Origin of the sequence: Vibrio sp. 1727, assembly GCF_033344415.1 — a bacterium.
GTDB classification, from domain to species: Bacteria; Pseudomonadota; Gammaproteobacteria; order Enterobacterales; family Vibrionaceae; genus Vibrio; species Vibrio alginolyticus.
In genome coordinates, this window is the sequence record NZ_JAWPOT010000029.1 from 1 (window position 1) to 48,931 (window position 48,931).

The 48,931-nt window shown below is 45.9% G+C and carries 46 protein-coding genes; 34 read left to right on the forward strand and 12 right to left on the reverse strand.

What is annotated here, in order from left to right; translation table 11 throughout:
• Positions 1-696 precede the first annotated feature (696 nt).
• Complete coding sequence (gene queG / locus R8O10_RS20985) at positions 697-1,824, reverse strand: tRNA epoxyqueuosine(34) reductase QueG (RefSeq protein ID WP_005381370.1); 1,128 nt, start codon at positions 1,822-1,824, stop codon at positions 697-699.
• Positions 1,825-2,100: 276 nt separating this feature from the next.
• Between queG and tsaE the strand changes: the two genes are divergently transcribed.
• The 8 genes from tsaE to hflC all read left to right on the forward strand — a co-directional run bounded on the left by tsaE (position 2,101) and on the right by hflC (position 11,248).
• Complete coding sequence (gene tsaE, locus R8O10_RS20990; RefSeq protein WP_005381372.1) at positions 2,101-2,565, forward strand: tRNA (adenosine(37)-N6)-threonylcarbamoyltransferase complex ATPase subunit type 1 TsaE; 465 nt, start codon at positions 2,101-2,103, stop codon at positions 2,563-2,565.
• Complete coding sequence (locus R8O10_RS20995; protein WP_005381374.1) at positions 2,559-4,268, forward strand: N-acetylmuramoyl-L-alanine amidase; 1,710 nt, start codon at positions 2,559-2,561, stop codon at positions 4,266-4,268. Before tsaE ends, R8O10_RS20995 begins: the two co-directional genes overlap by 7 nt.
• A gap of 18 nt (positions 4,269-4,286) precedes the next feature.
• Positions 4,287-6,299 (forward strand): DNA mismatch repair endonuclease MutL, encoded by a 2,013-nt coding sequence (mutL, locus tag R8O10_RS21000; RefSeq protein WP_225478165.1) that lies wholly within the window; start codon positions 4,287-4,289, stop codon positions 6,297-6,299.
• Complete coding sequence (gene miaA, locus R8O10_RS21005) at positions 6,296-7,228, forward strand: tRNA (adenosine(37)-N6)-dimethylallyltransferase MiaA (RefSeq protein ID WP_005381378.1); 933 nt, start codon at positions 6,296-6,298, stop codon at positions 7,226-7,228. Before mutL ends, miaA begins: the two co-directional genes overlap by 4 nt.
• A 194-nt stretch (positions 7,229-7,422) precedes the next feature.
• Positions 7,423-7,686 (forward strand): RNA chaperone Hfq, encoded by a 264-nt coding sequence (hfq, locus tag R8O10_RS21010; protein ID WP_005381379.1) that lies wholly within the window; start codon positions 7,423-7,425, stop codon positions 7,684-7,686.
• A gap of 38 nt (positions 7,687-7,724) precedes the next feature.
• Positions 7,725-9,014 (forward strand): ribosome rescue GTPase HflX, encoded by a 1,290-nt coding sequence (hflX, locus tag R8O10_RS21015; RefSeq protein ID WP_005381380.1) that lies wholly within the window; start codon positions 7,725-7,727, stop codon positions 9,012-9,014.
• 45 nt (positions 9,015-9,059) lie between these two features.
• The gene (hflK, locus tag R8O10_RS21020) at positions 9,060-10,265 is read left to right on the forward strand and encodes an FtsH protease activity modulator HflK (RefSeq protein ID WP_005381381.1); all 1,206 of its coding nucleotides are present in this window, start codon (positions 9,060-9,062) and stop codon (positions 10,263-10,265) included.
• 2 nt (positions 10,266-10,267) lie between these two features.
• On the forward strand, positions 10,268-11,248 hold the full coding sequence (gene hflC, locus R8O10_RS21025) for a protease modulator HflC (protein WP_005381382.1): 981 nt from the start codon (positions 10,268-10,270) through the stop codon (positions 11,246-11,248).
• A gap of 63 nt (positions 11,249-11,311) precedes the next feature.
• Here hflC and R8O10_RS21030 read toward each other — a convergent pair whose 3' ends face one another.
• A complete protein-coding gene (locus R8O10_RS21030) occupies positions 11,312-11,497 on the reverse strand; it encodes a DUF2065 domain-containing protein (RefSeq protein WP_005381383.1) in 186 nt (61 codons plus the stop codon).
• A 172-nt stretch (positions 11,498-11,669) separates the two neighbouring features.
• Here R8O10_RS21030 and R8O10_RS21035 point away from each other — a divergent pair, with 172 nt between their 5' ends.
• Complete coding sequence (locus tag R8O10_RS21035) at positions 11,670-12,986, forward strand: adenylosuccinate synthase (RefSeq protein WP_005381385.1); 1,317 nt, start codon at positions 11,670-11,672, stop codon at positions 12,984-12,986.
• Between the two features lie 216 nt (positions 12,987-13,202).
• On the forward strand, positions 13,203-13,838 hold the full coding sequence (gene motX / locus R8O10_RS21040; protein WP_005381388.1) for a flagellar protein MotX: 636 nt from the start codon (positions 13,203-13,205) through the stop codon (positions 13,836-13,838).
• Positions 13,839-13,918: 80 nt separating this feature from the next.
• Here motX and hmpA read toward each other — a convergent pair whose 3' ends face one another.
• Positions 13,919-15,103: an NO-inducible flavohemoprotein gene (gene hmpA / locus R8O10_RS21045; protein ID WP_005381390.1), complete on the reverse strand. Its 1,185-nt coding sequence runs from the start codon at positions 15,101-15,103 to the stop codon at positions 13,919-13,921.
• A 157-nt stretch (positions 15,104-15,260) separates the two neighbouring features.
• On the opposite strand from hmpA, the gene nsrR reads away from it, so the two are divergent.
• From nsrR to trpS, 5 genes are all read left to right on the forward strand, one after another.
• A complete protein-coding gene (gene nsrR / locus R8O10_RS21050; protein ID WP_005381392.1) occupies positions 15,261-15,686 on the forward strand; it encodes a nitric oxide-sensing transcriptional repressor NsrR in 426 nt (141 codons plus the stop codon).
• Between the two features lie 115 nt (positions 15,687-15,801).
• Complete coding sequence (gene rnr, locus R8O10_RS21055; RefSeq protein WP_017821742.1) at positions 15,802-18,309, forward strand: ribonuclease R; 2,508 nt, start codon at positions 15,802-15,804, stop codon at positions 18,307-18,309.
• Between the two features lie 70 nt (positions 18,310-18,379).
• Positions 18,380-19,123 (forward strand): 23S rRNA (guanosine(2251)-2'-O)-methyltransferase RlmB, encoded by a 744-nt coding sequence (gene rlmB / locus R8O10_RS21060; RefSeq protein ID WP_005381395.1) that lies wholly within the window; start codon positions 18,380-18,382, stop codon positions 19,121-19,123.
• Positions 19,124-19,233: 110 nt separating this feature from the next.
• Positions 19,234-19,920 carry a phosphoglycolate phosphatase gene (locus R8O10_RS21065; protein WP_005382834.1) on the forward strand — a complete coding sequence of 229 codons (687 nt, stop codon included), beginning with the start codon at positions 19,234-19,236 and terminating at the stop codon, positions 19,918-19,920.
• A 116-nt stretch (positions 19,921-20,036) separates the two neighbouring features.
• Positions 20,037-21,053 carry a tryptophan--tRNA ligase gene (gene trpS / locus R8O10_RS21070; RefSeq protein WP_005381398.1) on the forward strand — a complete coding sequence of 339 codons (1,017 nt, stop codon included), beginning with the start codon at positions 20,037-20,039 and terminating at the stop codon, positions 21,051-21,053.
• 56 nt (positions 21,054-21,109) lie between these two features.
• On the opposite strand, the gene R8O10_RS21075 is transcribed toward trpS, so the two are convergent.
• Positions 21,110-21,484: a hypothetical protein gene (locus R8O10_RS21075; RefSeq protein WP_064354374.1), complete on the reverse strand. Its 375-nt coding sequence runs from the start codon at positions 21,482-21,484 to the stop codon at positions 21,110-21,112.
• A 544-nt stretch (positions 21,485-22,028) separates the two neighbouring features.
• Between R8O10_RS21075 and R8O10_RS21080 the strand changes: the two genes are divergently transcribed.
• The 6 genes from R8O10_RS21080 to R8O10_RS21105 all read left to right on the forward strand — a co-directional run bounded on the left by R8O10_RS21080 (position 22,029) and on the right by R8O10_RS21105 (position 31,018).
• Entirely contained in the window at positions 22,029-25,013 is a 2,985-nt protein-coding gene (locus R8O10_RS21080; protein WP_318191701.1) for an ExeM/NucH family extracellular endonuclease, read from the forward strand.
• Between the two features lie 189 nt (positions 25,014-25,202).
• Positions 25,203-25,790 carry an aminodeoxychorismate/anthranilate synthase component II gene (locus tag R8O10_RS21085; protein WP_065274924.1) on the forward strand — a complete coding sequence of 196 codons (588 nt, stop codon included), beginning with the start codon at positions 25,203-25,205 and terminating at the stop codon, positions 25,788-25,790.
• Between the two features lie 361 nt (positions 25,791-26,151).
• The gene (locus R8O10_RS21090; protein ID WP_005381420.1) at positions 26,152-27,363 is read left to right on the forward strand and encodes an aspartate aminotransferase family protein; all 1,212 of its coding nucleotides are present in this window, start codon (positions 26,152-26,154) and stop codon (positions 27,361-27,363) included.
• Positions 27,364-27,472: 109 nt separating this feature from the next.
• Entirely contained in the window at positions 27,473-28,492 is a 1,020-nt protein-coding gene (gene astA / locus R8O10_RS21095) for an arginine N-succinyltransferase (protein ID WP_005381422.1), read from the forward strand.
• A 28-nt stretch (positions 28,493-28,520) separates the two neighbouring features.
• Positions 28,521-29,978, forward strand: a complete 1,458-nt coding sequence (astD, locus tag R8O10_RS21100) for a succinylglutamate-semialdehyde dehydrogenase (RefSeq protein ID WP_005381424.1) — start codon at positions 28,521-28,523, stop codon at positions 29,976-29,978.
• Positions 29,979-30,226: 248 nt separating this feature from the next.
• A complete protein-coding gene (locus tag R8O10_RS21105; protein ID WP_262602825.1) occupies positions 30,227-31,018 on the forward strand; it encodes a DUF1338 domain-containing protein in 792 nt (263 codons plus the stop codon).
• Between the two features lie 136 nt (positions 31,019-31,154).
• On the opposite strand, the gene crp is transcribed toward R8O10_RS21105, so the two are convergent.
• The 6 genes from crp to R8O10_RS21135 form a co-directional block, all read right to left on the reverse strand.
• Positions 31,155-31,787 (reverse strand): cAMP-activated global transcriptional regulator CRP, encoded by a 633-nt coding sequence (gene crp, locus R8O10_RS21110; RefSeq protein WP_005381432.1) that lies wholly within the window; start codon positions 31,785-31,787, stop codon positions 31,155-31,157.
• A 240-nt stretch (positions 31,788-32,027) separates the two neighbouring features.
• Positions 32,028-32,897 (reverse strand): phosphoribulokinase, encoded by an 870-nt coding sequence (locus R8O10_RS21115; protein WP_318191702.1) that lies wholly within the window; start codon positions 32,895-32,897, stop codon positions 32,028-32,030.
• Positions 32,898-33,022: 125 nt separating this feature from the next.
• The gene (locus R8O10_RS21120; RefSeq protein WP_005382815.1) at positions 33,023-33,235 is read right to left on the reverse strand and encodes a YheU family protein; all 213 of its coding nucleotides are present in this window, start codon (positions 33,233-33,235) and stop codon (positions 33,023-33,025) included.
• A gap of 33 nt (positions 33,236-33,268) precedes the next feature.
• Positions 33,269-34,276, reverse strand: coding sequence for a hydrolase (locus R8O10_RS21125; protein ID WP_318191703.1), 1,008 nt, complete (start codon positions 34,274-34,276; stop codon positions 33,269-33,271).
• An 87-nt stretch (positions 34,277-34,363) separates the two neighbouring features.
• The gene (locus tag R8O10_RS21130; RefSeq protein ID WP_005382813.1) at positions 34,364-34,852 is read right to left on the reverse strand and encodes a TIGR02444 family protein; all 489 of its coding nucleotides are present in this window, start codon (positions 34,850-34,852) and stop codon (positions 34,364-34,366) included.
• Positions 34,849-36,768 carry an ABC transporter ATP-binding protein gene (locus tag R8O10_RS21135; protein ID WP_042523641.1) on the reverse strand — a complete coding sequence of 640 codons (1,920 nt, stop codon included), beginning with the start codon at positions 36,766-36,768 and terminating at the stop codon, positions 34,849-34,851. Before R8O10_RS21135 ends, R8O10_RS21130 begins: the two co-directional genes overlap by 4 nt.
• A 209-nt stretch (positions 36,769-36,977) precedes the next feature.
• Here R8O10_RS21135 and kefG point away from each other — a divergent pair, with 209 nt between their 5' ends.
• From kefG to R8O10_RS21160, 5 genes are all read left to right on the forward strand, one after another.
• On the forward strand, positions 36,978-37,571 hold the full coding sequence (kefG, locus tag R8O10_RS21140; protein ID WP_005381444.1) for a glutathione-regulated potassium-efflux system ancillary protein KefG: 594 nt from the start codon (positions 36,978-36,980) through the stop codon (positions 37,569-37,571).
• Positions 37,555-39,351, forward strand: a complete 1,797-nt coding sequence (kefB, locus tag R8O10_RS21145) for a glutathione-regulated potassium-efflux system protein KefB (protein WP_017633740.1) — start codon at positions 37,555-37,557, stop codon at positions 39,349-39,351. The genes kefG and kefB overlap by 17 nt, the downstream gene beginning before the upstream one ends.
• Positions 39,352-39,384: 33 nt before the next feature.
• Positions 39,385-39,585, forward strand: coding sequence for a YheV family putative zinc ribbon protein (locus tag R8O10_RS21150; protein ID WP_005381449.1), 201 nt, complete (start codon positions 39,385-39,387; stop codon positions 39,583-39,585).
• 92 nt (positions 39,586-39,677) lie between these two features.
• Entirely contained in the window at positions 39,678-40,229 is a 552-nt protein-coding gene (gene slyD / locus R8O10_RS21155; protein ID WP_005381451.1) for a peptidylprolyl isomerase, read from the forward strand.
• A gap of 131 nt (positions 40,230-40,360) precedes the next feature.
• Positions 40,361-41,302 (forward strand): isoaspartyl peptidase/L-asparaginase family protein, encoded by a 942-nt coding sequence (locus tag R8O10_RS21160; protein WP_065275091.1) that lies wholly within the window; start codon positions 40,361-40,363, stop codon positions 41,300-41,302.
• Positions 41,303-41,385: 83 nt separating this feature from the next.
• On the opposite strand, the gene R8O10_RS21165 is transcribed toward R8O10_RS21160, so the two are convergent.
• The gene (locus R8O10_RS21165) at positions 41,386-41,613 is read right to left on the reverse strand and encodes a SlyX family protein (RefSeq protein ID WP_005381455.1); all 228 of its coding nucleotides are present in this window, start codon (positions 41,611-41,613) and stop codon (positions 41,386-41,388) included.
• Positions 41,610-42,596: a hypothetical protein gene (locus R8O10_RS21170; RefSeq protein WP_318191704.1), complete on the reverse strand. Its 987-nt coding sequence runs from the start codon at positions 42,594-42,596 to the stop codon at positions 41,610-41,612. The genes R8O10_RS21165 and R8O10_RS21170 overlap by 4 nt, the downstream gene beginning before the upstream one ends.
• A 128-nt stretch (positions 42,597-42,724) precedes the next feature.
• On the opposite strand from R8O10_RS21170, the gene fkpA reads away from it, so the two are divergent.
• The 8 genes from fkpA (at position 42,725) to fusA (ending at position 48,700) form a co-directional block, all read left to right on the forward strand.
• On the forward strand, positions 42,725-43,507 hold the full coding sequence (fkpA, locus tag R8O10_RS21175) for an FKBP-type peptidyl-prolyl cis-trans isomerase (protein WP_017821751.1): 783 nt from the start codon (positions 42,725-42,727) through the stop codon (positions 43,505-43,507).
• A 143-nt stretch (positions 43,508-43,650) separates the two neighbouring features.
• Positions 43,651-44,373 carry a transcriptional regulator gene (locus R8O10_RS21180; protein WP_005382804.1) on the forward strand — a complete coding sequence of 241 codons (723 nt, stop codon included), beginning with the start codon at positions 43,651-43,653 and terminating at the stop codon, positions 44,371-44,373.
• Entirely contained in the window at positions 44,370-44,765 is a 396-nt protein-coding gene (gene tusD, locus R8O10_RS21185; protein ID WP_017821752.1) for a sulfurtransferase complex subunit TusD, read from the forward strand. Before R8O10_RS21180 ends, tusD begins: the two co-directional genes overlap by 4 nt.
• A complete protein-coding gene (gene tusC / locus R8O10_RS21190) occupies positions 44,762-45,118 on the forward strand; it encodes a sulfurtransferase complex subunit TusC (RefSeq protein WP_065274919.1) in 357 nt (118 codons plus the stop codon). The genes tusD and tusC overlap by 4 nt, the downstream gene beginning before the upstream one ends.
• A gap of 7 nt (positions 45,119-45,125) precedes the next feature.
• On the forward strand, positions 45,126-45,401 hold the full coding sequence (tusB, locus tag R8O10_RS21195) for a sulfurtransferase complex subunit TusB (RefSeq protein ID WP_065274918.1): 276 nt from the start codon (positions 45,126-45,128) through the stop codon (positions 45,399-45,401).
• Between the two features lie 177 nt (positions 45,402-45,578).
• The gene (rpsL, locus tag R8O10_RS21200; protein WP_004399892.1) at positions 45,579-45,953 is read left to right on the forward strand and encodes a 30S ribosomal protein S12; all 375 of its coding nucleotides are present in this window, start codon (positions 45,579-45,581) and stop codon (positions 45,951-45,953) included.
• A 101-nt stretch (positions 45,954-46,054) separates the two neighbouring features.
• Positions 46,055-46,525 (forward strand): 30S ribosomal protein S7, encoded by a 471-nt coding sequence (rpsG, locus tag R8O10_RS21205; protein WP_005382796.1) that lies wholly within the window; start codon positions 46,055-46,057, stop codon positions 46,523-46,525.
• A 75-nt stretch (positions 46,526-46,600) separates the two neighbouring features.
• A complete protein-coding gene (gene fusA, locus R8O10_RS21210) occupies positions 46,601-48,700 on the forward strand; it encodes an elongation factor G (protein ID WP_005382794.1) in 2,100 nt (699 codons plus the stop codon).
• Positions 48,701-48,931 lie beyond the last annotated feature (231 nt).

Consider the following 48,931-nt stretch of genomic DNA (forward strand, 5'->3'; position numbering starts at 1 on the left):
GCGGGGTGGAGCAGCTTGGTAGCTCGTCGGGCTCATAACCCGAAGGTCGTCGGTTCAAATCCGGCCCCCGCAACCAAATACAAGACGATAGATTGAGTACTTATTTAGTATACAATTGTTAAGTCGTCTACGGATGCGCCGCTTGATTCAACTCCTGCTTCTCGCAACCAATCACATCGCTCTTTTCATAATGCTGCGAAGCATGAATCCCCAAAAGCTAAACTTTTATCCGCATCATATGATGTCGGACGATTTCGTTTGTGTTTAAAACACGATATGAATCGGCTGACGTACAAGTATGATGAGGCTTCGCGTGTTTTATCTACTTTAATTAACAGAGTTATCCACATACGTCGTTCTGTGGATAAGTTGGTTGATAAAGTGTTTTTAGCTCGACTTTTTATGATGGGGAAGAAAGATCTTTTCTCTAAAGTGAAGTTGAAATAACAAAGAAATATCAATTAAATCTTTGTTATATAAAGAAAAAATAAGTTTTTTGTCGGATCGAGTACGTTAAAATACGATCATTAACTGGTATTTTTTTGATCCTAGTCATTTCTCCGAGCTGTGTTTAACTTTTTTCTGCTAGCTTGTTTTTCTTGAATCTCAAATTTTTTTCCACATTACAAAATTGAGAACAAGGTCATGAATTGAACATGCAAAAGTACTTTCAATCTCTTGCATATAGACTACGCTCTATGCGTCTCTCGGCAGTCCCTTCTCGACTATCCTTATTAAGCGTTGCTTTTTCGTCTCTATAGATGAATTACTCTCAGTGGGGAGTTGATTCAGTTGCTCTGTCAAAGCCCATTTAATGTGCTCATCAAGTAATTTATTTTCACCTTGCCGACTTTCCAGCGCATCTATGATTCGCTGACTATATTCTGCATTACCAAGTGCGACAGCGATGTTACGTAGCCACTGTATATGACCAATACGACGGATAGCGGAGCCTTCCATATTTTTTAGAAAAGTCGCTTCATCCCAGTTAAACATGTCGACGAGGTCAGGGTTTTTGAAACTGTCACGACGGTGGAAATCATCTTGCTCCGTTATGTCGGCGTAGCGGTTCCATGGGCAAACCAATTGACAGTCGTCACAACCATAAATGCGGTTACCCATTGGCTTTCGAAACTCTTCAGGAATCACGCCATCGAACTCGATGGTGAGATAAGAGATACAACGCCTGGCATCGACAACTTTGTCTTCAACGATGGCTTGTGTTGGGCATGATGTAATGCATGCTTTGCATTTACCGCACTGATCAACGCTTGGCTCATCTACGGGTAGTGGTAAGTCGATAAGTAGTTCACCTAAAAAGAACCACGATCCACAGTCTTGATCTAAAATCAGGGAATGTTTCCCGGTCCAACCTAAGCCCGCTTTTTGGGCGAGAGGTCGCTCTAATATTGGTGCGGAATCAACGAAAGGTCGGTAACCATATTGACCAACCTCTTGTTCAATAAGTTTGCCGAGCTTATTTAGCTGCTTTCTGACGAGCTTGTGATAATCGCGCCCTAGTGCGTAGCGGCTAATATAGGCATGACTTTTATTCGCGAGGTTCGAAGCGAATTGAGCCTCTGGTGGCAGATAGTCCATCCGGACGCTGATAACACGAACGGTTCCCGGGAGTAGCTCATGGGGTCTAGCACGCATCATACCGTGACGAGCCATCCAATCCATTGAGCCGTGATAGCCTGCATCAAGCCATTTTTGTAGTGCTGCTTCATGTTCACTCAGATCAACGTCGCAGATCCCAACTTTTTGGAAGCCGAGTTCTTTTCCCCAAACTTTGATTTGTTGTGCGAGTTGTTCGTAGTTCATGTTAACCACCGGAATAAAGGGGGGCGGATCTTAACGGATCTCTGGCTTTGGTGCTACCCAGTTAGGTACGTTTTTGATGTTGTGAATACTGCTTATTGAAGTCATTTGCATATATTCTAAATCTAGGTCGATACTAAGATGATTAAGATACCGTTTATTGGATACTTTTTTCGCACATATGACATTTGAAAGCTTGTCTCTCAAAACCAACACGGTTTACTATTCCTGTTCTTTTGATTTTTATATAGTCAACGATCATTAGTTAGAGAAGCATCAATGAGCACGAAACAATTCAATTTAAAAGATGAGCATGAAACGGTTGCACTAGGCACCGCTTTGGCTCAGCTTTGTTCCCAGCAAACCACAATTTATCTGCATGGTGATTTGGGTGCAGGTAAAACAACCTTTAGTCGTGGTTTTGTCCGTGCTCTTGGTCATCAAGGTAACGTGAAAAGTCCAACTTATACTCTAGTCGAACCGTACCAGTTGGATCAGTGGCAAGTATATCACTTCGACCTTTATCGTCTTGCGGATCCTGAAGAGCTTGAGTTTATGGGGATTCGAGACTATTTCACAGACGATGCGATTTGCTTGGTTGAATGGCCTGAAAAAGGGCATGGCTTACTGCCACAACCGGATCTTGATGTAAACATTCGCTACCAAGGTGAGCAACGTGTAGCCGAACTAACAGCTAATAATGATTATGGTGTGCAGTTACTCAGTCGATTGGAGCTATGTTGAGTTTTTCAAATTTTAGAGTGGTGGCGACGTTTGTCGCCACTTTTCTCCTTCTCATCCCCAATTTAGCATTTGCTAACGTCGTTAAGAGTTTTCGAGTTTGGCCTTCACCTGATGAAACGCGTGTTGTCATCGATTTAGGCTCGGAAGCTGACTATTCCTATTTCTCTTTATCAGGGCCGGATCGCCTTGTCGTGGATTTAAAAAGCACGACGATGCAGGCCAAACTACCTGTTACTGTTACGGATAGCCCTGTTTTAAAACTGGTACGAAAAAGCTCGCCTCCAGAGAAGGGCACTTATCGTTTGGTGTTTGAACTAAAAAAGAGCGTTCAAGCGGAGTTATTTAAATTAAGCCCAACACCAGGTGGGCAGTATGGTCACCGCTTGGTGATTGATTTACCGCACGGTAAGAAGGCCTCGACCTCTAAACCGAGTAAGCCAGCGGCGGCCAGCAAAGACATGAGTTCAGTTCAACGAGCTCAAGAAGTGTTAATTGTTATCGACCCTGGTCACGGTGGGGAAGACCCTGGCTCTATTGGCCCTTCACGTCGTAAGTACGAGAAAGATGCGGTATTGAGTATCTCAAGAAAAATTGCTGCTCAGCTCGATGCGACTCCTGGTATTAAAACGCGCATGACTCGTACGGGAGATTATTTTGTAAACTTAAACCGTCGTGTCGCGATTGCTCGTGAAAATGATGCGCACTTGCTGATTTCCATTCACGCAGATGCGTTTACTTCACCGAAGCCTCGCGGTGGATCGGTCTTCGTACTAAATACTCGTCGTGCAAATACCGAAATTGCTCGTTGGGTCGAGAACCATGAGAAACAGTCTGAGTTATTGGGCGGCTCGGGTAATGCGTTCTTCACGAAGACAAAAGATCGTAACGTGAACCAAACTTTGTTGGACTTGCAGTTTAGTCATTCACAAAAAGAAGGTTATAAGCTGGCAACAGAAATCCTAGGTGAGATGGGACGTGTTGCGCACCTGCATAACACCAAACCGATCAACACCAGCCTTGCGGTTTTACGCTCTCCACAGATTCCGTCTGTGCTAGTGGAAACGGGCTTTATTTCTAACCCAACAGAAGAGCGTTTACTGTTTCAACGAGCGCACCAAGATAAGTTAGCTCAGGCTATCACTAAGGCGGTCGTCAAGTACTTAAAAGATAACCCACCAGAGGGTACGGTGTTCTCGCCTTCAGCGAAGCCAATGGTACATATTGTAAAGCGTGGCGAGTCATTATCGGTGATCGCGAACAAATATGGGCTTAGCTCTAAAGCGCTGATGTCGGCAAACAACTTGAAGTCGACAGGCTTGGCAATTGGTCAGAAGCTCAACATTCCTTCTGCTGGTACGATTAAAGTGCCAAGTAAACCGATTACTGTTGAGACAGAAACCATTACGCACAAGGTTAAGTCTGGTGAGTTCTTAGGTAAGATTGCGAATCACTATAAAGTGAAGGTTTCAGATATCCGCCGAGAGAATAACTTGAAGTCAGATACCTTGTGGGTAGGGCAAAAGTTGAAGATAACGGTCGCGGTAAAAGATAAACCGATTCGTAAGCACAAGGTTTCTCGGGGTGAGTTCCTTGGCAAAATAGCGTCCAAATACGGCGTTAGCGTATCGAGCATTCGTAAAGCGAATAACTTACGCTCTGATCAGCTAGCGGTTGGGCAAGTCCTGATCATTCCAAACAAGTAGGTGAGCTTCTAACTCATTATGACGATTAAAATTTTGCCAGCCAGACTTGCAAACCAAATCGCCGCAGGGGAAGTGGTCGAAAGACCTGCTTCTGTGATTAAAGAGCTGGTTGAAAATAGTCTTGATTCTGGCGCAACTCGAATCGATATCGATATCGAGAAAGGAGGCGCAAAGCTGATTCGTGTTCGTGATAACGGAAAAGGTATCGCGAAAGATGAACTCGGCTTAGCGCTCAGTCGTCATGCGACATCTAAGATACATACCTTAGATGATCTCGAAGCCATTATGAGTCTAGGTTTTCGCGGTGAAGCGTTAGCCAGTATTAGCTCAGTCTCGCGTTTGACGCTCACGTCGCGTCCTGCGGCACAAGAAGAAGCTTGGAGTGCTTACTCCGAAGGGCGTGATATGCAGGTGAAGCTTAAGCCAGCAGCGCACCCGATTGGCACGACTGTTGAAGTGTTGGACTTATTTTTTAATACTCCAGCGCGTCGCAAGTTTCTTCGTACGGAGAAAACCGAATTTGCTCATATTGATGAGTTATTGAAACGCATTGCGTTAAGCCGCTTTGATGTCACCATCAATGTGCGCCACAACGGCAAGATCATTCGTCAATATCGTGCGGCGAAAAATCAGCTTCAAACCGAAAAACGTATTGCAGCTGTCTGCGGTAACGCGTTTGTTCGACACATGCTCAGAATCGAGCTTGAGCATCAAGGGTTAAATCTACATGGGTGGATTACCACGCCAGAGGGAGCAAGGCAGCAAAGCGATTTACAATATTGCTATGTGAATGGCCGAATGATGCGTGACAAATTAATCAATCACGCGATTCGTCAAAGCTATGAAATGAGCTTAAAGCCAGATCAGTTTGCTGCGTATGTGCTCTTTATTGAGCTAGATCCGCACCAAGTAGATGTGAATGTTCACCCTGCTAAGCATGAAGTGCGTTTCCACCAAGCTCGTTTGGTGCATGATTTCATCTATCAAGCTCTGACGGATGCACTTTCACAAAGCGCTGTGATTGATAAACCACAGGTGAATGAATCGGCATTTCATCGCGTGGAACAGACTGAATCCGAAGAGATTGAGCATTCGCCAGAGCCTGAAAAAGTACAAGAGCCAGCATCTTCACCAGTACCAGAGCGGGTTTATCAAGCGATAGAGAGTACACCGGCTTATCCTGGACGCAGTGATTATGAAGTGAAGCCTCGTAATAGCGGTCCTAGTGAAACCTCCGTGCGAGAGGCGCGCGTAGTGGAGTCATTCAAACGTAATGATTGGGTGGAATCCAAACCTGCACCAAAGCCAAGTCACAGTAAAGAGCGCCACGTAGAACCAGCGCCAACTAAACAAGAAGTACGCGCTTATCACGAGCTGCTGAAAACGCCAGAGTTTGAGGCTCAGGCAGTCACTCCAATAGCGCCCCAAACGATAACTTCGCACACATCAATGCCATCGATTACTGCATTAGGCAAAGCGCTGATGGTGGTCGATGAACAATTTGTTTTGATGAGCAGTGACAGTGGGGCGGCGTTAGTCTCGTTACCTAGAGCAGAATTTTATCGTGTAAAAGGCCAGCTCACTCCAAGCGATGGTGCACTCAAGGCACAACCTCTGCTTGTTCCTCTATCTATTAAGTTAGAGCCCGAATTAGTGAGACTGGCCCAAGATTATCAACAAGATTTGGCATTGCTTGGTATTCAATTGAAAGCGAGAAACGAGCACGCCTTAATGGTGATGGGCGTCCCAGCTCCGCTGCGTCAACAAAACTTACAAAATTTAGTACCAGATCTGTTATCTTACGCGCAATCTTGTGTGAACGAAGGTATAGCAGCGGCTCAGATGCTGTCTGAGTTGATAGATTGGCTCGCATTACAGGTCACGACAGTGAAGAGTCACTATACTTTTTCTGAAGCCATTCAAATTATTGCGGAACTTGAACAGCTAAGACATGGTCAATTGCCATTAGAAGATACAAAATTCGTATCCGCTGTTGATTTCTCTGCCACGATAGCCAAATTAAAACCATGACAGATAAACTACCTTTGGCGCTATTTTTAATGGGGCCAACTGCATCAGGCAAAACTGAGCTGGCGATTCGTCTTCGTCAAAAATTTCCGATTGAGATCATCAGTGTTGATTCTGCTTTGATCTACAAAGGGATGGATATCGGTACGGCGAAACCGGATGAAAAAGAGTTAAGTTTGGCGCCTCATCGCTTGATAGATATTTTGGATCCAAGTGAATCTTACTCTGTCGCCGACTTTCGTCGAGATGCATTGAAAGCGATGGATGATATTGTTGCAGAAGGAAAAATTCCACTTCTTGTGGGTGGAACAATGCTGTATTACAAGGCGTTACTTGAAGGTTTATCACCACTTCCTGCTGCAAATCCTGAAATTCGTCAGCAAATTGAACAAGAGGCATTGACTAAAGGTTGGTCAGTGTTGCACGATGAACTCAAAGAGGTTGATCCTGTGTCAGCCGCGAGAATCCATCCCAATGATCCCCAACGTTTATCTCGGGCATTGGAAGTTTTTCGCATTTCAGGTAAAACTTTGACTGAATTGACTCAAACGAAAGGTGAAAGCCTACCATACCGAGTCAAGCAGTTTGCAATAGCTCCCAAGGATAGGGCAGAACTTCACCGTCGGATTGAACTCCGTTTCGAGAAGATGATGGAAGCGGGCTTTGAAGAAGAAATGAAAGCGTTACATTCGCGAAAAGATCTTCACCCCGATCTTCCTTCCATACGATGCGTCGGTTACCGACAGATGTGGGAGTATTTAGATGGGGAGTGTACACGTGACGAAGCGGTATTTCGTGGCGTATGCGCGACTCGTCAATTGGCCAAGCGTCAAATCACCTGGTTACGCAGCTGGGATGATTTAACTTGGTTGGATAGCGAGAACATTGAACAGGCATTAGAAACGATGTCGGAAGCAATAGCATCTGATTGACATAGCTGTGTATAATGTGATCGTTTTTGCGTGAACGCACTCTCAAAGGATCTGTTGTTGGCGGTTTTTATACTATGCTGCTAATTACTTAGAGTGCATTTTTGATTCGTTTAGCTCAGATGCAAAAGCCGTATCTTTTGCATTGCACCACTAGCTAAATAATTACAACTACAAATTAAATAAGGAAAATAAAAATGGCTAAGGGGCAATCTCTACAAGACCCATTTCTAAACGCGCTACGTCGTGAGCGTATCCCGGTATCTATCTACCTTGTGAATGGTATTAAACTACAAGGTCAGATCGAATCATTCGATCAATTTGTGATCCTGCTGAAGAATACTGTTAACCAAATGGTGTACAAGCACGCGATCTCAACAGTTGTGCCGGCTCGTCCAGTGAGCCATCACAGCGGTGAACGTCCACAAGGTGAGCGTCCACAAGAGAAATCAGAAGATTAATTCTTCATCGAGTATTTTTAAAATAAGGAGTTGATTGCTTGTTTGACCGTTATGAATCCGGTGAGCGAGCCGTACTTGTTCATATCAACTTCACGCAAGAAGGTGAATGGGAAGATCTGGCTGAGTTCGAAATGCTGGTTTCTTCTGCTGGGGTAGAGGCGCTACAAGTGGTAACTGGTAGTCGTCAATCCCCACACCCGAAATACTATGTCGGAGAGGGTAAGGCCCAAGAGATTGCTACAGCGGTACAATCAACGGGTGCCGAAATTGTGATTTTTAATCACGCCCTCTCTCCTGCCCAAGAACGTAACCTCGAAGCACTGTGCCAATGTCGAGTTCTCGACCGCACTGGTCTTATTCTCGATATCTTTGCTCAACGAGCTCGAACACACGAAGGTAAGCTACAGGTAGAGCTGGCTCAACTTCGTCATATCTCTACTCGTTTGATTCGTGGTTGGACGCACCTTGAAAGGCAGAAAGGTGGTATCGGTTTACGTGGCCCGGGTGAAACCCAGCTGGAAACCGACCGTCGCTTATTGCGTGACAGAATCAAAGCCATCCTGCGACGCTTAGACAAAGTAGCGAAGCAGCGTGAACAAGGGCGCCGCGCCCGAAATCGAGCTGAAATCCCAACGGTTTCACTTGTGGGTTACACCAACGCGGGTAAGTCGACACTCTTCAACCGTATTACAGAAGCTGGCGTGTACGCGGCTGATCAATTATTTGCTACTTTGGACCCGACTTTACGTAAGATAGAGTTAGCAGATGTTGGTCCTGCCATCCTGGCAGACACGGTTGGTTTTATTCGACATTTGCCACACGACTTGGTTGCGGCCTTCAAGGCAACCTTGCAGGAAACGCAAGAAGCTGACATTTTGTTACATGTTGTTGATGCCAGTGATGAGCGTTTTCGTGAGAATATTCAAGCTGTTCATGAAGTACTAGAAGAGATCGATGCGCATGAAGTGCCGACTCTGGTTGTCATGAACAAAATCGACAATCTAGATTCGCAGAAACCACGTATAGAACGAGACGAGGAAGGCGTACCTCGCGCAGTTTGGGTTTCAGCAATGGATGGGTTGGGCATTGATGTCCTGTTTGAGGCGCTGACGGAACGTCTGGCGTCACAAATGGTCGAGCATCAGTTGCGAATTCCTCCACAGTATCAAGGACGATTCCGTAGTACCTTCTTCCAAATGAAGTGTATTCAACGTGAGGAATATGACCAGGATGGTAACTTGTTGATCGATATTCGAATGCAGCAAGTAGATTGGTCTAGACTTGAAAAAAGAGAAGGGGCAGTTTTGACTGGCTTTATAGTCACTTAAAGGACTGCTACAGTATAACGTCATATCAAATGATGGAGCTTTCTAATGGCGTGGAATGAGCCTGGAAATAACAACGGCAACAATGGCCGCGATAATGACCCTTGGGGTAATAATAATCGTGGTGGCCAGCGTCCTGGTGGCCGAGATCAAGGTCCGCCAGATTTAGATGAAGTGTTCAACAAACTGAGTCAAAAGCTGGGCGGCAAGTTTGGTAAAAAAGGCGGCGGTGGTTCTCCAATCGGCGGCGGTGGTGGTAGTGCAATTGGCTTTGGCGTGATTGCTCTGATTGCTGTTGCAGTTTGGTTCTTCGCTGGTTTTTACACCATCGGTGAAGCAGAGCGTGGTGTTGTACTGCGTTTAGGTAAATACGATCGTATCGTAGACCCAGGTCTTAACTGGCGTCCTCGCTTTATTGATGAGTACGAAGCGGTAAACGTACAAGCGATTCGTTCACTACGTGCATCTGGTCTAATGCTGACTAAAGATGAAAACGTTGTAACAGTTGCGATGGATGTTCAGTACCGAGTGACTGACCCATACAAATACTTGTACCGTGTAACCAATGCAGACGACAGCTTGCGTCAAGCAACGGATTCTGCACTACGTGCAGTAATTGGTGACTCATTGATGGATAGCATTCTAACCAGTGGTCGTCAGCAAATTCGTCAAACTACGCAAGAAACACTGAACCAAATCATTGATAGCTATGATATGGGTCTGGTACTTGTTGATGTGAACTTCCAGTCTGCTCGTCCACCAGAGCAAGTGAAAGATGCGTTTGATGATGCAATCGCAGCACGTGAGGATGAAGAGCGTTTCATTCGTGAAGCTGAAGCATACAAGAACGAAATCTTGCCTAAGGCAACGGGTCGTGCGGAGCGTTTGAAGAAAGAAGCACAAGGTTACAATGAGCGTGTCACTAACGAGGCTCTTGGTCAGGTAGCACAGTTCGAAAAACTACTACCAGAATACCAAGCAGCGCCTGGTGTAACGCGTGATCGTCTGTACATTGACGCAATGGAAGAGGTGTACTCAAGCACTTCGAAAGTGTTGATTGACTCGGAATCAAGCGGCAATCTTCTTTACCTTCCAATTGATAAGTTGGCGGGACAAGAGGGCAAAGCAGATACCAAACGTAAATCGAAGTCATCTTCAACCTATGATCAAATTCAACTTGAGTCTGATCGTACACAAGAAGACACTTCGAACTCGCAGTCTCGTTCAACAGGTTCACGTCAAGGGAGATACTAAGAATGCGTAAGTTAATGATCCCTGTACTGGTAATCGCACTGGCATTAATGTTGATGTCTTTGTTTGTGATTCCTGAAGGTGAGCGCGGTATCGTGGTTCGATTTGGTCGTGTCTTGAAAGACAACAACGACATCACTCGAATTTACGAGCCTGGTCTGCATTTCAAGATGCCTTTGTTTGACCGTGTGAAACAACTTGATGCACGTATCCAAACAATGGATGGCCGTGCAGACCGTTTCGTAACGTCTGAGAAAAAAGACGTTATCATTGATACCTACGTGAAGTGGCGTATTGAAGATTTTGGTCGCTACTACCTCGCGACTGGCGGTGGTAACTCGCTAACGGCAGAGGCACTACTTGAGCGTAAAGTGACGGACGTGCTTCGTTCTGAAATCGGTGCTCGTGAAATCAAACAGATCGTATCTGGTCCACGTAACGATGATGTGCTACCAGAAGACGCAAGTGCCGATGTTGTCGCAACTGAAGCGGCTCGTGAGGCGCTTGAGATTGATGGTGAACGCGACCTAATCATGTCTGAAGTATTGAAAGACACGCGTGAAAGCGCAATGAAAGACTTAGGTGTTCGTGTCGTTGATTTCCGAATGAAGAAAATCAACCTGCCTGATGAAATCAGTGAGTCTATCTACCGTCGTATGCGTGCGGAGCGTGAGTCCGTTGCTCGTAAGCACCGTTCTCAAGGTCGTGAAAAAGCGGAAGTTATTCGTGCTCAAGCAGAACTAGAAGTAGCAACTATTCTAGCTGAAGCTGATAAAACTGCGCGTGTGACACGAGGTGAGGCGGATGCTGAAGCTGCGAAGATTTATGCTGAAGCGTACAACAAAGACCCTGAGTTCTTTAGCTTCCTACGCTCGCTACGTGCGTATGAGAAGTCCTTCAGCTCTAAGAGCGATATTCTGGTGCTTGATCCGAAGAGTGAGTTCTTCCAATACATGAACCAGTCGAAGGGCAGCATGGAGAAATAATCTCCGCTTCTCATTGAAATAAAAGGCTCCTTAGGGAGCCTTTTTTGTATCTGATGCTAAGTGCTAGCTCATCATGATGGCGATTACGGCTCCAGCAACTACTAGGCAGCCACCGATGCGTCGTAGCTGATTGTTGGGTTGTTCACTTAATTGAGCCACCATATTCCGCCAACCGTTAGGAGCAATCAGTGGCCCAATGCCTTCCACGATCAAGACGAGCCCAATCGCCAACCATATGGATTCAGACATAGCGCTTTCCAGTCGAATAGAGAAAGCTAAATACTATCAGTGATATGCTGATTTCAAAATGAACAAAGCGGCAAGATGACATTCTGGTAGCAACTCTGTGAACAAAAAATGACTGCAAGAAGCGTGATTCGGTGCTAGAATCCATTTTTAACTAGCAATCAGACTTGGAAAGATGGGAAATAACGTAGTCGTTCTAGGCACCCAATGGGGTGACGAAGGTAAAGGTAAAATCGTAGACCTTTTAACTGAAGATGCAAAATACGTGGTACGCTACCAAGGCGGTCACAACGCAGGTCACACTCTCGTAATTGACGGTGAAAAAACCGTTCTTCACTTAATTCCATCAGGTATCCTTCGCGATAACGTAAAATGTGTTATCGGTAACGGTGTTGTACTATCACCTGAAGCTCTACTTAAAGAAATGAAGCCTCTTGAAGAGCGCGGTATTCCAGTACGCGAGCGTCTTTTCATTTCTGAAGCATGTCCGCTAATTCTTCCTTACCACGTTGCAATGGACCAAGCTCGCGAAATCGCTCGCGGTAAAAAAGCTATCGGTACTACTGGTCGTGGTATCGGTCCAGCATACGAAGATAAAGTTGCTCGTCGCGGTCTACGCGTTGGCGACCTATTCGATATGGCGACTTTCGCAGAGAAGCTAAAAGAAGTCATGGAGTTCCATAACTTCCAACTAGTTAACTTCTACAAAGCGGAGCCAGTAAGCTACGAAGAAGTACTTGAGCAAGCTAAAGGCTACGCTGAACTACTAACGTCAATGGTTATCGACGTAACTGACGAACTAGACGCAGCACGTAAGCGCGGCGACAAGATCATGTTCGAAGGTGCACAAGGTACACTACTTGATATCGACCACGGTACTTACCCGTACGTAACGTCTTCTAACACGACTGCTGGTGGTGTTGCTGCAGGTTCTGGTTTTGGTCCTCGTCACATCGGTTACATCTTGGGTATCGCAAAAGCGTACTGTACTCGCGTTGGTGCTGGTCCATTCCCGACTGAACTATACGACGGTTTAGATAAGCAAGATCCAATTGGTAAGCACTTAGGTGAAGTTGGCCACGAGTTCGGTGCGACAACTGGTCGTCTACGTCGTACAGGTTGGTTCGATGCTGTTGCTATGCGTCGTGCAATCCAAATCAACTCTGTATCTGGTTTCTGTCTAACTAAACTAGACGTACTAGATGGTCTAGAAGAGCTAAAAATCTGTACTGGTTACAAGATGGAAGATGGCTCTGTGCTAGAAGTTTCTCCGATGGCTGCTGAAGCATTCGAAAAAGCAACGCCAATCTACGAAACAATGCCTGGTTGGTCTGAGAACACATTTGGTGCTAAGTCACTAGATGCTCTACCACAAGCCGCTCTTGACTACATCAAGCGTATTGAAGAGCTAACTGGCGTTCCAGTAGACATCATCTCTACAGGTCCTGACCGTAACGAAACTATCATCAAAGTTCACCCATTCGAAGCTTAATTGATAGCCGTTAAAGATTGCAAAAGCCGACCTTCTGGTCGGCTTTTTTGTATCTGAACAAAAACAGCGTGACTCTCATATGGCAAGCTTTTGCCGCTGAGCCTAAATCAGAGGCAAAAATTGTCTAAAGCTTAGCTGTTTTTTGCCGATAAGGTTATCAAGCAGAGGAGATCCTTCACCGATCTTTGGTTTCTTAGATACCTTAAGGGTACGTTTATGAAGTTACGAACAGTGGCTGCTTCACTGTTGTTGACCTTGGTTGCTACCACAGTGAAAGCCAATGTTGCTGATGTGGGGGCACCAGTTCCGATCTATACCGAAGCAGAGCTGATAAAGCTTATTGAGCAAAATAAGCACTTACAACGTGTGCGCGCTGATAACTGCCAGCTGGTGGAGGATATCGTAGCTCGTGCGACTCGAATTAACTTACCCGCTTATGAATTTCTGTACGGAGATATGTTGGCTTGGGGGGTGTGTGTCGAGCAAGATGTCGAACTGGGTCTTTACTACATCGAAAATGCAGCGCATCAGGGGTTACCAGCTGCACTAGAGCAGATTGGCCGATACTATTCGCGTGGCACTTTAGTACAGCAAGATAAAGAACGTGCAATTCCATATTTGCGAGAAGCTGCGTCAATGGGAAACCTAAACGCGCGTATTCATCTGGCCGAGTTGCTTTTACGTGATTATGGCAGTCCACTCGATTACGAAGATGCGTATCGTTGGTTATATAACTCTGTCACAGCAGATAAGCGGCAGCATAAGCGCATAACTGTATTGAGAAACGGCCTTGAACAGCGCATGCCACAAAACGTTATTGCTCGAGCTAAACGGCGAGACACCTTTTGGTAACGCTTCAATATTGCAAACAACTTCATACAACAAAGCCCACGTCACGTGGGCTTTGTTGTTTTCCCGATAGTTGGTAGCGCTTAAACCACTTTGTGTGGACCGAAGCATTCGTAATGGAATTGCTCTTCTGGTACGCCAAGTTCTAATAGCTGTTTCGCTACGTGCTGCATAAATCCTACAGGACCACAGAAGTATACCTGCACGTTATCTTGCTTTAATGCAGCTTCAATTTCATACAGATTGACAAAGCCCGTGAAGTGGAAGTCTTCGCCTAGCTTGTCTTCTGCCGTTGGTTGGTTATACCAAACGAGCGCGTTCATATTTTCTTTTTCTGCAACGAGTTGGTTTACGTGTTGCTTGAAAGCATGCTGTTGGCCATTTTCTGTTGCATGAACCCAAGTTACAGGTGCTTGATGTGCTGAGAGACTTTCTAGCATTGACAGCGTTGGAGTAAGTCCCACACCAGCAGAAATTAGAACAACGGGTGTTTGTGGTTCGGCATCCATAAAGAAATCACCGGCAGGGGCCGCAAGCTGCACTTTTTCGCCAATGTTCAGGCTATCGTGCAGGTAGTTCGACACTTTTCCGCCTTCTTCACGTTTTACTGAGATACGGTAGGTGTTCTCTTGGACCGCAGAAGACAGGCTATATTGGCGAATTTCTTGGTTTTCTAACTGGTCACTGTTGATGTAGATGCCAAGGTATTGTCCCGGTTTATACGGCGCCACTTTTTGGCCATCGGTTGGCTTGAACACAAAGCTGCAAATGTGTTCGCTCTCAATCTTTTTATCGACTAATTCAAATTCGCGTAGACCGCGCCAGCCGCCTTCCAAAGCTTCATTTTGTTGGTAAATTTGTTCTTCGCGCTGAATAAATACATTCGCAAGTACGCCGTAAGCCTCAGCCCAAGCATCCAACACTTCTTGACCTGGATTAAAAAGCTCATCGATTGTAGCAAGTAAATGCTTACCAACGATTTGGTACTGATCTTCTGTGATCAAAAAGCTCGTGTGCTTATGCGCAATTTTCTCTACTGCGCCAAGCAGAGCTGGCAAATTTTCAATATTGGCAGCATAGGCACAGATAGCGTTGAATAATGCTTCACGCTGATCGCCGTTACGCTGGTTACTCATGTTAAAAATATCTTTCAACTCAGGGTTATGAGTAAACATACGCTCGTAAAAGTGCGCGGTCAGTTTTGGTCCTGTTTCGGCGATGAGTGGTGCGGTCGCTTTGACGATCTCGATAGTTTGATTGCTGAGCATAAGGGCTTCCTACTTTAAGTTGTATTTATAATGCATGTTTAAAGTTGTATCTCAAATGTATCTTTCGATCAAGAAAAGATTTACACTTTTATCGATAGCTCAAGTTTGGGGTTTTAGCATCACCAGTGGGTTATTGAGTCGCACTTTGGGAGAGAATATGCAGTTAACTAGTTTCACTGATTATGCGTTGAGAACCTTAATTTTCTTGGCTTCGTTGCCGGAAGATGAGTTAACCAGCATTACCGAAGTGACGGATTTATTTGGTGTGTCGCGCAACCATATGGTTAAAGTTATCAATCGGTTAGGGCAGTTGGGTTATGTCCATACCGTGCGCGGAAAAAACGGTGGTATCCGGCTGATGAAGCCAGCGTCTGAAATCACAGTCGGTGGTGTTGTGCGCGATTTAGAGCCGTTAGATTTAGTCAACTGTGGTGTGGATTTTTGCCATATTACCCCTGCTTGCCGCCTCAAAGATAAATTGGCGAAAGCAAAAAGTGCCTTTCTGGCGGAGTTGGATGACTGCACGATTGAATCCTTGCTCAGTGACAATTCTGAACTTCTGATCTTGCTGGCTCGTCCTTAACTCATTTGCATGCCTAGAGTCGATCTCGATCATTCTTTTTTCAAAGCAATTCTGTAGCTTATCGAGAGACTCAGATATACTAGCCATATACCTTCCTTGCTAGATAGGCGTGCCTATGTCAGACAATATTCCAAACGATCCTTTTGCAGATCGTGAATCCAAAAATTACGAAAATCCAATTCCAAGCCGAGAGTTTATCATCGAGTTTCTAGAGCAAGCGGGCGTTCCAATGAATCGTAACGACTTGTTTGAGGCACTAAAGCTTGAGGGCGAAGAGCAATACGAAGGGTTGCGTCGTCGGCTACGTGCGATGGAGCGAGATGGCCAACTGGTGTTTACCCGCCGTCAGTGCTATGCATTGCCTGAAAAACTTGAAATGGTGAAAGGTTACGTGATTGGTCATCGTGATGGCCATGGTTGGGTACGTCCAGAAGGCAGCGTCGGCAAGGATGATGATATTCTGTTACCGCACCATCAGATGAAGAACATCATCCACGGTGATTTTGTCTTAGTGCAACCGACAGACAACAGCAAGCGCGGCCGCCGTGAAGGACGTTTGGTGCGTGTGCTAGAGGAGCGCAATGATCAAATCGTTGGTCGTTTCTTCCTTGAATATGGATACTCCTATGTTGTCCCAGATGACTCGCGTATCAGCCAAGATATCCTGATCCCAAATGAGCACAAAGCGGGTGCACGCATGGGTAACGTAGTCGTAATTGAAATTACTGATCGTGGCTCACGCTCACGCGGCATGATGGGTAAAGTGGTTGAAGTCCTTGGTGAAAACATGGCACCAGGTATGGAAACACAAATTGCGATTCGTACACACCAAATCCCTCACGAATGGCCAGAAGCCGTCGATAAACAAATCGAAAACTTAGGCGAAGAAGTACCAGAAGAAGCGAAAGTTGGTCGTGTGGATCTACGTGATTTGCCACTAGTGACCATTGACGGCGAAGACGCACGAGACTTTGATGATGCCGTTTACTGTGAAAAGAACAAAGAAGGTGGTTGGCGTTTATGGGTAGCGATTGCTGACGTCAGTTACTACGTTCGTCCTGACTCTGCGTTGGACAAAGAAGCGATCAATCGTGGTAACTCAGTATATTTCCCTTCGCAAGTTGTGCCAATGTTGCCAGAAGTACTGTCGAACGGTCTATGTTCGCTTAACCCGCAAGTAGATCGCTTGTGTATGGTGTGCGAAATGACCATTTCCGATACAGGTAAGCTGTCTGGTTACAAGCATTACGAGGCGGTGATGAACTCGCACGCTCGTCTCACATATAGCAAAGTGAGCGCGATTCTAGAAGGGGATGAAGAACTACGTGAGCGCTACCAGCCGCTTGTTTCTCATCTAGAAGAGTTGCACAAGATGTACAAAGTGCTGAAAGAAGCACGAGATCAACGCGGTGCAATCGAATTTGAAACCGTTGAAACCAAATTTATTTTCAATGCGGAACGTAAAATCGAAAGCATTGAGCCAGTAATTCGTAATGACGCGCATAAGATCATCGAAGAATGTATGATTTTAGCCAACATTGCTTCGGCATCGCTGGTAGAAAAAGCGAAAGAGCCCGCGCTTTATCGTATCCACGAATCTCCAGGTGAATTACGCCTGCAAGGTTTCCGTGACTTCTTAAGTGAACTTGGTCTTGAGCTAAAAGGTGGTTTAGAGCCTTCACCAACGGACTATGCTGATCTCGCACGTCAAATCTCCGGGCGTCAAGATCAAGAGTTGATTCAGACCATGCTGCTACGCTCAATGAAGCAAGCGGTATACAACGCAGATAACGCGGGGCACTTTGGGTTGGCATTGAAACGCTATGCGCACTTTACGTCGCCAATTCGTCGTTACCCTGACTTGTTACTTCACCGTGCAATCAAGTATCTGATTGCTAAAGAAGAAGGTCGTAATCAAGATCGCTGGACACCAACAGGTGGCTATCATTACTCGTTTGACGACATGGATTTTTACGGCGAACAATGTTCGATGACAGAGCGCCGTGCTGATGATGCAACACGTGATGTTGCGGATTGGCTGAAGTGTGAATATATGCAAGACCACGTCGGTGACGAACTAGACGGTGTTATTGCTAATGTCACTAGCTTTGGCTTCTTTGTACGTTTAACGGATTTGCACATCGATGGTTTGGTACATATTTCTACCCTTGCGAACGACTACTATCAATTTGACCCGATTGGTCAACGACTTATTGGTGAAAGTTTCGGTAACATCTACCGCTTAGGTGATGCAGTAAAAGTAAAAGTACTGGCTGTTAACCTCGATGATAAGCAAATTGACTTTGAATTGGTCGAAACAAGTCGTAAGCTACGCGGCGAAGGTAAGACTGCGAAGAAACGCGCAGCGGAAGCAAAGCGCAAAGCGAAAGATAAAAAACGCGCTGCGACTCGCTCTTCATCGAAGGAAGGTGGCGCGGCTCGTGCAGTTCCTGCGATAGAGCCAACTAAACGCCCAGAAGAAACGGGCGCAACGAGTAAGCGTAATGGCCCAAAACGTGGTGACGCCGAAGGCAACGAGAAGCCTAAAGTGAAAAAAGCACGTAAAAAGAAGCCGCACAGTAAGCCGAAGAAAACCAAGCGCACTAAAAAAGAAGCGCAGTAGTAGGTTGAAGCGCCAACTTAGTTCAAACTTGGTTGGCGCAGGCAATACGACCAGAACAACAGGTTAAACAATGAGTAACGAATTTATCTACGGCATTCACGCAGTGAAGGCGGTATTGGAGCGCGAACCAGAGCGTTTTATCGAGGCGTACGTTTTAAAAGGTCGTCAAGATGATCGCCTAATGCCAATCCTAAATGATCTTCAGGTTTGTGGTGTTTCTATTCAGCAGATGACACGTAAAACTTTGGATGACAAAGCGCGCGGTGCAAATCACCAAGGCATCATTGCTCGTGTGAAACCAGCGAAGCAGCTGAATGAGAACGATATAGATGACATCCTGGCGCAGCACGAATCACCACTGCTATTAGTGTTAGACGGCGTGACCGATCCACACAATCTTGGTGCGTGTTTACGTAACGCAGATGCGGCAGGTGCTGCGGCGATCATCGTACCGAAAGATCGTTCTGCGCCAATGAATGCGACGGTAAGTAAAGTCGCTTGTGGTGCAGCTGAAGTCGTACCATTGATCCGAGTGACTAACTTGGCTCGTACTATGCGTACATTGCAAGAGAAAGGCATCTGGTTTGTTGGTACTGCGGGTGAAGCAACTCACGACATCTACCAAGCCAAACTGACTGGACCTCTTGCTATCGTAATGGGGGCTGAAGGTGACGGTATGCGTCGTCTGACTCGTGAAACCTGCGACGATTTGATTAAGATCCCAATGGCTGGTAGCGTTTCAAGCTTGAACGTATCTGTGGCATCCGGCATCTGTTTGTTTGAGGCAGTTCGTCAGCGTATTGCTGCAAAGTAACGACGAAACAAACAGTTACTGTAGAATTAGACATAATGATAAAAACAAAGGATGGGGTGCCATCCTTTGTCGTTTTCACCGATTTATAAATAAAAATCCTCAGGGAAGTTATGACTCAACAAGACATTAAATTCATCGCCTTCGATCTAGATGGTACTTTGCTTGATAGCGTGCCAGATCTAGCTGTCGCGGCAGACCAAGCAGTACAGGCGCTTGGCTTTCCATCGGTTTCAGAAGAACAAGTTCGTGATTATGTGGGTAACGGCGCAGACGTGCTTATTGGTCGCTCATTAAGCCAAAGCCTGACCATCAACCCAGAGCTGAGTGAAGAGCTTCGTGCTAAAGCGCGTGTATTGTTTGATGATTACTACGAGCAAAGCGGTCACAAGCTAAGTCATCTTTACCCAACGGTAAAAGAGACACTAGCAGAGCTGCACAAAGCGGGCTTTGTTATGGCGTTGGTGACTAACAAACCTTCAAAGTTTGTGCCTGACGTTTTGGAAAAGCACGACATCGCAAAATACTTCGTTGATGTCCTTGGCGGTGATGCATTCCCAGAGAAAAAACCAAACCCAGTAGCATTGAACTGGTTGATGGAAAAGCACCAAATCCAACCAAGTGAAATGCTGATGGTTGGCGACTCGAAAAACGACATTCTCGCAGCAAAGAATGCAGGCTGTGCCTCATTTGGTCTGACATATGGTTACAACCACGGTGAACCTATTTCAGCATCAAATCCAGATTTCGTCGCTGACAGTTTGGCAGAATTATTGGACGTTGTAGCGGTTTCTGCATAACGGCTACAAAAGAGCTTCCAAAATACTCGTTAATGAGTACACTGAGTAAACCGTGCACCTATTACTGCACGGTTTTTTTCATTTAATTAGATTAAGAAGTCAAAGGAATCATTCTAATGAGCAAACCCATTGTATTGAGTGGTGTTCAACCTTCAGGTGAACTAAGTATCGGTAACTACTTGGGTGCTCTACGTCAATGGCAGCAGATGCAAGACGATTATGATTGCCAATATTGTGTGGTAGACCTTCACGCGATTACGGTTCGTCAGGACCCTAAAGCGCTGCATGAAGCAACTCTAGACGCACTGGCAATTTGTCTGGCAGTTGGTGTTGACCCGAAGAAGAGCACGCTATTTGTTCAGTCACATGTACCAGAGCATGCTCAATTAGGTTGGCTTCTTAACTGCTACACTCAAATGGGTGAGCTGAGCCGTATGACTCAGTTTAAAGACAAATCGGCACGTTACGCGAATGACGTAAACGTCGGTCTATTTGACTACCCGGTGTTGATGGCGGCTGACATTTTGCTTTACGGTGCACACCAAGTACCTGTAGGCAGTGACCAGAAGCAACATCTAGAATTAGCGCGCGATATCGCAACGCGTTTCAACAATATTTACTCGCCAGAGCAGCCAATCTTCCAAGTTCCAGAGCCTTACATTCCGACAGTAAATGCGCGTGTAATGAGCCTTCAAGACGCAACGAAGAAGATGTCTAAATCTGATGACAACCGTAAGAACGTTATCACGCTGCTGGAAGAGCCTAAGTCGATCCTTAAGAAGATCAACAAAGCGCAAACCGATACCGAAACGCCACCAAGTATCCGTCATGATATCGAGAACAAGGCGGGCATTGCTAACCTAATGGGTCTGTACTCTGCGGCGACAGGCATGAGCTTCGAAGAGATTGAAGCGAAGTACCAAGGCGTAGAAATGTATGGCCCATTTAAGAAAGATGTTGGTGAGGCAGTTGTAGCAATGCTTGAGCCAATTCAAGCAGAATATCACCGTATTCGCGCTGATCGTGCTTACATGGACGAGGTAATGCAGCAAGGCGCTGAGAAAGCCTCGGCACGAGCGGCTGAAACGCTTAAGAAAGCATACGAAGCAGTAGGTTTTGTAGCTCGCCCATAGTTGCTAAGAACGAATACGAAAAGCTCCACTTTGGTGGAGCTTTTTTTATGCCTGTATTACTGAAATGGTGTGTCTTTCATACAGCGTTCCATGTCGTAATATTCAACACGTCCTCGAGCTCCTAGAAAGGCAGACTTCACAACCATGCCTCTATCAATGAAGTAACTAAGCTGTACGCATGATATATCGTAGCTGAGTTCTTTAATTCTCGCTGGAATCCAGTAGGTTCCTGGCGTTCTTAGACGCTGAGTAAAGGTAATAACACCCTCGTCACTGACTTCTAGCTCTTCAATACCATCCAGTTCATTTTTGGCTGATTCGATGATGTCTTGATTCGCCGTAGGTTGAAGTGGCTCACTGGCGGTCAACTGACACCCCGCTATCAAGCCAAGTAGGGAGAGAGCTAGCACACTGCGTTGAATTGTTTTCATTTGTCGTTCCTGGGTTTACAGCTAATGAGATCTTATTGTCTCGCGCAGGTGTTATATCTTTTGTGTATGTTTTTGGCTAGTGAGTAATGAAAAGTTATTGAATAAATCATGAAAACTTTGAAGTATGAGGGGCCTGTATAAGAGAGAACGAAGCGAGTAATAGATTCTTGGGCTTGAACAGTGATACAAGTGAAAATTAAAGCATTCTAAATTAGTGACTAATTATATTTTTTATTTGTAACAGGAACGGTTGGGTTAATAAGCAACTCAACAAGTGATGTATTTTCTACTCCTTAACATGAAGTGAAAAAGTAAACTGAGTAATCAATCTAAATTCTGACTTGTTTATCAATAGCGCTCTGTATTTATTACAAAAAATGTTTGAATGGGATGCTCTGGCATATTTTCTTATATTCACATGTGATTCATTTCACTGCTTTAATTACTCATTCTTATTTATTTCATAAATAAACCTGATAGTAGACGCAAATGGCAGGCTCTAACCAGAGCTAAGTTTGCATTTACATAAATATCAGGTATGACAATGGACACGTTAATCAAACCCTCAATACTCGCATTAACCATCGCCAGTGCACTTAGTGCAAACGCGAACGCAGAGATTATTATTTCCCAATACGTAGAAGGCGGCGCTTATAATAAAGCGGTAGAGATCGCTAATACGGGTGATACTGCGGTGACACTCACTGGCTACGAGTTGGCGAAATCATCAAACGGTGGTGGTACTTGGGGTAGCACATTCGACCTTAGCCAAGTGACGCTACAAGCTAACCAAGTGTATGTACTGGCGCATGGTGACGCGAGCGATACCATCAAAGCTGTCTCGGATATCACAGATAAAAGCGTTGCGAACTTTAACGGTGACGACCCGATCGCACTGCTTAAAGATGGTGAAGTGCACGACATCATCGGTGTGATGGGTGACGTAGATTTTGGTAAAGACACCACATTAGTTCGTAACAGTGATGCACTAACCCCTTCTGCTACTTATGATGCATCTCAGTGGACGGCATTTGAGAAAGACAACATTGACGGCCTTGGTGAGCTAAATGCGACTGAGCCACCAGCACCATTCGCTTGTGAAGTCGACGGTCAGCAACCTAACTTCACTACCATCCAAGATATTCAAGGTGAAGGCGATACGTCTCCATTCATTGATGGTTACCCATACATTACTGACGAAGATCATTTCGTAACGGGTGTCGTGACTGCTGTTACTACTGGCCTCACCAAAGGTTTCTACCTACAAGCATTAGAAAGCGACAACAACGACAAGACCTCAGAAGGCTTGTTCATTCATACCGACGCGGCGGACACGGCGCTGAAAGCTGGTGACGTTGTTTGTGTGAAAGGTAAAGTTCAAGAGTATTACAGCAATACTCAGCTTGCTTCTGATGCTAACAGCTATGTGAAAACAGGCACCTCTGAAACCCCTCGAGTTACCGATCTTGTTATCAAAGAAGGTGAGACACTACGTGATGCGCTTGAGCGTCATGAAGGGATGCAAGTTGAGTTGACCTCGGCAAGTGACTTGTTTGTAACTCGAAACTTCTCTTACGACTACGATTCACGTCGTAACAATATGATGCTCTCTCATGAAGCGCCATTGTTAAAGCCGACTCAATTACACGCGGCAGAGAGCGATGCAGCCGTTAAGCTAGCAAAAGACAACGCAGCGAACCGCGTATACCTAGAATCAGATGGCAAAGCACCAAACGGACAAATCCCATACTACCCAGATTTTGCTAAAGATGCAGACCAAGATGGCTCTTCAGAGCAGCACATTCGCCTTGGTTCGCGAGTAGAAGGTCTGCAAGGCGTGGTGGCTTACAGCTACAACGAATACCGCCTGATTGCGACCAATGAAGTCGATAACACCAACTTTGTGACTTCAGGTGAGGGTTTCGATGTGGCTCGTAAAGATGCCCCAGCGATTGCGGACTCAGATTTGCGTATTGCAAGCTTCAACGTACTGAACTACTTCAACTCCGTGGCTGACAGTGGTCATGAAAACCCAACCGGACAAAACCGTGGTGCGACTAATCTAGACGAATTCCTGATCCAGCAAGCGAAAATCGTTGCGGCGATGAACAAGATGGACGCAGACGTTATTGGTTTGATGGAAGTGGAAAACAACGGCTTTGGTGATGGCAGTGCTATCCAAAACTTAGTTGATGCCCTAAATGCTGAGATTGATGACGCTGAAGATCATTACACGTATGTCGAAATCGAAGAGCAAGACAAATACCAAGACGAATACTTTGGCAGTGATGCGATCATGGTGGCGATTTTATATCGTGCTAACGCTGTAACGCCAAAAGACGCTGCAAAAGTGATCATCACGCCAGAGCAGCACATTGCAGAAAACACAATTACTCGTAAAGAGGGCACAGAAAGTAACCCTGCTTACGATAAGTACCAACGCCACAGTCTACTTCAGACCTTTATGGTGAAAGAGACGGGTGAAGATTTGTCTATTGTCGTAAACCACTTTAAGTCGAAAGGCTCTGAGTGTATTGAAGAGTGGATTGCCGGTGTAGAAGATTCTGAGCCAGCGGATCTGCAAGGCAACTGTAACAACTTCCGCGTTTCTGCTGCGCACGCAGTGGGTGAAGCGTTGAAAGAGGTGAAAGGCGATGTATTGCTCATGGGCGACCTCAATGCTTATGGCATGGAAGACCCACTTCTGACACTGACTGATTACTCGAAAGAGAAATACGGCCGTGACATTTATACTGCTGCTTACACAACCATTGGTGATGGTGAACTTCAAGTAGAGAAGACCAAAATTGAAAAAGGTTATGGTCTGCACAATTTAAACACGTTGCTGCACGGCACTGATACGTTTTCTTACACCTATTCGGGCGAGCTGGGTAATTTGGACCACGCATTGGCAAGCAGCAGCCTAGCGCAAAAAGTGGTAGCAATTGAAGATTGGCACATCAACTCACTAGAGAGTAACTTGTTCGAATACAGCAGCAAGTACACCGGTGATATGCCGAAGTACAAAGATGCGTTCTCTGCCTCTGATCACGATCCAGTGATCATCGCGATTGATTTACCAGATGATGACATCGATTTACCGAAAGCAGGTGACAACTTAGCCGTCGATGTCCGTTTACCACCAACGGCGGTTGTAGGTGATATTGTTACGGTGAACTTAACGCCATCCACACAAGCGGCTGCGGCAAGCAGCGATACGAAAGCTTACTCGGCTAGCCAAACTTTAGTTCAAGCTGATATTGATGCGCGTAGCGTGAATATTGAGTTTGAACAAACGCCAGAGCAAGGTAATTATCAGTTAGAAGAGAAAGTGACTGACTCGACAGGCAATATCGTGAAGTTTAGCTCTGTTCGTGATGTTTCAATGACGCAAACTGAAACTGAAACTGAAACTGAAACTGAAACTGAAACTGAAACAGAAGGGTCGAAGGATTCAGATGGTGGTTCGTTTGGTTTTGGCGCGCTATTTGCGCTGCTAGGTCTCGGCTTATTCCGTCGTCGCCGCTAAGCGAATTTACTTTCTGACAAACAGTTCCTAAATAGCTGTAAAGACCAAAGGCCAGCCTATGCTGGCCTTTTTATTCAGCAAAAACTTGCCTTTCTTGCTTGGTATAGCAAAATACCGCCCTTGATTGTCACGAACGTGGCGATTCACTACGTAAGCATTGCCAAAACGGATTGGAGCAACCGACCCTTTATGTTGTTGATCATCGATAACTACGACTCTTTTACCTACAACCTTTACCAATACTTCTGCGAGCTTGGTGCAGACGTAAAGGTGGTGCGTAACGATGAAATCGATATCCAAGGCATTGAGGCGCTCAACCCAACTCATTTGGTGATCTCGCCAGGGCCATGTACGCCGAACGAAGCAGGTATTTCACTGAAAGCGATAGAACACTTCGCTGGTAAGCTTCCAATATTGGGTGTTTGTCTTGGCCATCAAGCGATAGCGCAAGTGTTTGGGGGCGAAGTGGTACGTGCACGACAAGTGATGCACGGTAAGACCTCACCAATTCGTCACAACGGTCGTAGTGTGTTTAAAAATCTGAATAACCCACTCACGGTAACCCGTTATCACTCTCTTGTGGTGAAAAACGGTACTTTACCCGACGTGTTTGAACTGACTGCATGGACAGAACTGCCTGACGGAAGCATGGATGAAATAATGGGTTACCAACATAAAACCTTGCCAATTGATGCGGTGCAGTTCCACCCAGAATCAATCAAAACTGAGCAAGGTCACGAGTTGCTTGCGAACTTTTTAGCACGCAAAACGATCTGATCGCGATCACTTTTCTTAACAAATCATTCATCTTTTTGCTGAGGTGAGCGGATTGCAAAACTATGCGATTCTCTCGAGTCTCTTTGTCTATTCATGTCTTTTAAAACCTTCTATCCCCTGTATTACATAACATTTATAAAAAATCACTTCTCTATTTTACTTTCTTGATGCATAAATAGTCATAAGCAGTGATTAATGGAAGTTACTTTCGAGAACGAAAAGAATAAATCACTATTGAAATGGTTAATTAAATGTAAATACAATGCCGCAATAGCTTAAATGCAAAACATTATTTGCTGGCAAAGAGAGCCGGTTAAATTCGCTTATCTGCTACGCATGCGGTATCAAGAAGGAATGTGCAATGACAACGGAAATTAAAGTAGAGCGCGGTTTATTCGATGAGGTAATGGTACCTTGCTATAACCCGATGGAAATGATCCCTGTTAAAGGTGAAGGTTCACGTGTTTGGGATCAGGAAGGTAATGAATACATCGACTTTGCTGGTGGTATTGCAGTGAGCTGTCTTGGCCATTGTCATCCAGTAATGGTAAACGCACTAACAGAGCAAGCTAACAAGCTTTGGCACTTAAGTAACGTTATGACGAACGAACCAGCCCTTCGTCTGGCGAAAAAGCTAACAGAAGTGAGTTTTGCTGAGCGAGTGTTCTTTGCTAACTCTGGCGCAGAAGCAAACGAAGCCGCTTTGAAGCTGGCACGTCGTTATGCAGCAGACGTTCATGGCACTGAGAAATCTGAAATCATTGCATTCAAACAAGGTTTCCACGGTCGTACATTCTTTACCGTAACGGTTGGTGGCCAAGCGGCATACTCTGACGGCTTCGGTCCTAAGCCAGGCGACGTGACACACCTTCCTTACAACGATATCGAAGCTTTACAAGCACACATGTCTGATCGTACTTGTGCGGTCATGATGGAGCCATTACAAGGTGAAGGCGGCATCGTGCCACCAACGCCTGAGTTCGCTCAAGCGGTTCGCGAGCTGTGTGACAAACACAACGCCTTACTGATCTTCGATGAAGTGCAAACTGGTAATGGCCGAACAGGTAACTTCTACGCTTACCAAGGTTTAGGTATCACGCCAGATATTCTAAGTACTGCGAAATCACTTGGTGGCGGTTTCCCAATCGGTGCAATGCTAACGACAGCAAAATTGGCAGAGCACATGAAAGTGGGCACTCACGGTTCTACATATGGCGGTAACCCACTAGCGTGTGCGGTTGCAGAAGCGGTTGTAAATGAAGTCACTAAGCCAGAGGTTTTGGCTGGTGTACTAGAACGCGAAGCAATGTTCCGTGAAGGTCTAGAGAAGATCAACGCGAAGTACAACATCTTCTCAGAAGTGCGCGGTCAAGGCCTATTACTTGGCGCTGCACTAAATGAAGAATGGCAAGGCCGTGCGCGTGACGTGCTGGTTGCTGCAGGTAAACAAGGTCTCATGGTATTGGTTGCGGGTGCCAATGTCGTACGTTTCACACCATCACTCGTTATCACACAACAAGAAATTGAAGAAGGCTTGGCGAAACTGGATAAAGCGATCGCGACTTTAGTTTAAGCGCGATATCAGTTTAAACGTCAACGCAGACACCCCCGTCAAGGATCTCTGATGGGGGAATTGTTCCTACAATATAGTTAGGATCTTCTTGCATCTGGAGGGAGTATTGATGCTAGTAGTTCGCCCTATCGCGATGTCGGATTACGACGCACTGCACACTTGTGCGGTGGAGTCTGGTCACGGATTTACATCTCTACCGGTTAACGAAGAACTGTTAACCAATCGAATCAAACATTCAGAGTACAGCTTTGGTAAGCCAGATGTGGCAGAACCAGGCGATGAAGGCTACCTGATGGTTGGCTTTGACTCTGAAACGGGTGAGGTTGCGGGTACCACCGGAATCGAAGCATCTATCGGCTGGGATGTCCCATTTTACTCATATCACATTAGTAAAGTTGTGCACTCGTCGCCAAAGCTTGGCGTTAACAACGTCGTTAAACTGCTTACTTTTGGTAATAACTACACGGGTAACAGCGAAATTTGTACCTTGTTCTTGCGTGAGAAATTCCGCCAAGGTCTGAATGGTCGTCTAATGTCGAAGTGTCGTTTCCTAATGATGGCAGAGCACCCAGAGCGCTTCTCTGAAACGATCTTTGCGGAGATGCGTGGCGTTTCAGACGACGAGGGTAATTCACCATTCTGGCAATGGCTTCAAGAGCATTTCTTCTCTATCGATTTCACTCTTGCAGATTACCTGACAGGTATCGGCAAGAAAGGCTTTATCGCCGACTTGATGCCGAAACTGCCTATTTACATCAATCTGCTCAGCCCAGAAGCGCAAGCCGTGATTGGTCAAGTACATGACAACACGCGTCCAGCGCTGAAGCTGCTTGAGCGTGAAGGTTTTACCAACCGAGGCTACGTCGACATCTTCGACGGTGGCCCAACGGTTGAGTGTGATCTGCGTAATATTGAGTCGGTACGTCATTCATTCCGCGCGCAAGTCAAAATCTCTGAACATTCCAGCACACAAGACTTCTTGATGTGTAATTCATCTTTCGAGAACTTCCGTGCGACAGTCACTAAAGCGGCGTATGACGCAGAAACACAAAGCGTGATGATTGCACCAGACGTTGCGGATGCACTTTCGGTTGAAGAAGGGGATTTCGTCCGCCTTCTTCCGCAGTAACAGACGACAGAATTTAAGGATAGAAACAATGACACATTGGATTGCAGGTGAATGGGTACAAGGTCAGGGTGAAGCATTTACGTCTCTGTCGCCGTACAACCAAGAAGTGATCTGGCAAGGCAAAGGTGCAACGGCAGAGCAGGTGAACCAGGCGGTATCTGCAGCGCGTGAAGCGTTTATTGACTGGAAAAAGCGTCCATTTTCAGAGCGTGAGGCAATCGTGTTGGCTTTTGCGGAGAAAGTAAAAGAGAACAGCGAAAAAATCGCCGAAGTGATTGCCAAAGAAACCGGTAAGCCGATTTGGGAAACGCGCACTGAAGCAGCAGCCATGGCAGGTAAAATTGCCATTTCGATTCGCGCTTATCATGACCGCACTGGTGAGGCGAGCCGTGAAGCAGCAGGCAACCAAATCGTATTGCGCCACCGCCCATTGGGCGTGATGGCGGTGTTTGGTCCTTACAACTTCCCAGGCCACCTACCAAATGGTCACATTGTGCCTGCGCTACTGGCTGGTAACACGGTAGTCTTCAAACCGTCTGAGCAAACGCCATGGACGGGTGAATTGGCAATGAAGCTATGGGAAGAAGCCGGTCTGCCGAAAGGCGTGATTAACCTTGTTCAAGGCGCGAAAGAAACTGGTATCGCCCTAGCTGACGCAAAAGGCATTGATGGCGTACTGTTTACGGGTAGCGCGAATACGGGGCATGTATTACACCGTCAATTTGCGGGTCAACCGGGCAAGATGCTCGCACTAGAAATGGGTGGTAATAACCCTATGGTGATCTCTGATAAATATGGTGATTTGGATGCCACGGTTTACACCATCATCCAGTCAGCGTTTATCAGTGCTGGGCAGCGTTGTACGTGTGCTCGTCGTTTGTATGTGCCATTGGGTGAAAAAGGCGATGCGCTTATCACCAAACTCGTTGAAGCGACACGCAATATTCGCGTAGACCAACCATTTGCAGAACCTGCGCCATTTATGGGACCGCAAATTTCGGTCGCGGCAGCCAAGTTTATTCTTGATGCACAAGCTAATCTACAGTCTCTTGGCGGTGAAAGCTTGATTGAAGCGAAAGCAGGAGAGGCGGCGTTTGTTTCTCCTGGCATCATTGATGTAACGAACATTGCTGAGTTACCAGATGAAGAATACTTCGGCCCACTTCTGCAAGTGGTGCGTTACGAAGGGTTAGACAAAGCCGTGGCGCTAGCAAACGATACGCGCTTTGGCTTATCTGCTGGTTTGGTCTCAACCGACGACCAAGAATGGGAATACTTCGTTGACCACATTCGTGCAGGTATCGTGAACCGTAACCGCCAGCTCACTGGTGCAAGTGGTGATGCGCCATTTGGTGGTCCGGGAGCGTCGGGTAACTTGCGCCCAAGCGCTTACTACGCAGCAGATTACTGTGCGTACCCAATGGCATCAATGGAAGGTCAAGAAACTGTCTTGCCTGCAACATTGAGTCCAGGTGTAGCGCTATAAGTTTTAATAATAGAGTCGCAACTATGCATTGCGGCTCACCTTGCCGGCGCATCATTTAGGTATGGGTTGTAGTGATCGTTGGCAGAACACGAAAAGTGAGCAAAGACTCGGAAAAGCGTGTTGACTGACTGGCATTTACCGTCACAGGTTGATGGTTGCTCGTTCATTATTCTGGACAACTTTTGTTGTGAACGAGCAGCCAACTTCCGCTTACCTTTAAACTCTACATCTCGTAACAAGGAGTCGTTATGACGCCCGATGTGTTATTTGAATCGCTATGGCAAGATTACATTCAACGTCTTTGCCCTTCGGCTGCTAAAGTGCATCAGCTGCTTCAAGAAGATGAGCCTCTGATTAATGATCATATAGCTTTACGTACCTTCAATATCGCGCCTCTTGGTATTGAAACTCTAGCTAAGCCATTTGTAGCTATTGGTTACAAGGCGTGTGGTGATTACGTTTTCGAAAGCAAAAAGCTGGTTGCTAAGCACTATGAGCACCCAGATCCGAAGCAACCTAAAGTATTTATTAGTGAGCTAAAAGTTGAAGAGTGCTCGTCTGAGCTACAAGAGATTGTGAAAAATTTGGTGGCACAAGTCGATGCTGACAAGCTGAACGATAGCGCATTCTTACATGGTGGACGCTTGTGGGATTTAAGCTTTGCTGATTACCAAACGTTGGCTAAAGAAAGTGAGTACGCATCTTGGCTTGCGGCGCATGGTTACGGAGCAAACCACTTCACGGTGAGCGTTAACCAGCTCAATGAATATGAAGAAGTGAAGCAGGTAAACGATCATCTGCGTACCGCTGGGTTTACCATTAATGAAAATGGTGGTGAAGTGAAGGGCACTCCTGAGGTGTTGCTAGAGCAGTCATCGACCATGGCAGATAAAGTAGTGGTTCGTTTTAGCGAAGGCACTGAAATTATCCCTGGCGGGTTTTATGAATTTGCTAAGCGCTATCCGATGGAAAATGGTGATTTGTACCCAGGTTTCGTGGCCGCTTCAGCTGACAAAATCTTTGAAAGTACGAATGGCTAAGTTTTAGGGTTAACCTGTTAAGCTTACTCATTAGTGTTCGCTGCACCCTATCTCATTTGGTCATGAGCAAATAAAAAGCCACCAATGTTGCCATTGGTGGCTTTTATAATTTTGTTCGTGTCACTCTAGTTCGAGATTAACGAGTACCGTAAACCACGATGGTTTTACCGTGAGCAGAGATTAGGTTCTGCTCTTCTAGCATCTTCAAGATACGACCTACTGTCTCACGAGAACAGCCAACAATTTGACCGATTTCTTGACGAGTGATCTTGATTTGCATGCCGTCTGGGTGAGTCATTGCGTCTGGTTGTTTCGCAAGGTTCAGAAGCGTCTGAGCGATACGACCAGTTACGTCTAGGAACGCCAGGTCACCCACTTTTTGGCTAGTTACTTGAAGACGACGAGCCATCTGCGCAGAAAGACGCATTAGGATGTCTGGGTTTACTTGGATAAGCTGACGGAACTTCTTGAAAGAAATTTCAGCAACTTCACAAGGAGATTTAGCACGAACCCAAGCTGTGCGCTCTTGGTCTTCCTCGAATAGACCAAGTTCACCAATAAAGTCTCCTTGGTTTAGGTAAGAAAGGATCATCTCCTTACCTTCTTCGTCTTTGATAAGAACCGCAACAGAACCTTTAACGATGTAGTACAAAGTTTCTGCCTTTTCGCCCGCGTGAATTAGCGTGCTCTTTGAAGGGTACTTATGAATATGACAGTGTGAAAGAAACCACTCTAATGTTGGGTCGGTTTGAGGTTTACCTAGAACCATAATATCTCACTTCCTCTGCAGGGTACGCTTGCGCTATCCATATTTTAGCTAAGCCTGAATTAGGCCTACTAGAATAAGAGCACTTTTTATATGCTGCAAGCTCTCTTGTGTTTCGGTAAGAAATAGTATCCTTTTTCGAAAACGATTTCTTGATTTTAATCGTGCCATGATTGAGATTTTGTAAGCAAAACTGTGCACATGATCACGGTATGAAAAGTAAACATCTTCGCAGGCAGGTTTTTAGCCAATTTTCCCTGTTTCGATGAGCTGTTGTAGGATAGGCCGAACTATGAGCTCCATTGCAAAGCTCATCTTACCGCCGGGTACGACAATCGTGTTGTGGCGTGACATGAATGAGCCATCAATCATGGCCAGCAGATATGGGAAGTCGACATTCTTGATACCGCGTAGGCGAATCACCACAAAACTCTCATCCAAACTAGGGATGCCTTTTGCATTAAGTGGGTTGGAAGTATCAACGGTCGGTACGCGCTGGAAGTTGATGTGAGTACGAGAAAACTGCGGAGTGATATAGTTGAGGTAATCGTCCATGGATCGCACGATTGAGTCCATTACCGCTTCACGCGAATGGCCGCGATCGCGAGTGTCACGTACGAATTTTTGGATCCACTCTAAGTTCACAATCGGCACCATGCCAATTAAGAAATCCACATGTTGAGCAACATTAACCTCGCCATCGACCACGCCACCATGTAACCCTTCATAAAACAGCACGTCGCTGTTTTCGGGTAAGTCTTGCCACGGTGTAAACGTGCCTGGCATTTGATTGTAGGGAACTGCTTCGTCAAACGTATGCAGATAACGGCGCACGCTGCCAGTGCCGTCATTCCCGAACTTACGGAAAAACTCTTCTAATCCCGGGAAGTCATTAGCTTGTGGGCCAAAGTAGCTAATGTGTCGACCTTGCTCGCGGGCTTTGCGAATTTCGATGTCCATTTCTGGGCGAGTAAAGCGATGGAAGCTATCGCCTTCAACCCATGCGGGTTTAACGTTCATCATATTGAACATTTTACGGAAGGCTTCAGATGTAGTGGTCGTGCCGGCACCGGACGAACCAGTAACCGCAATAATTGGGTGTTTAGCTGACATGACAAACCTTGTCGAAAATTACTTACCTGTAATGTGCAGTAGAGTTACTACTGCACGGTCGATATCCCACTATAGCACGTAACAATACCTTGTCATCGAGTGGGATACGGTAAAATGTGAAGGGTCTAAAATTTTGTTTTATGTTGAATATCGACGGTTTCGTGTAGCTCAGAGAACACGATAACCGCTTCACCTTTTTCCAATTGAGCTTTAACTTGATCAATTTTGTCTTGCAAAGAAACCTCGACGGTTCCGTAATCCGTTCCTTCGCGTAAGACGAATTCACGAATTAAGTTTTCCAATGTTTCCGGCGCAATGTCTTGCCATGGAATGATCATAAATACCTCTAACTTTTATGATGAGCGGCTAGTTTACTGCGTTCGTTGCTTGGATACAGCAGAAAGGTAATCTGCGGCGATACTTTCGTAATACGCGGGCAGCGCTTCCTCCAACCAAAACTTAGGTTTTAACGCCGTTCCTGTCAGGAAGCCAACATGGCCACCGTGCTCAAAGAGACGGTAATCAATGTTATCTGGCAGAACAAATTTCGGGATCACATCGTCGGTCATGAATGGATCGTCTTTGGCGTGAATGATCAGTGTCGGTAGCTTGATCTGTTGTAATTTACTTAAGCCTGAACATTGATCGTAATAATCTTGTGCGTCTTTAAAGCCATGCAATGGTGCGGTAATCAAATCATCGAATTCATACAGCCGTGTGACACGTTTTATTGAGTTGTAGGACAGCGCAAGCTCACCATGCAGTAGATGATGCTTTTGTAACGCGTTACGTTTCAGTGAAGAAAGCAGATAACGGCGATACACTTTTGAAAAGCCTTGTTCTATACGGTTCGCACACGCCGCTAGGTCTAAAGGCGCTGAGATAATAGTCGCTGCATTCAAAATAGGGTGGTCTTTATATTGGGCTAAATAATTCGCCAACATGTTACCGCCAAGAGAAATACCAACCGCAACTTTGGGGTTATCAGGAAAGCGTTGCTCAAGGTGCTCTAAGAAGTGGCGGGCGTCAGTCACTTCACCAGAATGATAGGCGCGAGCTTTCTTGTTTGGCTTACCGCTACAGCCACGAAAATGCATCATCACCGACAGCCATCCAGATTGAGCAAATGCATTCATTAGCCCATTGGCATAAGGGCTATAGAAGCATCCCTCTAACCCATGAAATAAAACAAAAATCGGCTTTTTTAGTGCAGGCTCTTGGGTTGGGTCCTCGCTCCACGCGAGATCGAGAAAGTCGCCATCGGATGTATCGAGGGTTTGCCAAATCGGCGTAAACAACGCTTTTTTGCGAATAAAACGCGGCAAAAGCGTTTGGAGATGCGGGTTTTTGATCCCGGCGGCTGCGAAAAATTGTGTCATACCTAACTGCTCTTATGCGGTCCTTCGGTGTCCGTTGAAGAACTTATTAATATAATCCTTTATAAAGATTATAGGTATTCTACAGATTTATGGGCGTTTTGGTGGTTGAATGTTTGGCACCGGCATAGCAAAGGCTTGCTGCAAATGCTCCCCACCGAGTTGACGACAGTATCTCAACGTCAGTGGGTCACCATCATTTTTGAGTAGTGCAAGTGAGTTAATGCAGTCCACCAAATCCGCTTGTTGCTGCTTTTCTAGTTGCAGCTCAAACTGCAAGGTCTCACGATACAAAGCGTCATTGACTTGAGACTTAAGGTGGCGACGAAGGTCGCGAAAGGAGTGAAGTAAAGTTTCGCTCCTACCTAGACAGTCTTGCACCAAGGGCCAGTCTTTTTCTTGGAAAATGAGTTGCTGCTCATCGAGCCATCTGAGCAGCAGGAGTAGGTTCACGTTACCGTGATAATTGTTCTGTAATGATAAACACGCCTCTTTCACTTCTCGCACACCATAAAATTGCAGACTAAACTGCCAAAGGTGTTCTAGGGTGAGTGTGTATTCAGCGTGTTGATTACTCATTGATTAAACTCTAGCTCCATCTGCTCCAACGTTTCTTGAGCAGACATCCATTCCATTTCAATTTCTTCGAGCTCAGCTTTACTGGAAGCTTGAAGTGCCAGCACTTGGTTAAGTTTAGCTTTATTTTCGGCCGCATACAGTGAGTTGTCCGCCAATTGTTCTTCAGCTTCGGCCAGTGCAGCACCTAACTTATCCATTTTATTTTCTAGTTGTGTCAGCGTTTTGCGAATTGGCGCTGTCTGTTTTCGAAACTCTGCATCGCGACGTTTTTGCTCTTTCTTCGCAGCTGCGCTGTTGGCCGTATCTTTGCTTGGCTGCGCAGCCTGCGCTTCTTTGCGTTCCGCTCTTTGTTGTTCGGTTAACCATTTATAATAGTCATTTAAATCACCGTCGAACGGAGCAACTTGTCGATCATGCACTAAATACAAGTCATCGGTCGTAGCACGCAATAGGTAACGGTCGTGCGAAACAATCACCATCGCACCTTCGAATGTTTGCAGTGCCATCGTCAATGCCTGACGCATGTCCAAGTCTAAGTGGTTGGTCGGTTCATCAAGTAGCAACAGGTTTGGCTTTTGCCACACAATTAAAGCCAATACCAAACGGGCTTTTTCGCCACCAGAAAACGGCGCAACTTTTTCTAGTGCTTTGTCACCTTGGAAGCCAAAGCTACCTAGGTAATCACGTAGCTGCTGTTCGGTTTGATCGGGTGCGATTTGCATCATGTGTTGCAGCGGCGTTTCTTCAGGATGAAGCGTTTCTAACTGGTGCTGAGCGAAGTAACCAATTTTCACGCCTTGTGAGTAAGTTAGGTCACCACCTTGCGCGTTAAGTTCACCAGAGAGCAACTTGATTAAGGTCGATTTACCCGCACCATTACGGCCGAGTAGACCAATACGACTGCCAGGAACCAAGTTCAAGCGGATCTTCTCTAAGATGAGGTTGTCACCGTAACCTGCAGATACTTCATCCATCATCATGATTGGGTTTGGCAGCGCAGCTGGCTCACGGAATTGAAAGCTAAATGGGTTATCGAATTGAGCTGGCAGTACTTTTTCCATGCGCTCCAAAGCTTTGATACGGCTTTGGGCTTGGCGTGCTTTTGATGCTTTGTAACGGAAGCGGTCGATGTAGCTTTGCATGTGCGACATCTGCTTCTGTTGCTTTTCAAACATCGCTTGTTGCAGCACCATCTTTTGTGCGCGTTGGTTTTCGAATGACGAGTAGTTACCCGTGTATTCGTTCAGCTGCTGATTCTCGATGTGAATGATGCGACCAACAATTGGATCAAGGAAGTCACGGTCGTGCGAGATCAGAATCAGCGTGCCAGGGTAGTTTTGTAGCCAACGCTCTAACCACATTACCGCGTCCAAATCCAAGTGGTTGGTTGGTTCGTCGAGTAGCAGTAGATCAGAACGACACAATAGCGCTTGAGCCAAGTTAAGACGCATACGCCAACCACCCGAGAATTGGGTCAAACTCCAACTCATTTGCTCTTGGCTGAACCCTAAACCATCGAGCAGTTCTGCCGCGCGAGCGCGAATGCTGTAACCACCAATGGTTTCAATTTTACCGTGTATCTCGGCAACTAGGGTTCCGTTGTCTTGTGTTTCTGCTTCAGCTAACTGCTTTTCGAGAGCGCGGTATTCGCGATCACCATCAATGACGTATTCCAGTGCAGTGCGCTCTAGCGCAGGCGTTTCCTGTGCGACCCAGGCCAACTCCCAATGTTGAGGTTGGCTAAATGAGCCTGCATCAATTGACAGTTCATCTTTCAGTAGGGCAAACAGCGTTGATTTACCGCAGCCGTTTTTGCCCACAAGACCGACTTTATCGCCAGGGTGAATAGTCGCAGATGCTTGGTCTAAAAGAGGTTTACCGCCACGCAGTAACTGAATATCAGAGAAGGTAATCATAAAGTTTTCATTCACTTTGCGCAGTGCGCGTTGCTTGGTTACATAGCGAAGTGGTTTCAATCGTTTTTAAAGCCACTTGGGTATATATCTAGCGGTGAATAGTAGGGGTATTGACCGGAAAAGTCGATTGATTCGCTTTAATTGCATTATGCTGTACAAAAAAGTATAACAATTTGATAACGGATAAAAATAACCACAAGGACGACCATTTGGCTGTTGCACCGTCTATTCTCCCAAAAGTTCTGGTCATTTATGCTCATCCAGAGCCACATAACTCGATTGCCAATCAAGTGATGATAAAAAAAGCTCAGTCGCTTGATCACGTCACTGTGCACGACCTTTACGGTGTTTACCCTGATTTCTTTATTGATGTGAATTACGAACATGAGTTGTTGCTCGCTCACGATGTGATCGTATTTCACCACCCACTTTATATGTATTCATGTCCAGCCCTATTAAAAGAGTGGCTAGACCGAGTGTTAGGTAAAGGCTTTGCGTTTGGCGGAGGTGCGGCGCTAGAAGGAAAATACTGGCGCAGTGTCATTACAACAGGTGGTAAAGAAGAAGCCTTCAGCGCGAAGGGGTACAACAAATACCCACTTGAGCAAATCTTGCAACCGTTTGAACTGACGGCAGCCCTATGCCAGATGCACTGGATTGAACCACTGGTGTTGTATTGGTCAAGAAATGTTTCAGATATTGAACGCTACGAACATGCCGAGTTATACCGTGGATGGCTGAGTAACCCACTTGAAAACTGGCAAGCGGCAGATCGAGGAGGTCAGTATGGCGATCACCAGTGAGTTTCTTCAAAGCAGTGTGGTCTTTCTTTCGGCTGCGGTTATTGCGGTGCCGATTGCTCAGCGCCTTGGGCTTGGCTCGGTTTTAGGTTATTTACTCGCTGGTGTGTTGATTGGCCCATGGGGGCTTGGCTTAATTAGCGACGTTGATGCCATTTTGCATTTTGCCGAGCTTGGGGTTGTGTTGTTACTGTTTTTGATAGGGCTGGAATTAAACCCTAAAAAATTGTGGCAGATGCGAGGGCCGATTTTAGGTTTAGGCGGTGCGCAGGTTGTGGTCACGACCGCCGTGATTGGTAGTGTCGTCAGTATGTTTGGCGTAAGCATGCAAGTGAGTTTGGTGATCGGGATGGGGTTGGCGCTGTCCTCGACGGCGATTGCGCTTAAAGTCATTGAAGAGCAAGGGCTTAATGGTACCGAAACGGGGCAATCTGGTTTTGCGGTGCTGCTCTTTCAAGATATTGCAGTGATCCCGATGCTGGCGATGTTGCCCTTGCTAGCAGGCGGGCATAGTGGTGGAAGTTGGTTGGATGTCTTCACTATTTTAGGCAGTGTGGTAGCACTGTTGATTGGAGGTCACTTTTTACTACGTCCGCTATTTCGTTTTGTCGTGATGAGCGGCGTTCGTGAGCTCTTTACCGTTGCTGCACTTTTAGTCGTGCTTGGCATTTCGGTCGTGATGCAAAAGCTTGGCCTTTCGATGGCATTGGGGACTTTTTTAGCAGGCGTTTTGCTGGCAGAGAGTGAGTATCGCCATGAGCTGGAAATCGCTATCGAGCCATTTAAAGGTCTGTTGTTGGGGTTATTCTTTATTGCGGTGGGCATGGCGGTAAACTTGGGGTTATTGGCATTACACCCTTTAGAGATTCTCGGTGCGGTGGTGGCTTTGGTCGTGGTTAAGGGTTTGGTTTTGTATGCATTGGCGAGAGCTGCCCGTGTCGGAGCCAAAGCGAGAAGCCGTATGGCTGCAATTTTGAGCCAAGGCGGTGAGTTTGCCTTTGTCATATTTACCGCGGCGAGCCAAGAGGGCATTTTGTCCAAAGAGCAAGTGGCGTTTCTGTTGGTGGTGGTCAGTCTATCCATGGTGACGACTCCTCTTTTGCTGATGGGACAAAAGAAGTGGTTTGCTCATACCCTGAATCAAGAAGAAGAGGGCATGACCACGAAAGTCGTGGATCGCCGACCACGCGTTATCATTGCAGGCTTTGGACGTTTCGGTCAGATCGTCGGACGTTTAATGTATGCCAATAAAATTAAAGTGACAGTATTAGAAAGTGATGCCAGCCAAATCCACCTATTACGTAAGTATGGTTACAAAGTGTTTTATGGCGATGCTACACAAATTGACCTATTGAGGGCTGCTGGCGCTGATAAAGCGGAAGCATTGATTATTTGTACTGATTCACCTGATGAGGTGATGGCCATCGTGGACATTTGTCGCGTGCACTTCCCGAAACTTAAGTTGTTAGCCCGAGCAAGAAGCCGTGTCGAGGCTTACCAGTTAATGAGTCATGGTGTAGAGAATTACTCTCGTGAAACATTTCTAGGGGCACTAGATCTCGGTCGCCAAGCGCTCGTAGAACTGGGTATGCATCCTTATCAAGCAAAGCGGGCAGAAGCACATTTTCGCAAGTTAGATAATGCTATGCTTAAGGACTTATTGCCTCAACACAATGAAGATAAGAAATTAGCTCAAAGAGCGAAAGAGGCCCGCAAAGAGCTAGAAGAAATATTTGGTCGTGAAATGGAGAGCGACCATCAGTCACCTAATCATTGGAAGTAGTACTTGAGCCAAGACTCAAGCTAAGGAAATAGCGTGAAAATCAAGAAACGTTTTATTGCCGGCGCTAGCTGCCCAAATTGCAGCCAGCAAGATACCCTGCGCTGGTGGATTGAAAATAACATCGAGTTAGTTGAGTGTGTCGAGTGTGAGTTTACAGAGCAGCGCAAACCACAATCTGTAGAGAAAAATAAACACTCAGATCAGGAAATGATCGGAATTTTTAAGCCGGAGTAATTGAACTTCGATAATTGATCCCCATAATACACCCAGATATCTCAGTACTTAACCCCATTCAGGTTAAGTCAATTAATCTCCCTGGAGTTAGTATGAAAATTGAAAAGAACGTTGTTGCAAGCCTTGCATACAAAGTAATGATGGAAGACGGTGTCGTTGTTGATCAATCAACAGCAGAAGCACCTCTAGATTACCTTCACGGTCACAACAACCTAATCACAGGTCTTGAAAAAGAACTTGAAGGTAAAGTGGCTGGCGACAAGTTCTCAGTAACGGTAGCTCCTGAAGAAGCTTACGGTGAGCACAACGATGCGCTAGTACAGCGCGTTCCTGCGGACGTGTTCCAAGGCGTTGAGCAAATCGAAGTGGGCATGCGCTTCCTAGCTGACACTGACCAAGGTCCAATCCCTGTTGAAGTAACAGAAGTTGACGGCAACGAAGTGGTTGTTGACGGTAACCATATGTTAGCTGGTCAAACACTAACTTTCGAAGTAGAAGTTATGTCTACACGTGAAGCAACAGCAGAAGAGATCGAACACGGTCACATCCATCAAGGTGGTGGCTGTTGTGGTGGTCACGATCATGACCACGATCACGAAGAAGAAGGCGGCTGCTGTGGCGGCGGTAGCTGTGGTTCTCACTAATCATAAGCGCCTTCACTAGATAATCTTATCTAGCAAAGCTTTGAAAAGCGCAAGTTGAGTTTTCAACTTGCGCTTTTTGTTTATCTAAGGTGTAGTGCCAACCATACAAGGAATAACAGTTGGACAAAGCGATGACGAAACCTTTCTCGATTGCCATTCATGGCGGTGCAGGCACCATCTTGCGTGAACAGATGAGCGATGAGCTGCAACAATCCATCTTGGCGGATTTAGAAGCTGCGGTAAAAGCGGGACATCAAATTCTAGAAACGGGCGGTGAAGCCTTAGATGCCGTCGTAGCGGCAGTGAAAGTATTGGAAGACTCTCCTAACTTTAATGCGGGTAAAGGCTCAGTGCTGACCAACAACGAAATGGTAGAAATGGACGCTTCTGTGATGGATGGGCGAAACCTTGCAGCAGGTGCGGTCGCTGGGGTTCGTCATATCAGAAACCCAATTGAGCTCGCTCGTGATGTGATGCGAAACAGCAATCATGTGTTGTTGGTGGGTGAGGGCGCAGAGAAGTTTGCTTTTGAGCGAGGACATGAGTATACCGAGCAAGATTACTTCTTTACTGATCGCCGTTATGAGCAGTTGCTGTCTATGCGTGAGAAAGGACTGTTTGCTTTGTCGGAATCTCGTTACCCAGATGACCGTAAGCACGGTACGGTTGGTGCGGTAGCGTTAGATCAACAAGGTAACTTAGCCGCTGCCACCAGTACGGGTGGCGTGACGAATAAGAAATACAACCGAGTCGGAGATTCGGCTCTGATTGGTTGTGGTACGGTGGCCGAAAATGGCGTTGTGGCAGTTTCCACTACGGGTGTCGGAGAGTTCTTTATTCGTAAACGTGTTGCGGAAGACGTTGCAGCACGTATGCGTTACTTACAAGAAGATATTCATACGGCTTGTGAACACATTATCCAAGGTGCTCTCAAACAGATGGGCGGAGAGGGCGGTTTGATTGCCATTGATGCTAAAGGTGAGATGCACTTTGCGATGAACAGTTCTGGCATGTACCGAGCAGGCATTAATACGCAAGGCGAGCTGAGCGTTAAAATCTACGCCGACGAATAGCTTCCTCTTGAGAACCTTCTTAAGTAATCAATACAACAAAGCCCAGAACATGTTCTGGGCTTTATGCTGTTTGAGCCTGCATTTTAATAATGCGGTGGTGGGGTTTCTTCTGACGGATCGGCTAAATTCGACGAGTCCATATTTTTTACTTTACCTACCACATATTTCATCTGATCGAGCATCTTGGTAATTTGCAGTTGTTGCTGCGATAAAGCGCCGTTCAGATCTTCAATAGTCTGTTCTTGGAACGCAAGCTGACATTCTAAGTCATTAATGCGTGCTTCCAATTGCTGAATGATTTTTTCTGTCATGATCCGTTCTCTAACTGCCAAGCTTGGGCAATACCTGCTGAAGTAGCAGTAATTACGCGTTGTTTTGAATCAAAGGCTGCATCATACACGACCGCACGGGGAGGGCGAGTGTCTTTTTTGGGCTCCACTTCAAATCCACTCATTCGTTTTCCGGTTTGAGTATCCCATATCGACACACAGCCAGAAGGGCTTCCTGTGACTAGTTGAGTCCCGTCGTCAGAAAATCGTGCGGTAGAGAAAATTAATTGGCGTGACCAACTGCTCAACTGTGTGACTTCTTGTCCAGTTTTTAAATTCCAAACAATCGCTTGGTTTCCGCCATCAGATGTCATTGCTAATTTTCCATCTCTTTGCAGGGCCACGCGAACAATTCGTTGTTCATGTTCGAAGGTTCGTAGTACTTGTCCGGTTTCGGTATCCCACAGATACGCTTTATAGTCATTACCTCCGGTTAGGGCGAAGCGCCCATTAGGAGAAATGGCCACGGAATTGACTTTTTCACGATGCGCAAGGAACTCCATGCGACGCCCGGTGACTAAGTTGACATAAATTGCTTTACCGTTGGATAACCCAAGCAGAACTTGTTCACCATTACTGGTGATATCAACGTCGCGAATGAGCGCATCAGAGATAGACCAAAGGCCTTCGGATTGCGTCCAGCCTAGGTCCCAAACTGCGAAGTTCATTTGGCTTGCTGTAATTGCGTAGCGACCATTGTCAGATATGCGGATATGGGAAACCACATTGGCATCGGCATCGAGTTCACCCAGATTGGCTAGTTGTTCATTTTGCTCTAGGTCCCACAACATCAAATGACGTTGTTGAGAATAGAGCAGAGCAAACCGTCCATCTCTGCTAAGTGCGAAGCTCGTCGCACCTTGAGGTTCTATCGGCCAACGCTGCACTTCACGCTCGGCGAAAAAGCAACCATTTAACGTGGTGATGACAATTAAATATAGGAATAAATGAAAAATTCTTTGCATCACATCTAATAATCCGGTTTGTGTCTTAAGACATATAGCTAGTATATTGGTATAACGATTGTCTTCACTAGTCTCATAGAAGATTTGTGCACAACAACCAATGGCAGAGCCATTATTGGGAGAATTTAATGAAATCAGTTTTAAAAGTGTCGCTACTTGCTGCAACAGTCATGCTAGCGGTAGGTTGTCAGAAAGAAGAAACTAAAACAGAAACCGCACCTCAAGCAGAACAAGTTCAAGCAGAAACCGGTAAAGCGGTTCACTTTAAAACCGACGACGACAAAGCGGCATACGCAATCGGTGTTTCATTTGCTAACTACCTAAGCACAAGCATCGACAAGCCAAGCGAAATCGGCATTAATCTTAACAAAGATTTGGTATTAAAAGGTATTGAAGACGTCTTCAAAGGCAATGCTGAATTGAATGAAGAAGAAACACGTGCAGCACTAGAATCTCTAGACAAGCGTGTTGCAGAAAAGATGCAAGCACAAGCGGCTGAGAAAGCAGCTGAAGCGAAAAAAGCTGGCGATGATTTCCGTGCTGAGTTTGAGAAGCAAGAAGGCGTAGTGAAGACAGATACAGGTCTTCTATACCAAGTAATGACACCAGCTGAAGGTGAGAAGCCAAAAGACACTGATACGGTTCAAGTACACTACAAAGGTACTCTGATCGACGGTACTCAGTTCGACAGCTCCTACGATCGTGGTGAACCTGCAACGTTCCCACTTAACCGTGTAATCCCAGGTTGGACAGAAGGTGTTCAGCTAATGCCTGTGGGTTCTAAATTCAAATTCGTTATCCCGCCAGAGCTAGCATACGGTGACCAAGACACACCAAGCATTCCTGCTAACTCAACGCTAGTATTTGAAGTTGAGCTGCTAAAAGTTGAGAACGACAACGCAGAGCAATAACAATAAGCTGCGATAAGTTATTGAAAAAGGTCCGTTTAACGGGCCTTTTTTGTTCTAGGTCACTAGTTGGTGAGTTTGCTAGGTTGCTTTTCAAATTTTCTGATAAACTTACACCAATTTGTTGATTTTTCGCTCGAAGGCTTATGACAACTACAGAAACAATAAACGCGGAGATGTTGCTCGAAATGGAATCCGTTAACGTGATGCCGTTTACCGAGCACGACAAAATCATTTTAAGATCTTATGAGGCGGTCGTGGATGGTATCGCCAGCCTGATAGGTCCATTTTGTGAAATCGTTCTTCACTCTCTAGAAGACTTAAATACCTCTGCAATTAAAATCGCTAACGGTGAAAACACGGGGCGCCAAGTCGGCTCACCAATCACTGATTTAGCGCTTAAGATGCTAAAAGACATCGAAGGCTCGGAGCGCAACTTCTCACGTTCGTACTTTACCCGTGCAAAAGGTGGCGTGTTGATGAAGTCGATTACTGTCGCCATTCGTAATGGCGAAAATCGCGTGATTGGTTTGTTGTGTATCAACGTCAACTTGGATGCGCCTTTCTCGCAAGTTCTTCAGTCTTTCATGCCGACGCAAGAAGCGAAAGAAGCGGCTTCCTCGGTCAACTTTGCTAGTGACGTAGAAGAGCTGGTGGACCAAACTGTTGAACGCACCATCGAAGAGATCAATGCGGATAAATCCGTGTCTAACAACACCAAAAATCGCCAGATCGTGATGGAGTTGTACGACAAAGGTATCTTCGATATTAAAGATGCCATCAACCGTGTCGCGGATCGCCTTAATATTTCAAAACACACCGTTTACTTGTACATTCGTCAACGTAAAACCGAGGATGATGAAAGGTGAGTAAACTGACTTACACGTTAGTGGTGAATGGTCCCGTTTATGGCAGCCAGTCAGCGCGCAGTGCTTATCAGTTCGCCAAAGCGGTGATAGAGCAAGGCCATCAGCTAGTGAGCGTCTTCTTTTATCAAGATGGTGTGACTAATGGTACTGCTTTGAGTGTGCCAGCCAACGATGAATTTGATCTCAATAAGGCGTGGCAGTCTTTGGCTAAAGAGCATGGTGTTCGCCTAGAAACTTGTGTCGCGGCCGCTTTGCGTCGCGGGATTGTAAGTGAAGAAGAAGCGAATCAACATGGTTTGGTTCAGAACAATCTAGCCGATGGTTTTGAACAAGCAGGCTTAGGTAGCCTAGCTGAAGCGATGTTAACCCAAGACAGAGTGGTACAGTTTTGAGTCAGTTAACTTATCTATTTCGTAGTGCGCCACATGGCAGTGCAGCTGGTCGTGAAGGTGTGGATGCACTGTTAGCCGCGTCGGCTTACTGTGAAGATATCAGCGTCATTTTCATGGGTGACGGGGTATACCAGCTTCTACTCGGACAAAACCCCAACAATATTTTGAGTAAAGATTACGCGCCGATGTTAAAGCTTTTCGATTTATACGACATCGAACAAGTCTTTGTGTGTTCAGAGTCGTTAACCCAGCGAGGTTTGGCGCAAGCGGATTTAGTCATTGAAGCCCAAGCGTTAAGCTCAGAACAGCTCAAAGATAAGTTACAACACGCTGGCAAGCTACTGTCTTTTTGAGGAAGGTATGTTACACATCATAAAAACAGTCTCTGCTCTAGAAGACGCCATGCCCTTATGCAGTGAACAGGATGACATCTTACTTATAGAAGATGCAGTGTACGCTGCTAACTCGCAACATAAAGCATTTTCCCATCTAAAAAACCTCAGCGTATTTGTGTTAGAGAGCGATGCGCAAGCTCGCGGTATTGCAAATCGTATCAGTCCATCGCTGACGATTGTGAATTACTCAGGCTTCGTTGAACTAACAGCAAAACAGGATAAATCCCTAACTTGGGATTGAACAAGATTTGCTGTCGACAAAGCTTTACGGATGAATTGTTCTAATTGAACAAAAAAGATCCGTATATTTCTTGACACACCTCTCACTGCTGCATAGAATTTTGCGTCCCTAACTGCATTGGCAGTTGGGGATAGATTTTTCACAAAGCTTACTTTCAAGTAAATCAGGAGCTAGTTAATGGCAACTATTAACCAGTTGGTACGTAAGCCACGTGCAAAGCAAGTTGTTAAAAGCAACGTGCCTGCACTAGAAGCGTGCCCACAAAAACGTGGTGTATGTACTCGTGTTTACACTACTACACCTAAAAAACCTAACTCAGCACTTCGTAAAGTTTGTCGTGTACGTCTGACAAACGGCTTCGAAGTTACATCGTACATCGGCGGTGAAGGTCACAACCTTCAAGAGCACTCAGTTGTTCTAATCCGTGGTGGTCGTGTTAAAGACCTTCCAGGTGTGCGTTACCACACTGTTCGCGGCGCACTAGACTGTGCTGGCGTAAATGACCGTAAACAAGGTCGTTCTAAGTACGGTGTGAAGCGTCCTAAGTCTTAATGGATTCCGTTAAGTAAGGCCAAACACTAAATTATTTTTAATTTTTTGAAAAAACTGAAAAGTTTTGGATAAAACCTGAAGAAGACAACGGAGATAAATCCATGCCACGTCGTCGCGTCATTGGTCAGCGTAAGATCCTTCCAGATCCAAAATTCAAATCTGAATTGCTGGCAAAATTCGTTAACATCCTAATGGTTGACGGTAAAAAATCTACTGCAGAGAAAATCGTTTACACTGCACTAGATGCTATGGCTGAAAAGTCTGGTAAAGACCACTTAGCTATTTTTGAAGAAGCTCTTGAAAACGTTCGCCCAGCGGTAGAGGTTAAATCTCGCCGTGTTGGTGGTTCAACTTACCAAGTACCTGTAGAAGTACGTCCGGTTCGCCGTAACGCACTTGCTATGCGTTGGTTGGTTGAAGCTGCGCGCAAGCGTGGTGAAAAATCTATGGCTCAACGCCTAGCTGCTGAAATGCTAGACGCGTCTGAGAACAAAGGTACTGCGGTTAAGAAACGTGAAGACGTTCACCGCATGGCTGACGCAAACAAAGCGTTCGCTCATTACCGTTGGTAATACCTTCTGTGCTGCGAGGTTCTCTCGCAGCACTTTTCTATACTCTAAGGTACACCTTAGTAAGAGGATACAATCGTGGCTCGTAAAACTCCTATTGAGCTATACCGTAATATCGGTATCTGTGCTCACGTAGATGCAGGAAAAACAACCACAACTGAGCGTATTCTGTTCTACACTGGCCTTTCTCACAAAATCGGCGAAGTTCACGATGGTGCAGCAACCATGGACTGGATGGAGCAGGAGCAGGAGCGTGGTATCACTATCACATCCGCTGCGACTACTACATTCTGGCGTGGTATGGAAGCACAGTTCCCTGAGCATCGCGTAAACATCATTGATACCCCTGGACACGTTGACTTTACTATCGAAGTAGAGCGTTCTCTTCGTGTACTTGATGGTGCTGTGGTTGTGTTCTGTGGCTCATCTGGTGTTGAACCTCAGTCTGAAACTGTATGGCGTCAAGCAGACAAATACCACGTTCCACGTTTGGTATTTGTAAACAAGATGGACCGTGCGGGCGCAGACTTCCTACGCGTTGTGAACCAAATTAAGAATCGTCTTGGTGCGACTCCTGTTCCAATCCAGCTGAACGTTGGTGCGGAAGATGAGTTCAGAGGTGTCATCGACCTTATCAAGATGAAAATGATCAACTGGAATGATGCCGATCAAGGCACTTCGTTTACTTACGAAGACATCCCAGCTGACATGATTGAACTTGCTGAAGAGTGGCGCAACCACATGGTTGAATCCGCTGCTGAAGCTAGCGAAGAGCTGATGGACAAGTACCTTGAAGAAGGTGAATTGACTGAAGCTGAGCTCAAACAAGCTCTACGTACTCGCACACTAAATAACGAAATCGTACTGGCTACTTGTGGTAGTGCGTTTAAGAACAAAGGTGTTCAAGCGGTACTGGATGCAGTAGTTGAGTTCTTGCCATCGCCTGTTGACGTACCTGCAATTAAAGGTGTCGACGAAAGAGAAAATGAAGTTGAGCGTCATGCTGACGACAACGAACCTTTCTCAGCGCTAGCGTTTAAGATTGCGACTGACCCATTCGTGGGCACGCTAACTTTCATGCGTGTTTACTCCGGTGTTGTAAACTCGGGTGACGCTGTTTACAACTCAGTAAAAGAGAAGAAAGAGCGTTTCGGTCGTATCGTTCAGATGCATGCGAATAAGCGTGAAGAAGTGAAAGAAGTTCGCGCTGGTGATATTGCAGCTGCTATCGGTCTGAAAGACGTAACAACAGGTGACACACTGTGTGATCAGAACCACAAAGTGATTCTAGAGCGCATGGAGTTCCCTGAACCAGTTATTCAGATTGCTGTAGAGCCTCGTTCTAAGGCAGACCAAGAGAAAATGGCTATCGCGCTAGGTAAACTAGCAGCGGAAGATCCATCATTCCGCGTGGAAACGGACGACGAATCAGGTCAGACTCTGATCTCAGGTATGGGTGAACTTCACCTAGACATTATCGTTGATCGTATGAAGCGTGAATTCAGCGTTGATTGTAACGTTGGTAAACCTCAGGTTGCTTACCGTGAAACCATTCGTGGTAAAGCGGAAGTTGAAGGCAAGTTTGTTCGTCAATCAGGTGGTCGTGGTCAATACGGTCATGTTTGGGTCAAACTTGAGCCTTCTGAGCCTGGTGAAGGTTTCGTATTCGTAGACGAAATCGTGGGCGGTGTGATTCCTAAGGAATACATCAGTTCGGTATCGAAAGGTATCGAAGAGCAAATGAATAGTGGTGTTCTAGCGGGTTACCCTGTACTAGATATTAAAGCTACACTATTTGATGGTTCTTACCACGATGTAGACTCAAGCGAGATGGCGTTTAAGATCGCTGGCTCGATGGCATTCAAGAAAGGTGCACTAGAAGCACAACCTGTGATTCTAGAACCTATGATGAATGTCGAAGTAACCACTCCGGAAGACTGGATGGGTGACGTTGTTGGTGACCTAAACCGTCGTCGCGGTATCATTGAAGGCATGGACGAAGGTGTGGCTGGTCTTAAGATCATCCGTGCTCAAGTACCACTATCCGAAATGTTCGGTTACGCAACTGATCTACGTTCTGCAACTCAAGGCCGTGCGTCTTACTCTATGGAGTTTCACGAGTACGCTGAAGTGCCGAAAAACTTCGCAGATAAAATTATTGCAGAGCGTGGTTACTAATTGACGATTGAACTGCAAAAAGTTTACGACTTTTTGCGAGATCAGGGCGTCCAAATATTGCGCTAACGGGCGTTGGCGCATAAAATAACAATTTCTGGCGCGTCGTCGATCAATAATGATCACGACGAATCATAACTAGGAAGGAACACGATCGTGTCTAAAGAAAAATTTGAACGTACGAAACCGCACGTTAACGTTGGTACTATCGGCCACGTTGACCACGGTAAAACA

Bases quoted from the DNA above. Each gene is read 5' to 3' on its own strand.
- mutL (WP_225478165.1), top strand. From the start codon at position 4,287: ATGACGATTAAAATTTTGCCAGCCAGACTTGCAAACCAAATCGCCGCA.
- R8O10_RS21080 (WP_318191701.1), top strand. From the start codon at position 22,029: ATGGACACGTTAATCAAACCCTCAATACTCGCATTAACCATCGCCAGT.
- R8O10_RS21115 (WP_318191702.1), bottom strand. From the start codon at position 32,897: ATGTCAGCTAAACACCCAATTATTGCGGTTACTGGTTCGTCCGGTGCC.
- R8O10_RS21105 (WP_262602825.1), top strand. From the start codon at position 30,227: ATGACGCCCGATGTGTTATTTGAATCGCTATGGCAAGATTACATTCAA.
- R8O10_RS21030 (WP_005381383.1), bottom strand. From the start codon at position 11,497: ATGTCTGAATCCATATGGTTGGCGATTGGGCTCGTCTTGATCGTGGAA.
- R8O10_RS21120 (WP_005382815.1), bottom strand. From the start codon at position 33,235: ATGATCATTCCATGGCAAGACATTGCGCCGGAAACATTGGAAAACTTA.
- R8O10_RS20995 (WP_005381374.1), top strand. From the start codon at position 2,559: ATGTTGAGTTTTTCAAATTTTAGAGTGGTGGCGACGTTTGTCGCCACT.
- R8O10_RS21135 (WP_042523641.1), bottom strand. From the start codon at position 36,768: ATGATTACCTTCTCTGATATTCAGTTACTGCGTGGCGGTAAACCTCTT.
- rpsG (WP_005382796.1), top strand. From the start codon at position 46,055: ATGCCACGTCGTCGCGTCATTGGTCAGCGTAAGATCCTTCCAGATCCA.
- R8O10_RS21090 (WP_005381420.1), top strand. From the start codon at position 26,152: ATGACAACGGAAATTAAAGTAGAGCGCGGTTTATTCGATGAGGTAATG.
- R8O10_RS21180 (WP_005382804.1), top strand. From the start codon at position 43,651: ATGACAACTACAGAAACAATAAACGCGGAGATGTTGCTCGAAATGGAA.
- hflK (WP_005381381.1), top strand. From the start codon at position 9,060: ATGGCGTGGAATGAGCCTGGAAATAACAACGGCAACAATGGCCGCGAT.
- crp (WP_005381432.1), bottom strand. From the start codon at position 31,787: ATGGTTCTAGGTAAACCTCAAACCGACCCAACATTAGAGTGGTTTCTT.
- R8O10_RS21160 (WP_065275091.1), top strand. From the start codon at position 40,361: ATGACGAAACCTTTCTCGATTGCCATTCATGGCGGTGCAGGCACCATC.
- R8O10_RS21085 (WP_065274924.1), top strand. From the start codon at position 25,203: ATGTTGTTGATCATCGATAACTACGACTCTTTTACCTACAACCTTTAC.
- trpS (WP_005381398.1), top strand. From the start codon at position 20,037: ATGAGCAAACCCATTGTATTGAGTGGTGTTCAACCTTCAGGTGAACTA.
- tusB (WP_065274918.1), top strand. From the start codon at position 45,126: ATGTTACACATCATAAAAACAGTCTCTGCTCTAGAAGACGCCATGCCC.
- hfq (WP_005381379.1), top strand. From the start codon at position 7,423: ATGGCTAAGGGGCAATCTCTACAAGACCCATTTCTAAACGCGCTACGT.
- rlmB (WP_005381395.1), top strand. From the start codon at position 18,380: ATGAGTAACGAATTTATCTACGGCATTCACGCAGTGAAGGCGGTATTG.
- R8O10_RS21130 (WP_005382813.1), bottom strand. From the start codon at position 34,852: ATGAGTAATCAACACGCTGAATACACACTCACCCTAGAACACCTTTGG.
- R8O10_RS21035 (WP_005381385.1), top strand. From the start codon at position 11,670: ATGGGAAATAACGTAGTCGTTCTAGGCACCCAATGGGGTGACGAAGGT.
- hflC (WP_005381382.1), top strand. From the start codon at position 10,268: ATGCGTAAGTTAATGATCCCTGTACTGGTAATCGCACTGGCATTAATG.
- kefB (WP_017633740.1), top strand. From the start codon at position 37,555: ATGGCGATCACCAGTGAGTTTCTTCAAAGCAGTGTGGTCTTTCTTTCG.
- miaA (WP_005381378.1), top strand. From the start codon at position 6,296: ATGACAGATAAACTACCTTTGGCGCTATTTTTAATGGGGCCAACTGCA.
- motX (WP_005381388.1), top strand. From the start codon at position 13,203: ATGAAGTTACGAACAGTGGCTGCTTCACTGTTGTTGACCTTGGTTGCT.
- R8O10_RS21065 (WP_005382834.1), top strand. From the start codon at position 19,234: ATGACTCAACAAGACATTAAATTCATCGCCTTCGATCTAGATGGTACT.
- astA (WP_005381422.1), top strand. From the start codon at position 27,473: ATGCTAGTAGTTCGCCCTATCGCGATGTCGGATTACGACGCACTGCAC.
- slyD (WP_005381451.1), top strand. From the start codon at position 39,678: ATGAAAATTGAAAAGAACGTTGTTGCAAGCCTTGCATACAAAGTAATG.
- R8O10_RS21165 (WP_005381455.1), bottom strand. From the start codon at position 41,613: ATGACAGAAAAAATCATTCAGCAATTGGAAGCACGCATTAATGACTTA.
- R8O10_RS21170 (WP_318191704.1), bottom strand. From the start codon at position 42,596: ATGCAAAGAATTTTTCATTTATTCCTATATTTAATTGTCATCACCACG.
- nsrR (WP_005381392.1), top strand. From the start codon at position 15,261: ATGCAGTTAACTAGTTTCACTGATTATGCGTTGAGAACCTTAATTTTC.
- rnr (WP_017821742.1), top strand. From the start codon at position 15,802: ATGTCAGACAATATTCCAAACGATCCTTTTGCAGATCGTGAATCCAAA.
- R8O10_RS21125 (WP_318191703.1), bottom strand. From the start codon at position 34,276: ATGACACAATTTTTCGCAGCCGCCGGGATCAAAAACCCGCATCTCCAA.
- queG (WP_005381370.1), bottom strand. From the start codon at position 1,824: ATGAACTACGAACAACTCGCACAACAAATCAAAGTTTGGGGAAAAGAA.
- fkpA (WP_017821751.1), top strand. From the start codon at position 42,725: ATGAAATCAGTTTTAAAAGTGTCGCTACTTGCTGCAACAGTCATGCTA.
- rpsL (WP_004399892.1), top strand. From the start codon at position 45,579: ATGGCAACTATTAACCAGTTGGTACGTAAGCCACGTGCAAAGCAAGTT.
- tsaE (WP_005381372.1), top strand. From the start codon at position 2,101: ATGAGCACGAAACAATTCAATTTAAAAGATGAGCATGAAACGGTTGCA.
- astD (WP_005381424.1), top strand. From the start codon at position 28,521: ATGACACATTGGATTGCAGGTGAATGGGTACAAGGTCAGGGTGAAGCA.
- R8O10_RS21075 (WP_064354374.1), bottom strand. From the start codon at position 21,484: ATGAAAACAATTCAACGCAGTGTGCTAGCTCTCTCCCTACTTGGCTTG.
- hmpA (WP_005381390.1), bottom strand. From the start codon at position 15,103: ATGCTCAGCAATCAAACTATCGAGATCGTCAAAGCGACCGCACCACTC.